This window comes from Clostridium carnis, from assembly GCF_054657435.1.
Map to the genome: position 1 here is coordinate 1,235,343 of NZ_BAAHYS010000001.1, position 57,671 is coordinate 1,293,013.

The window sequence follows — 57,671 nt, forward strand, 5'->3', positions numbered from 1 at the left end:
CAAAATGTACAGCCACCTTTTCCTGCCTTTCCATCTCTATTAGGGCATGTGAATCCTCCATCTAAAGAAATTTTAAATACTTTTTCATTAAATTTATTTCTAAGATAATAGTTTAAACTATGATATCTTTTTCCATTCCATTCTTTCATAATGTCCTCCATTTAAAAAAAGCTATTAAAAGCTAAAATAAAGTACAGCTAATATTAGCTGTACTTTATATTTTACTACAATATTTTAATATGTTAAGTATTTAAATAATTTTATATTTTGGTAACTTGTAACTTTTCCATATCTGCTTTATATTCCCCAAGCTTACTTTTATCTACTGATGTTAAATTTTCCTTAGCAGACACATTTATAATAATTGAATTTTTATCTAGCTGATTTACTTTAATATTATATTGATCTTTAGGAAACATATTATCTATCCCCATATCTACAACTTCACCGTCATCTGCCTTATATACCTTTATTCTATTAACTCCGGATTTTTCATTATATTCAACTATAATCTCTTTTTCTTCTTGAGAAAAAATTATATTTTTAACATTTATATCTTCTAAAATATCAATTGGAATTACCTTTTTAGCAATTGCTTTTTCCATACCTTCCTGTAAATTTTGAGCATTATCTCCATTTGATGAAGTACCTTCTTTATTTGCTTCTCCTATTACAGCTCTACTTTCTTCCAGAAAAGCAACTGCTATAAAAGTCTTATTGTTCTCTAATGTTGATATAGCAACTCTTTCTCCTTTATATCCTATTGCTATTGGTCCAAAGGAGTTATTTGGTGTCTCTTCTTTATAAAGCATTACTTTATTTTCTCTTGGATATATATCCTTTGGCATATTACTAAGCCTTATTATAAGTTCACTTGACCCTCCATTTTCTCCTATCATTCGTAAAGAACCGTCTTTTACAAAAACTTGCTTTTTATTTACTGCCTTAACTTCTGAAATCTTATAATCTCCTGATTCCTTAGAGACTTTTATAGCAAAATTGTCTAAATCGCATTTAGGATTATCTTCTGAGCTTCTTATGACATTATAAAGTACATATGCTGAGTTTGATGATTCTATTATATTATCTATATTGTAAGAGACTACATTAGATGTTCCTGTACCTATAATTGTATTCTTACTTAATAACTCTTCTGTACATAATTTATTTGCATCATTAATATTTCCACCTTTTATATATTTAAGATAGTTTTGTGATACTTCTATAGCTTTTCTCGGATTAAATATATCACCCTCAACTTTCTCTTTACTACTATTAGCACAACTTACACAAATATATAATGAAAGTATTATTAATGATACAAATCCAACCTTTTTACTTACCTTCAACTTAAACTCCCTCCTATTTGTAATTAAAATATTAAAATTTAGCTTATACCTTAAAGTTATTTTTCCTTAGAATAGTTACCTTATTCATATTTAAAGAATAAAAGTATTTATAAAGCTATATATTTGTTATTAGAGATAAAATAGGAGGATATAATATGCAGAAAGAATTTAAAAAGATTTTTCAAATTGCAGTTGTTTTCATCGGAACAGTTGTTGGTGCTGGACTGGCATCTGGACAAGAAATCAAAGAATTTTTCACATCTTATGGAGTTTTAAGCTTTTTAGGAATTATATTTTGTGGAATTTTCTATATAATTATGGGCTGTATAGTTTCCAAAATAAGTATTAAGTATAGACTTAACTCTTACAGTGATGTTATAAAGGTAGTTAGTCCTAATTTTTTAGGAAAAATTACTGGAGGAATAACTACTTTATATTTAATATCTAGCGCTTCAATAATATTAGCCGGAAGCGGTGCATTAATCAATCAATTTTTTGGAATACCTAAAATAGTAGGGTCTTTAATTATGATAGTCATTGCTATATTTTTTCTTCTTAGAGATACCGATGGTCTTATAGAAGTAAATTCCTTTATTGTTCCTACTTTGGTTATTACAATAACAACAATAACACTACTCTATTTTTTATTCTGTAAGGATATGGTTTCCTGGAGTTTTTTAACTCAATTTGAACCTAAAAAAACTGGAATAACCTCTTCTACAATTTTATATTCTGGCTACAATATATTGTGTTGTCTAGGTGTATTAGTTCCTTTAAGTAATCAAATTAGAAAGCCAAAGACAATGGTTTTTGGTGTTGCTATAGGAGCTATTGGATTAGCTGCTTTAAGTTTTGCAATAAACTTCTTACTTATGATAAATCAACCTTATATTTTTGAATATGAAATACCATTGCTATTTGTTGCTCAAAGATTTGGTAGTGTAATGCAAGCACTTTTATTAGTAGTAATTTGGCTTGAAATGTTTTCTACCGAAGTATCTGACGTCTATTCAATTAGTAAAACTTTAGAACAAACTTTTAAAATTGGCTTTAAAAAAGGAATATTTATAGTATTGGCAATTGCCTTACCTGTTTCTAGAATAGGCTTTTCTAAATTAATAGGATCTCTATATCCTTTGTTTGGTTTACTAAGTCTTCTTTTTATAGGACAAACTATTTACTTTTATTATAAACATAAATCTGAATTAAAATAATTATAAATTGTAAAGTATATCATTCCTTTTATTTGTCTAACAAAAAATCCCTTTGCTTAATTTTGCAAAGGGATTTTTTATATTATTTATTATTAATTATCTTCACTCATAAAGTTTTCTCCAATACTCTTAACCTTTATAAGTGTTTCGATCATCTCTTGAATACTTTCTGTAAATTCCTCTATATTTTGATTAACTTGTTGTGATGATGCTGCATTTTCCACAGCTATCTCAGCTAATGCATCAATAGTTCTAAACATCTCTTTAACCGAATCAACCTCACTATTTAAATGCTTAATAGACTTATTAGTTTCATCTGAGACTACACTAATAGAAGTGTTTGCTTCATAGCTTATTTCTCTTACTTTTTCTAAATTTTTAGTTTCACTTTCTAATATTGTATATTGATTATCTATACTGTTAACTAATATATTTATTTCTTCTGCAAAGAATAAAAGATTACTATTAATATCTTGTACAGCCTGTTGGGATTGTTCAGCTAATTTTCTTACTTCCTCTGCAACAACTGCAAATCCCTTTCCTTGATCCCCAGCTCTAGCTGCTTCTATAGAAGCATTCAATGCTAATAAATTAGTTTGATCTGCTATTCCTGAAACTAATGAGACTATTTGGGTAATATCATTTGCTTTACTTTGAAGACTACTTCCTCTATCTTTAACTTGCATAAATGACTTTAATGATTCTTTTATAGCATTACTAGAATTATCAAGATTATTATAACTCTCATTTATCTTTTCTACTGATTTTTGAAGTTCCTTTTTATTATTATCCTCTGAGTTAACAAGTTTTTGTAATGCTATAATATTATCATTTGTTTTTGATACTAAGTTTTCAGTACTTTCTTCTTGCTTATTAGCTAACTTCGATACTTGTTCAGAATACCTTGCTATCTCTTCAGTTGTTCTCTTCATTCTTTCCGTTATATTATACATAGCCTGTGTAAAGACAGCTATTTCATTTATGGCAAGTTTAGATGACGTTACATCTTTTCTTATGTTTTCTTTAAGAGTAGAAATACCCGAATATATTTCTTGGAAGCTATCATTTGTAGAAATAATTTTATCTATATTCTCTATATCTTGTTCATTTTTAAGGGTTTCACTTATATCTTTTAATGGTTTTATTAACAATGATGATATTATATAAGTTATTACAGCTGTTACTCCACCTATTATTAACCCTTTAGTTAATCCTGATAATATTATTCCTACAATAGTCATAACAAATGTAGTTGGTATAGCAGTTTTTATAGCTATACTCCTTACTCCAATAACAGATAACATTTTGCTAAATCTATAATGTTTCTTCTTATGAATCTTATTGCTAAATTCTATCTTTACTTTTAACTCTCCCTTACCCTTAAGAACTTCTAAAATTTTTATTTCTTCTTTAAAATGCTTTGCACTACCATTTACTAAGCCTAAAAAATAATCAAACAACTCCCTATCTGATCTATAAGTAAAATATATCGTATTTTCTGATATAGGTTCTATCATAAGCTTTGGCGGTTTAGCACCCTTTATTTTTTTCACTATTATAGCATGTACAAAATTTAATGAATTTAAAAATCTAAATAAATTAACATTTCTAAAAAATACAGGATAATCCTCTGAAAAAGCTTTTATATTATTCTCACCTATTATCCTCCATAGTTCTGAATTACTTATACCAATTTTATTTGAAATATTTTTTATAAACTTAAAAATTTTATCATCATTTACATCCTCAAGAGGTGTAAAAACTATATTTTCAGACCATTCCACTGATCTAAGACATTCATTTACTACTTTATCTCCGTATAAATTTCTACATGTTCTTATCCATGTAGATACTACAGTACCTTTCATTGCTTTCCTCCCATAATTTTCTTATATCAAGTCTAATTATATACCAACTTTCGTTTATATCAAGCAAAAAAATTAACTGTTTGTTTACAATTTGCATTTTTGTTATGAAAGGATATTTTATTATATTACTAAAGCAAAAAAATCCATGATTACTAAGAAATTCTCACTATAATCATGGATTTTTTTATTTCTTTATCTAATAGTTATACCTGTGTCTAATTTTCTATGTTCTGAAAGTATTAAAGTTTTATTGTAAATATTTGTTATTTCAATATTAGGATTAGAGTTTAATACAATATCGTAATTTCCACTTGCTAAATCAGTAGGAATTTTACCTTTAAATATAAAATTTTTAGAATTATCATTTTGAATTAAAGTTAAATTCACCATAGTATTCCCTATACTTAAATTTACGCTTCTATCTCCCATAATACTTACCACTTGATCAAAACTTATTTCAAGGTTTATATCATCACCTGGAAGATACATATTATCCTTATTAGTTAATTTTACTGATTCAACCTTAGCCGCTGAAGCATTTTCCTCTGGATTATACTTTATATATTCTTGATTCATTTCAATATAAGACATTTCCTTTGTATCTGTACCTTCATAAAATAATCCTATGTTACCGTTAGATAGTTCTGTTAAGCATGAATATGCAAAATATCCTGGCTTAACCAATTTTTTATATTTCCAATCAATACTATATTTAGGTTGTCCATTTTTATATGCACCACTTTCTGTAATAAGCCCTATTTTTACAGTTCCATTTGATCTACTATTAGCATCTGGATTGGAGAAAATTATAGCATCTTTTCCATCTACCTTTTGATTATAATTTATAACACTTAATTGACAATATGGCTCTCTTAAATCCTTATATTCTTCTACCACTTCATCCCAAGTCGCTCCTCCATCAAAACTTGTTGCAACCTTAACAAAGTTAACACCTGGACTCCTCATAAATAACTTTAATTGTCCATTAGGCATTTCTACAACTTGTGATTCTGTTAATTCATAACTTGAATTAGTAATAGTTTGTGAATTTAATATATTTCCATTACCTACGTTTCTTCCATCATTAGGTGATTCACTTAGATTCCAACTCTTTCCGTGGTTATCACTATATATAACTGCACTAGATTGCTTTGAGTTTACGTTGGTATAATAAATAGGGAATACTAATCTTCCTTTGTGATTTCCATTTTTTATTTGTATCCCCCTACCTGGTCCTGTTCCCATAAACTTCATCCAATCTTGTTTTGTTTCCTTATTTAAATCAATAGGCTTACTCCACGTCTTTCCATCATCTTTACTTGAAATCATACTTATATAACTTGTTCCAAAAGCTTTTAAGGGAGCATCCTTCCCTTTTATATTTCCTAAATTTATTCCATTTTCTATAAGATTCTCATTTTTATCTACTAAATAATTTGTAGCTTCTCCTTTTGAATTATATACTACTCCGCCATCTCTTACTGTATATTCATTTCCGTAAGAATCATTCAATATATGATATCTTTTATCCTCTATTGTTTTATATCCTGACCCTTGCTTTGCTTGCCATGTTCCATATCCATTTGGAAAATGAGTTACTATTAAAAATATCTCCCCAGTTTCACTATCTTGTAATAGACTAGTATCAATAGCAGAAGCTGCATCTGGATAATCTAATAGTATTCTGCCTTCTCCCCATGTCTTTCCACCATCCTCACTTCTTCTTATAGCCGTATCTATATTATTAGGTGAATCATGTCCACCACCTTTTCTGGCATCTATAGTTGCTAAAACTGTTCCATTCTTTGTTGTATATAGCGCTGGTATCCTATAATTACCTGACCCTAAAAATCCTGGATAGAATATATTTTGTGGCTCCGTTTTGATTACTCCTTCTGGTAATACATCTCCATCTTTTGGCTTGTTTGTTTCTCCTGTTATTTTTAAAATATAATCATCAGATAATGGTTCAGAATATACATTTAAAAAATCTATATCACCTTTAAATAAATATTCATTTCCCGTAAATCTATCAGCCTTTCCAATAAAAGCACTATTTACTCCATTAATATCTGATATAAATTTTGCATTACTATCCTTCTTGTCTTTAACTAGTGTTCCATTATAATATAACTTATAGCCTACTCCCCTTATAACCTTTAGTGCAACAGTATTAATACCCTCATTAAGTAAAACATCTGCATATTCATGTGCTATATTTTCAGTACCAGTGCTAGTATTTCCTTCTTTAACTTGGTTTCTAAGTTCAAAACCAATCCTTGAATCGTTTACATAAAACGAAAAATAACCATTGTTAGTTTTATTGTTACTTATTCCCAATAATGTTTGTAAACCTTTTCCATTGTTCTTAAATCTTATTATTATAGTTCCTTCATTTAAACCTTTTAAGCTATTGACATCTTTGCTAATATCAAATTTTTCTTCTTCAGTTATTCTTATATTCCCGTAACCAGCTATATTTTTTGTTTCTTCTAAGTTATTATTTCCCTGAGTCAATGATATCTGTGTACTTAAGTTTTCATCAAGATTAATTGCTCTTATTACAGTTTCACCTCCTAAGCTCGAAATGATTGTTCCTGCAATAGCAATAGCTATTATTTTTTTTGCATTCATAAAATCTCTCCTTTATTTAAATATTTAAAACTAGTTTTGTTAATTTAAGTAAAATTAAGATATTTCTTCCTGTAAATTTATTATAACATACTTTTAAATTTTTTGTTAATAGTTTTAATATTTATTATTATTATATTAAATTATTTTTAAAATATAAAAAGATAGAATTTTAGTAATATACTAATAAACTCTATCTTTTATATTTGCTATTTTTATAAATCATCTAAATAATTAAATTTTGGAACACTAACATCATAGTAATTGTCAAATGACCTAGGTGGTATAAATATTCTATCTACACTTCTTAAGTTACCTCTTAATTCTGCTATTCTTGTAACCCCTACATAAACATCTGATATTTTATACCAAGTAGCATAATCAACTATTCCTGTTTGAGGAAGATTAAACACTCCTTGGAATACTTTAACAGCTTCTTGAGTTCTTGGCCCATAAATTCCATCTAATGCACTCTTTGGAATTAAAGGATAATTTTTAGCTATTCTATTTAAATACTCCTGTACAACTTTAACTTCATTTCCTGTAGATCCTAATACCAAATCATAACCTGGATATGATTTAGGTGAACCTTTAACTTCCTCCGCTGTAACTAATTCTATATCACTTCCATAAAAATGAGTTAATATTTCATATGGGGTTTTTCCTTGATCTCCTAAATATTTACTTCCCCATTGGGTCATCCACTCTGGACATGATACATTTTTACCATCACAATATTGAGTTAATAATGGTTGCTTTCTACCTATACGCCTTACATAAGTTGAGAAAATATCATCTACGACAGCACTAATACTTTCAAATATATTTCTTCCATAGTTAAAAGCATGATCATATGCAGTAGAATTAGTTATATTAAAGTTTTTTCCTTTTCCCCTATACCATTCTGTATAAATTCTATTTAATGTAAATGAAATAATTGCATATACATTTGCTCTAATTGTATTTTCTGACCAAGTAGAATATATTTCACATGAAGCTACATTTTTTACATAGTCTTTATATAGCACCTTATAATTCGGTGCTGATGTATTATTAGGTCCACCTGCATGAACTACTATAAACTCTGGCACTACTGGTTTTGGTAAAACAACACCACTTGTTGGTGGTGGTAATGGTTTATCAACCTCTTCTGGTATTTTTTCTGGATAGTTTCCATTTAGAACATTTGGATTGATATCTATAACTTCTGCTCTAAAGCTTCTATTTATTATTTCTGCTAAGTTGCATGTTTGAATTGCTGTTTCATCGGGGAAAACTTGACACTTATTTATAATTAAACTTTCAAATCCATCTCTCTCAATACTTAAATCATATAAACTATATGGAACTTTTCCTATTGGCTCTTGAGAATACTCAAGTGGAGGTGCATCTAATTCGATTGTTTGAGATTCCCCCATCGAATTAGTATTTAGTGTTATTTCTTGACGACCTCCTTCTTGACCTACTGATGGTTTAATTACTACTTTAGCTCCATCTATTGGTATATAGGTATCTCCACTAAAACATTGAATTTTTAGACGACCTTTTTCAGCCATAACTTACTCCTTTTATATTTTTCCTCCAATTATTATATGCATCTATATATAATAATGTTCTTATTATAAATCAGTTGGCTTTCTTATAAATAATCCATTAAACTCAAACTCATCATATAAACTATTTTCCTTATTTCTAAATAAAGAACCTCTTATTGCATCAAATACCCCTTTAATATCTAGAATTCCATATCCCCACTCCTTATTTGGATATCTATCACCAGCTCTCATTCTTGCTCCACCAATTATATAAGTTCTAATCTTTGTAGCATATAAAGATTCATCATTTTTATCTATCATTCCCCATTGTAATATTAATGCACAGCAACCCGCTAAAATAGCAGTTGCTACAGATGAACCACTTGCAACTGCTGTTCCCCCACCAGGTTTAATAACTAATGCATTTATCCCACCAGCTGCTATATCAGGCTTTACTCTATTATCCCTTGTAAATCCTCTTCCTGATTGTCCAACTGTTGAATTATTATTTTGATTATAAAAAGCAGCAGCTATTCCTGTATTAGATGTTGATGGAATTCCTAATGTAGTATACTGGCTTGGATTTAAAAATTTAGTTTCACTATCAATCAAACTTCTTTGTGGCAACCAACTCCAATATCGTCCATCAACTATATGATCACCATATAATATAAATTTCCAAATTCCCTCTTTTAAATCACGACATTCTATATTTATTACTTCATCTCCAGTAATAATATCTGGATAAACATATGATATTCTTATATTGGTTTTCTCATATAAAAACTTTACATTCTCTACTTTTCCAAGTCTAATAGGTATTCGTTCTATAACTTCTCCTGATGGAGATACTACTCCTATTGAAACCCTATCTGGCTGAGCTATAAATATTTGAAAGTTAATATTTTTTTGGCCTTTTCCTACCTTTAACTCTAAGCTTTTAGCCTCTCCTGTTATTTCTAATTTACCTTCTGTATGGGTATCTGTATCTCCTTGATTTCCAACCCCAGTAACACATACAATACCTAATTGTTTACTAATCTCATCTATATAAACTTCTATTACAGAAGATCCATCATGGCCTCCTATATTAGTTGATAATGGTAACAATATAACCATAGGTTTTTTTATTTTTTTTATTAATCGCGATAAATATCTAAGTCCTAACAATACATCTACTGTTGTATATCTTCCCTTCCCAATTTTTGTTACTCCTGCATAATCTAAAATAACTTCTGGAGCTTCCTTTAACTTAACAATTGCAAGATCACAATCTGGTGCTACTCCAATTAAATTAGGATTTTTACCATTTGCTCCTGCTAATCCTGCAATCATAGTTCCATGACCAATTTCATCCTTTGATGGAACTATAGTATACGGATCTCCACCAGTTTTTTTTAATTTTATAGCTTTATTTATCTCCTCATTACTATACTCTTTTCCGAAATCAACTCCATCTACATTAGCTTCTCCATTTATACTTTGATCCCATATACTTATTACTCTACTTGTGTCATCCTCTCTTATAAACTCTTGATTTAAATAATCTATACCCGTATCTAAAATACCTATAACTACACCTTTTCCACTAAGATTTAAAAATGAATTATTATGGAATGAAACACCTTCAATAGCTTCTAATGGTGATATTTCTGATAATGTATATATTACTGGTATTTCTATAGTTATAATTTCCTTAACATAAGGCTCAACTTCATTAATCCTATTAAACTGTATCCTTACTATTGCAAAATTATTTTTAAAGTCAATAACGGATGCACCTTGTATTTTGCTTATGTCATTTAAACTTTCATTATCCGTATATTCAACTATAAACCCAACCTTTTCCGTTGATTCCTTATATTTATCAATAATATCTTGATTTATATATCTCATTCCATTTTTTTTATTTTTTAATATTGCCTCTTTATCTATAACTTCTCTACTTCTTATATTAGTAGCTATTCCTAATGTTCTTATAATTTCTTCTAATGTATTATATAAACATATTTCCCCATAGCCCCAACTTGGATCTGGATATTTAATATCTGTTCTACTTCTTTTTGCTCCCTTTATTAAGTGATATTTTAATCTTTCCCCATAAAGATAAGGATCATTTCCTCTTATTATTCCCCATTCCATAAGCAATGCTGCAATTCCAGCTACATGAGGAGTTGCCATTGATGTTCCAGTTTTAGAGTCAAAACTATTATTGGGAGCTGCTGATATTACCTCTACTCCTGGTGCAACTAAATCTGGCTTAGGAGTTTCAAATATTACTGGCTTTCCTCTACCACTAAAAGGGGAAATATTGTTAGTATTATAATTATAACATCCTACAGATATGATATTAAAAACCGTAGCAGGTATCCCTAATGTATTTAAAACCGTTGGTTGTAAAAATTTAGTTTTTGTATTTAACCCTTCAGATATTGGCAACCACATATTAAATAAACCTGTATATTTATTAGTAACAATCAATATAATATCCCATTGTCCTGATGAAATATATTTATTATTTGAACTTAAAGATATTACAACCTCTCCATTTATATCAAATGGTTTTGCACCAGTTGAGTATATTTGATACTTATCTACTCCTATATTTCCTTCTTTATATCCCTCTCTAATATCAATATCCCCACTACTTACTCCTGTTGGACTAATTATTCTAAGGGTTATTTCTGGTAATAAATCCTTATATAAATTTATTATTATTCCATTCTCATCTCCTGAAACATTCAATGATACCTTTTGTTCTCTCAACAATTCTCCACCAATATGATGTGAAGCTTCCCCTTCATTTCCTGCTGCTATTGATATTGTTATTTGCTCTAAAGTCGCAACTGTAGAAATATATTTTTCTAATAGACTTGTACCATTATGTGCTCCATCATTAGTACTTAAACTTATGTTTACAGACAATGGCATTTTTAACTCTTTACTTTTATCAATTAAAAATTTAAGCCCCCTCATTATATTTGTACTTAGTGCAAATTTTCCCCTTGTGCACTTTACCATTGCTATTGAACTTCTTGGTGCAACCCCATAAAAATCGGGATTTATTCTCCCACCTGCACATGCTATTCCAGCAACATGTGTTCCATGCTCTGATACATCATATGAACTTACAATTGAATATGGATCTGAAGACTTTAAAGCTTCATTAATCATATCTTTGTTATAAATCTTTCCCCCTTCACTTATGTCATATATATATTCAATTCTAGTTGTTCCATCTTCATTTCTAAAAGCATAGTGCGTATAGTCTATCCCTGAGTCAATAAATCCTATTAATACTCCTTCACCTTCAATTCCAAAAGTTCTCCTAGCTACATCAACACAAGCTGCTCTATTACTATTTATATCTGTTGTATATAAACTTTTGGGTAATTCTATATATTGTATAGATGTATTTGCCGCTAATTGTTGTATTTTATTAATAGGAATGTTAACTATACCAAAATTATATCCTAGGTTTTCATATTTCCCGCCTAAGTTATCCACAAATTCCGTAATATTATCCACATTATCCCCAGAAATAATAATAACTTCTATATTTCCTGATTGATTTAAGGCACCTTGATTTATTCCTAATTTATTTAAAATTAATTTTGGAAAATTTTGAACAAGCCCTAATTCACCATCGAATTTATTACTAGTCATATTTTCTATTTTAACCACCTCACATATTACTTTAGTTATTAGTATATGTATAAATTGTTAAAATTGAGTATTCTATCTTGTAAATTTTAAGCTTTAATAAAAATAAGTACTGACCTTTTAAATCAGTACTTATTTTTATTAAAGCTATTTTTTATAAATTTATTTCTATTCTTTCTAATTTTGCAATTATCTCTACTTCTTTAAGCTCCATAGTTTCAGTTAATAAACTTCCTCCATTACTTACAAGCAGTATTTTAGAGTTTCCTAAACTTTTCATTTGTCTTATAGCTGTTTTATCCTTATATTTAACAAGGAAAATTCCATTATTAGTACCTTCCTTAACTAAATGCCCAAACACTAAATCACCTTTTAACATTCTAAATCCTGACATTTCATCATTCTGTACTTCTATATAAAATACTTTATCTTGAGGAAATCCTTCAACTTTATTTGAATGTATAGGTAATTCCTTAAAGCCCTTTTGTTTTTTTAATTCATAATCAAATATAGGAACATTTTTAAGAACTGATGAAAAAGCACTAGTCCATACCTCATCTTGTTCGTTTTTAACCTTTGCAGATTTATTTGAAGTTACTTGCTTACTTACAAAGTTCTTTCTTTCTTCCATTAGTGCTTCATCGGTAACTACCATACTAATATCATTTAAATCTGCTTTTAATATTTTAGCCGCCTTATCAATAAATGACTCTTGTGCAACCTTTCTTCCTAGTTCAACTTCATTAATATATTTTTCTGCAACACCTAATTTCTTAGCTAAAGCCTTTTGAGTTATTCCGCTTTTAAGTCTTGCTTCCTTAATTTTCTCCCCGACTCTACTCACAATATTATCTTCCCTTCTGCTGTTTTAAATACCATTCTCTTTCTTCCACTAGATGTTCAATTAAATAATTGAAACTCCATTCGCTAGATGTAGGAGTAACAACTGCTAAAATCCCACCCTTTATGTTTTTTCTTAAATTTTTAATTAGTGCTTGTAATTCTATGTCTGTGAAGTTATTAAATAAAATAACCTTCTCCTTAATTGGACTTTCGTTAATGGTTTGAAATTTTAATCCATCTAGTATATCTTTTATTTTCATCTCTACCATTTCAGGTTTTATTTCTATTACTTTAATATTTTCTTCCTTAAGTGCTTTAAGTTCGTTCTCTGGAAGTCTATAAACTAAGATACACTTATTATTATCAAGCATTTATTTCACTCCTAAATTAATCTTCAATTATTTCTGGCTCTTCATATTTTTCGCCAAAAGTATCTACTGTCATACTCTTGATTCTTTGATCTTCATATGGCTTATCATTATAATCCCTCTTAGTATTAACTATTTCATCAGCTATTTCCATACCTTCTATAACCTTACCAAATGAAGCATATTGTCCATCTAGATGTGGTGAATCTTGAACCATTATAAAGAATTGGCTTCCTGCTGAATCTGGTATCATTGTTCTAGCCATTGATAAAACACCTCTTGTGTGCTTTAAATCATTTTTAAATCTATTTCTTGTAAACTCTCCCTTTATGCTATAACCAGGACCACCCATACCTGTTCCATCTGGACATCCCCCTTGAATCATAAAGCCTGGGATTACTCTGTGAAATATTATTCCATCATAATATCCTCTATTTATTAAATCAATGAAATTTCTAACTGTATTTGGAGCTACTTCTGGATATAATTCAGCTTTTATAACTCCTCCATTTTCCATATTTATAGTTACTATTGGATTTTTCATAGTAAATTCTCCTTTCAAAACATTTATTAATTATTATTATCATATTTAATAATATGAATTCAATAAATTATTACTTTATGGTAATTATATCTTATTTAACAAAAAAAGCATAGATTTCTCTATGCTTTATTGGAATGTAGTACCTAATACTACTCTTGAATAATCGCTATAATTTGATAAATTTTTAACATAAATTTGTTTAAAAATATACTCTCTTCCAAATTTATATATTAAATCAGTAAATAATACATTTAAAAATGTTGATGGTATTCTTTGAAATCCAGAAAAATCTAATGTTACTCCCACATCTAAATTATTTCTTATTATTTCTCTTAAAAGAATTGCATCCTCTATTTCTATATTTTCCCCTAAAATTTCTTTTACTTTTATATCCATAATAAAACCCCCAAATAAATTTTCACCTTTGAATTTTCAGAAAATTCTCTCTTTAATAATAATATAGCAACTTCTTTATTTTTTGTCAATGATTTAACAAATAAATTTATTTTTTATTATAAAAAATGAGACACACATATCTGTATATCTCATTAATACTTATATTACTCTATTTCTAATAGTCTTTTACTTAAATCTATACATTCTTTTTTCTCTGAAGAATTAAATATTTGTATAGTTCCTTTTTTAGATGAGTTGGTTAAAAGATTTTTTTCATTTAATCTTCTTTTTAACTCCTTTGCAGTTCCATACCCACCATCAATTATATACACATTTTCTCCTACAACCTTTAATAATGTATTTTTTACAAAAGGATAATGTGTGCATCCTAAAACAATTGATGCAATATCCTCATCATTATTATATGTAGTTATTTTTTGAAATAAATACCTTTCTAATTCTTCACCTTCTAGAATCCCCTGTTCTATATACTCCATTAATCCCGCACAAGGTACTGGAATTATTTTAGATCTATTCTTATATTTTTCCATTAATCTATTAAATTTGGATTCTTTTAATGTCATAGGCGTAGCCATAATTAATATATTTCCATCTTTATTTAACTCTACAGCTGGTTTTAAAGCTGGTTCTATTCCTACTAATGGAACCTCCGGATAAACTCTTCTTAACTCAGCTACTGCTGCACTTGTTGCTGTATTACAAGCAATAGCGATTCCCTTTACGCCCTTATTAAGTAAAAATTCAACTGCACTAAAAGTCAGATCCCTTACTTCTTTTACACTTTTAACTCCATATGGCGCATTTTTAGAATCTCCAAAATATATATAGTTTTCATTAGGCATAACTTTTATGGCCTCTTTCATTACACTAAGACCACCCACCCCTGAATCAAAAAAACCTATTGGCATACTTCTCTTGTCCAAGCAATCTCACTCCACTTTCTTTAATCCTATATTTATTTTATACCTTTATGACATATAAATCTACAAATTTTCAAATGATATATTTTTATAATCTAATAAAAAAGGTATTTATAATATATGAAATTCTATAAAGCTAATAGATTATTTGTGTTATCCATAATAAATAACATTAAAATCTAAAGAGAATATTTTATTTAATCATATGTAATTAATTTTATTAATTAAGTTATATTTTTAGTGTAAATAAAAAAACTAAAACCGTAAATTTGCATTTATATATTCGGAATATATCTATATATTTTATTTTTATATTTTGTAACTTAGTCATAATAATAGTTTAAAATTTTCAATGATAAAACCCGCTCTGTTCTAGATGTCTAGAGCACTTTAAATATTTTTCATATTTTTCTTTTTTTAACAATAAACTTATTGACATCATAAACTCTATATAATAGAATTTCTTTATATATTAAATAAATGCCGAATATTATTTGTTTTATTTAATTTTTTATTCGATTTTAGATGGAAAGGATGTGACTATTTTCTTACAAATATTTGTAAGAAAGATACTTATGAGCAACTTAATTTTTACAATTCCAAAAAACAATCATAATAAAGAGGACCTATTTGAAATTTTTAATAATCATCCAGAAATAAAGTTTGTTTCTATAGTTGGAATAGACCTATCAGGTAACGATACTGACGAAAAAATACCTGTAAAATTATTTTTAGATGACATTGATTCATTTCTAAATGGTGTTGCTATCCAGACAGATGGTTCTTCAGTTGTACTACCAGGAATCGCTACACTTAATGATGCAAAAGTTGATATGGTTACTGATCTTAATGTTAATTGGTTTGTTGACTATAACTTTGATCATATTGATCCTATATCTAATAAACCTATAGGAACTTTAAGAATTCCTTCCTTCTTAATACACAATAATACACCTGTATGTTCTAGAAACATTTTAACTTCAGCTATAAAAACATTTAAAGAAACTCTTTTAAATATCTTCAAAAATAAACCTGAAACTCTAACTCCATTTGGAATAACATTTGATGAAATTGATGAATTAGTTATAACTTCTGCAACTGAACTTGAATTTTGGGTTAAAACTCCAAATGAAAAAGCTCAAATAGAAGAATTATCAACTTCTCAAGTTTTACAAGAACAATACTGGACTAGAACTAAAGGTACTGTAAGAACTGCTTTAGAAGAAACTCTAATGTTAATGGAAGCATACGGATTTGAGCCAGAAATGGGACATAAAGAAGTTGGTGGTGTTAAATCACAACTTGATATTAATGGACAATTTACTCATATTATGGAGCAAATAGAAATTGACTGGAAATATTCAGATGCTATTCAAGCTGCTGATAATGAAATATTTATAAAAATACTTGCTCAAGAAACCTTTAGAAGACATGGACTTGATGTATCATTTATGGCAAAACCAATAGATGGTGTTGCAGGTTCTGGAATGCATACTCATGTAGGTGTAAGCTTAAAACTTAAAAATGGCAAAAGAATTAACTTATTTAATGCTACAAAAGAAGATTTCCTAAGCTGCATAGGTTATGGAGCAATAATGGGAGCACTTAAAAATTATGAAATAATGAATCCATTTATTTCATCAACTAATAATGCTTTAAAAAGATTAAAACCTGGATTTGAAGCTCCAATATGTATAGTAACATCACTTGGTTTAAGCCCGGATAATCCTTCAAGAAATAGAACAATATTAATGGGACTAATTAGAGATCTTAACAATCCGTTAGCTACAAGATTTGAGCTTAGATCTCCAAACCCACACTCAAATATATATTTAGTTATTGCTGTTACTTATATGGCAATGCTTGATGGAATTATTTATGCTTTAGAAAATAATAAAACTGAAGAAGATTTACTAGCTGAATTATCTAAAAAAGCTGGTGAGCCTGCAGATTATTTAGAAAAAGACAGAGCATATAGAAGTGAAAAAGATGTATTTGAAGATTTTACTGAAGAAGAAAGAAATAGCTTCTTTGGAAAAGCTCCAGCAACTATCTATGAAAATTTATTACAACTAGAAAACAACCCTGAAAAATTAAATGTATTAAAGAAAAATAATGTTATTACCGATTCTTTAATTAATAGTTTTAAACTTGCAGTTACTCAAAGATGGACAACAGATATATCTCATAGAATTATTTCAAACTTTACAAATGAAATAAGAAGTTATAAAAAATTACATGGTAATAACGCACTTGATTTAGATGTTTCAAACTGGATGAGAATAAATGATTTAAGACATTATATAATGAAAGATACTTATACTTCTAAATCACTATTTACACGTATAAAGGAAGCATTATCAAATGAAGACTTTGCCACAGCTTCAAATCTTTTCTTAGAATTAGATGATAAAATGAACCTATTAAGAGATCTTTACACTCATTATACAAAAAATTTATTAGATATATAATTAGATATATAAAATGATGAAAGCTAAACAAATCTATGTTTAGCTTTCTTTTATACTCCTGGTAAATACTATTATTATTACTAATTAAATGATATAATATAGTTAAATATGTAAATTTGGAGCGTACACTATGAGAAATATTCCACTTGAAAGCATTAGAGCTGGCTCGTATCTTGCTAAACCAATATATGATGTAGATGGTAGAATTTTATTAAACTCGGGTGCAATTATAACTACTAATATAATTAAAAGATTAAGAGATTTAAATGTTAACTCCGCTTATATTATTGATGGTTATAGTCATTTTGAAATTGAAGAAGTTATAAAGCCTTATCTTAGACTTAAAGCTATAAATTTATTAAAACAAACTTTTAGCAATTTAGATAGATTAGCTTCTATAAATCCGTCTTTCATAGATGATACAAATGTAAACGATGAAGACTTCTTAAAATCTATTCATCTATTAGCAGAAGACTTATTAAATAATATATTGTCAAATAAAAATATACTTTTTTCTCTAGTTGATATTAAAAGTATGGATTTTTATACATATGAACATTCTGTAAATGTAGCTATTTTATCTTTAGTACTTGGAATTAGCTTAAGATTAAATAAAGATGACTTATTAGCTTTATGTGTAGGATCATTATTACATGATATTGGGAAGGTTTTTATTCCAAAAGAGATAATAACAAAGGAAGGTCCACTTACACATGATGAATTTGAAATAATTAAAACCCATTCTATTAAAGGATATAATTACTTAAAAGAAAAGGATTCTATTTCATTAGACAGTAAAATGATAATTTTACAACATCACGAAAGAGTTAACGGACTAGGATATCCAGATGGATTATCAAATGATAAAATTAATAAATTTGCACGCATTGTTGCTATTTCAGATGTATATGATGCTTTAACCTCTGATAGATGCTACAGAAAAGCTATGTGTGCTAGCGATGCTTTAGAATATATAATGTGTCACGCAGGAACACTATTTGATTTTGATATGGTTAAAATATTCGCAAAAATAATAGTACCATTTCCATTAGGTACAATTGTGAAATTAAGTAATGGTGATACTGGAGTGGTTCAAGAAACAATTCCTAATTTTCCACTAAGACCTAATATAAAAATAATTAAAAGCTCATCTCAGTTTAAAGAGGGACATATCATTAGTTTAGTAAATGAATTATCATTAGTTATTTCTAGTGTTGAAAAAAATATTTGTTAGAATTTTAGGTGGAGTATATCTCTACCTTTTTTATATCCAAGCTGGTATATGTATTTGCTCTCTCTCTAATATATGTATATTATTTTCTATTAAGCTTGCTCTTTTTAGCATTCTATTTTTAAAGGAATTTCTATTTATAAGCTCTTCTGCTTCGCTTATACTATTTGCTTTAAATATAAAAGTCCAACCATCTTTGTTATATTTTCCTGTACATAATATATATTTTTCATTTTTACTTAAGTTAAGTTCTTTATCTATAATTAAACTTTTTAATTCTCCAATAGTTTTATAATTCACCTTTACAAAAATATCATTATTTCCTTTCATATTCTTCTCCTCCTGCCAAACATTTGTTCTTATATATACATATTATAAGAACAAACGTTCTATGTCAACATCTTTTTATTATTTTCAAAGGATTTTTCCAAGTTTTGTAGAATTATATTATAATAAATTATATTTTTAGAAAGGATTTATATATGATTAAACTTTTAAAAAACATTAAAATTCAAAACATATTAATAATTGTATTATTATTTTCAATTATATTGGTATTTACTATAGGACTTATACAACAAAAAGCTTCTGCAATAAATAACACTTCATCTAATGATACATATATACCTAAAAATAGTGATAATAAAAAAACACCTATAGAAAAGAAAAAAACTAATCCGTCAGATACTAAAACTGATTCTAATAAAAAAACAGATGAGAGCAATGATGATGATAAAACTCAGAAAAATGAAGACAATAATCCTTCTAATTCTCAGCCTGAAAATAATCAGTCAAATATAATTATAACTCCTAGTTATGAAGAAAATACTTCAAACAGTTCTTCAGGGTCTACTACAAATACTATTACACCGCCAAGTAACATTGAAGTAACACCACCGAGTAATAATGTACCAAGTCCTCCTCCAAGTAATAATGAAATACCAAAACCTAATCTACCTTCAACTAATGAAGGTAATAATCAAACTTCAGGGACAAATACTAATAATCCTAATATAAATGAATCTAATTCAAATGCAGGAACTCCACCGCCACCTGCACCTGATAATCAAGGAACTAATAACAATGCCCCTGCAGAAAATGAAAATAACAATCACCCACCAATTCATTAATAATTTAAAAAGGCAAGAAAAGATCTTAAAACTTTTCTTGCCTTTTAATTATTCTACTATATTAAATACTTCTAATTCTTTTTTATCTATTCCTGCTACTTTAACTTCTGCTATTGCCTTTAATGTATCTAATGCTGTAATTACACCAATATTTCTTTCTACCGCAGCTCTTCTTATTAAGAAGCCATCTCTCTTAGAATCATTTCCCTTTGTTGGTGTATTAACTACTAAGTCTACTTCTTTATTTTTAACAATATCTAATATATTTGGCGCTTCCTCATTAAGCTTTCTTACCTCTTCTGTATCTATTCCTGCGTCTCTTAGCAGTTTAGCAGTTCCAGATGTTGCTATAAATTTATATCCAACTTCTGATAACATTTTAGCTATTGGTAAAAACTCTTCTTTATCATGCTTATTAATTGTAGCTAGTATCTTACCCTTTTTATTTGATGGATACATACTACCACCTACAAAACCTTTATATAAAGCTTCCTTAACGCATCTTCCAACACCTAAAACTTCCCCTGTTGACTTCATTTCAGGTCCTAAAGATACTTCAACCTTAGGTAGCTTTTGAGTTGAGAATACAGGGACTTTAACTGAAACTAATTCAGGCTCTTTATAAATATCTATACCATATCCTAAATCTATTAACTTATGTCCAAGCATTACCTTTGTAGCTAAATCTACTATTGGAACTTTACTTACCTTACTTATATATGGAACTGTTCTTGAAGCTCTTGGATTAACTTCTATTATATAAAGTTGTCCTTCAAATTCTATAAATTGAATGTTTATCATTCCCTTAATTCCTATAGCTACTGCAAGTTTCTTAGTATAATCTAAAACTTTAGCCTTTATTTCATCACTTATATTTTGACTTGGATACATAGTTACTGAATCTCCAGAGTGAACCCCTGCCCTTTCTAAGTGTTCCATTATTCCTGGTATTAAAATATTTTCTCCGTCTGATATAGCATCTACTTCTATTTCTCTACCCATTAAATACTTATCTACTAATATAGGATTTTTTCTATCTTTTATAAAGGCATTCTTTAGATAGTAAGTTAACTCTTCTTCATCAAATGTTATTTCCATACCTTGACCACCAAGAACATATGAAGGTCTTACTAGTACTGGGAAACCTAATCTTCTTGCCTCTTCTAACCCCTCTTCTACAGTCCAAACACCTTTACCCTTTGGTCTATCTATTCCAAGTTCTTCAAGTAACTCATCAAACTTTTCTCTATCTTCAGCCATATCTATTTGATCTGCTGTTGTTCCTAAGGTTTTTATTCCTTTTTCCTTTAAGAAGTTAGCAAGTTTTATAGCTGTTTGACCACCAAATTGTAGTATAACTCCATATGGATTTTCTTTTTCAATTATGTTTAGAACATCTTCTTCTGTTAGTGGTTCGAAATATAGTTTATCTGATATATTAAAATCTGTACTTACTGTTTCTGGATTATTATTAACTATTATAGTTTCTATTCCCATTCTCTTTAATGCCATTACACAGTGAACTGATGCATAATCAAACTCTATACCTTGACCTATTCTAATAGGACCTGAGCCTATAACTATTACTTTTTTCTTATCTGATACCTCTACTTCATCATATTGTTCATAAGTTGAGTAATAATATGGTGATAAAGCTTCAAATTCGCCTCCACAAGTATCAACCATTTTATATGCTGGTTTTATGTTCCAAATACTTCTTAATCTATATATATCATCTGGTTTAACCTTTAACATATCTGCTATAGCTTTATCTGAGAATCCCTTTTTCTTTAGATGAAGAAGCCATTCCTTATCTAAATCTTCAATCTTACTTAGCTTTAATCTTGTTTCTTCTTCCACTATCCATTTAAACTTTTCTAAGAAGAATATATCTATTCCCGTTATTTTAGCAATGCTTTCTATTCTGTAGTCTCTTCTTATCATTTCTGCTAGTGCAAATAATCTTTCATCATCTGGCTTCATTACTATAGTTTTTAATTCTTGTATGCTAAGTTCTTTAAACTTTGGATGGTCTAATGAATATTTACCTATTTCTAAACTTCTAATCCCCTTAAGTAATGCTGATTCTAAATTAGCACCTATAGCCATTATTTCTCCAGTTGCCATCATTTTTGTTCCTAATGCTCTATCTGCAGTAAAGAACTTATCAAAAGGCCATTTTGGAATTTTAACAACTACATAATCTAATGTAGGCTCAAAACAAGCATATGTTTTTTGAGTAACTGCATTTTTAATTTCATCTAATCCATAGCCTAAAGATATTTTAGCTGCAAGCTTAGCTATTGGATATCCTGTAGCCTTTGACGCAAGAGCTGAACTTCTTGAAACTCTTGGATTTATTTCTATAACTGCATACTCAAATGAATTTGGATTTAATGCAAACTGTACGTTGCATCCACCTTCAATTCCTACTGCATTTATTATATTTATAGCAGATGTTCTAAGCATTTGATATTCTTTATCCGATAAAGTTTGTGATGGTGCTACTACAATACTATCTCCTGTATGTATTCCAACTGGATCTATGTTTTCCATATTACATACAGTTATGCAATTTCCATATGAGTCTCTCATTACCTCATACTCTACTTCTTTCCATCCCTTAACTGATTTTTCTAGAAGTACTTGACCTATAGTACTAAGCTGTAAACCTGAAGCTAAAATTTCTCTAAGCTCATCTTCACTTTCAGCTATTCCACCACCAGTTCCTCCTAATGTGTAAGCAGGTCTTACTATAACTGGATATCCAATTTTAGCTGCATAATCCATACCAGCTTCAAGATCCGTTATTATCTCACTTTGAATAACTGGTTCACTAATTCTGTTCATCATATTTCTAAATAGCTCTCTATCTTCACCTTCTTTAATAGATTGGATAGATGTACCTATTACTTTTACATTATACTTTTCTAATATTCCAGCTTCATCTAATTCTACTGCAAGATTAAGCCCTGTTTGACCACCCATTCCTGTAAGTAAACTATCAGGTCTTTCCTTTGCTATAACTTTTTCTAAAAATTCTATAGTTAATGGCTCTATATAAATCTTATCTGCTATTTCTGCATCAGTCATTATTGTTGCTGGATTAGAGTTCACTAAAACAACCTCTACCCCTTCTTCCTTTAATGCCTGACAAGCTTGAGTTCCTGAGTAATCAAATTCTGCTGCTTGACCTATTATAATTGGACCTGATCCTATAACTAAAACTTTTTTTATATCTTTATTTAATGGCATAACTTAAACCCTCCTATAGTGCATATTTCATGAATTTGTCAAATATATACTCACTGTCTTTTGGACCAGCTGCAGCTTCTGGATGGAACTGAACTGAGAATATTGGTAATTTATTATGCTTCATGCCTTCTATTGTTCCATCATTAATATTAATATGTGTTGCTATAACATCCGCTGGAAGTGTTTCTACTACATACCCATGGTTTTGTGATGTAATATGAACTTTATTTTCTTCTAGGTCCTTAACAGGATGATTACATCCTCTATGCCCAAATTTTAATTTAGCAGTTTTTCCACCTAAAGTTAATCCTAATAGTTGATGGCCTAAGCATATTCCTACTATTGGCTTTACTCCAACTATCTTTTTAATATTTTCTATAACTTCAGTTAAATCCTCTGGATCTCCAGGACCATTTGATAAGAACACTAAATCGGGATTAACTTCTAGTACTTCTTCTGCTGTTGTATTCATTGGAAATACAGTTATCTTACATCCTCTCTTTTTAAAGTTTCTTATTATGTTCTCTTTTATACCAAAATCCATTATTGCAACATGCTTTCCTGTTCCTTCTATTGTATATTTATTTTTAGTTGATACTATACTAACTGCTTCCTTGTTTGAAAAAGCACTTATTCTATCTTTAACATCTTCTAATAAGTGTTCTTCTAAACTAATAATACCTTTCATTGTTCCATGATTTCTTAAAACCTTTGTTAAAGCTCTAGTATCAATTCCTTCTAAACCTATTATTTTATTTTGTTTTAAATAATCTTCTAATCCTATTTCACATCTAAAATTATTTGGAAAGTTACATTTCTCTCTAACTATAAACCCTCTAACTTTGGGTGAATTTGATTCCATGTCTTCTAAGTTAATTCCATAATTTCCTATTAGAGGATATGTCATAGTAACTATTTGCCCATAGTATGATGGATCAGTTAATACTTCTTGATAACCTGTCATTCCAGTTGTAAATACAACCTCTCCAACACTATCTTTTAAGTGTCCAAAGGCTTTTCCTTCAAATATCATGCCATTTTCTAATATTAGCTTTGCTTTCATAATTTAGCCTCCTAAAAATATATAATTTACTCTTAAAAATACACTTGGATAAAAGCTTTCCTGATTTTTTATAAAACAAAAGGATACTAAGGAGACGATTATAGATATCTTCTCCCTACTATCCTTGTATATTTAATATCAGTGTTAGAAAACGCTCTTACTGACATAGCTATGCAATTGTTGTCTAAATTTAAATATAACATAGTCATATACTCCCTTTCTGGCCTCACAGGACCAATTTAAAGTGTACTTTTTAACTTTATTTTTCTATTATCTTTTTATAATATTCTATATTTTCCATGAAAATATGTCAAGAAGTTTTAAGATAATAGTTACATGTTATATTCTGTAAGCTAAATATTTATTATAAATATCTTAATAATAAGTATAATATTCAATTATTACAAACTAACACCGATTTATATTTTGGATAGTAAAATATAAAAAATTTTATTTATTATATTTTATACTATATTTATGCATAAACATAGTCATTTTGCATAAAAATTCATATTTTATTTATATTTATTCATTGCTATGTTTTTATTTAAATTATTTGGAAATTATTATAAAATTATTCTTGTAATAATTATTTGTCAGTGCTAAAATAGTGTATATATTACCACTTAATATAATATTATTTACTTTAAAATGTTTACTACAAAAAGATTTATACCTAAAGGGGGTTATGTAATGTTAAAAGTAAACAATGTAACTAAAAAATTTAAAAAGACTACAGTGGTCGACAACTTATCTTTTTCAGTAAATGAAGGTGAAATTGTTGGACTACTTGGTGAAAATGGAGCTGGTAAAACTACTACATTAAGAATGATTTCTACAATGCTACAAATAACAGATGGTGATATTACTGTAAATGATATTGATGTAAAATCAAATCCAGAAAAAGTTAGAAAAGAAATTGGCATTCTTTTTGGTGGTGATGTTGGATTATATGACAGATTATCTGGAAGAGAAAATATAAGATACTTTGCAAATCTTTATGGCATGAACAATAAAGAAGCTGATGAAAGAATTAATATATTAGCTAAAAACTTTGGTATGGAGGAATATATAAATAAACCTGTAGGTAAATACTCAAGAGGTATGAAACAAAAGATTTCTATTGCAAGGTCTATAGTTCATAATCCATCAGTTATGCTTTTTGATGAACCTACTACCGGATTAGATGTTAGTGCTGCAAGAATAATACAAGAATTTATACTACAATGTAAAAGAGAAAATAAAGTTATTCTTTTTTCTAGCCATTCTATGAAAGAAGTAGAAAAGCTATGCGATAGAGTTGTAATAATAAATAAGGGAAAATTATTAGAGAATAGTACTATATCTGCATTAAAAGAAAAATATAATAATAGTGATTTAGAAGAAATGTTCTTAGAATTAATAGGAGGTGGATCTCATGAGTAACTTTTTAACTGTATTTAAAAAGGAGTTATTGGATATTTTAAGAGATAGAAAAACTTTGGTCTTTACTTTAATTCTACCTATACTTATCTATCCATTAATGTTTAAATTTATGTCATCTGCAATGCAAAAAACTCATGATGATGTTCAAAAGGAAATTAATTTATATATAGATGGTGATGTTAATTCAGCAATGGCTAAAACCATAACTTCACTTGATAATGTTAAAACACCTAAAGTAGAATCTCCAACAGAAGCACTTAAAAGTGGAGATATACAACTTATAGTAAAAATCCCTGATAATTTTGATTCTGATATACTTGCTGGCAAAAAAACTAATATAGATTTATTAATTGATGAAGAATCTAATAAATCTATGATGGCAAGCAATTTAATTAATGAAATTTATGATACTTATAAAAAATCTCTAGTTGAACAAAAATTAGTTGCAAGTGGTCTAGATCCATCTGTACTTAATCCATTTGATGTAATTATTAAATCAGGAATAAATGTTGATAATGATAAGGTAAATGGTATAGCTTCAATGCTTCTTACTATGATACCTACATTAATAGTAATATTAATGATTTCTTCTACTGTTGGTATGGCTGCTGATCTTGGTGCAGGTGAAAAAGAAAGATTTACATTTGAACCTTTACTTTCAACATCAGCTAAAAGAGACTCTTTACTTTGGGGTAAAATTGCCTCACTTTGTACTATATCCTTTATTGCTTTAATGGCTAACCTTACAGTAATGGTTATTTCTATGCAAAAGTTTATGAGTATGGGTGAAGAAGTAAACTTTAAGCTTACACCATCTACAATACTAGGTATGTTAATTGTTGGTGCCTTAGTTTTAATTACATTATGCTCTCTACAAATAGCTGTAAGTATTTATGCTAGATCTACTAAAGAGGCAAATTCTTATTTAGCAGCTATTACAATGCCAACTATGCTTCTGTCATTCTTACCATATATGATGGATGCTAAAGGTATAAACCCTTTATTCTTTAATATCCCTATAACAAATTCTATCTGCTTAATGAAGGAATTTACAGTAGGTATATTTAATACTTCACATATATTTATAGTACTAGCTTGGCATATTGCTTATATAATTGCTGCAATAATTTTTGCAAAATTTATGTTCTCAAGAGAAGAAGTAATTTTTAGAAACTAAAATAATAAATAGCTGTTGTTTGCAAAACCAATTAATACTTAAATTTGCAAACAACAGCTAATTTTTTTATAAATCATATAATTTTATATTTCAATTAGTTTATTATCAAAAGCCCTTACATATTGCCAGCTATGATAATTTACCCCTTCCTTTGAGTGATTTTCTATAAAATCCTCTATATCTATCTCATAATTCTCAAAACTATTAATTTCTATTATAACAGTTCCATTATCATTAATATTTAAATTTGTTATTTCTCCAGTAGCTATGCTCTCACTACCATAATAAAATATAACACCATTTTCAACTAATATATTATAAAGTTCTAATATCTCATCTTTCATTCTATATTTCGCCCTTTTTAATTTTTTCTTCTAACCAGTTCACTATGTATGCTATTGCATTTTCATCATTAGTTGGAGCAACATATTCTGCTTCATCTAATAATCTTTTTGAACCGCTTCCTATACAAAATCCATATTTGGCAGTTTTTATTAGTTCACTATCATTCATATTATCTCCAACTGCTATTACTTTATTTGGATCAATATTAAAATCTTTAACTAATCTTTGTAATGCTCTTCCCTTTGAAGTATAATTAGGTACTATTTCTAGAAATTTTTCTCCACTTCTTATAACTGCTGCTTCATCACAAATTGAACTGAAATTTCTTTCTAATTCATCTAACTCATCTTCTTCACCTATCATTAAAATCTTAATCCATTTTTGTGTCCACAACTCATTTGGTATATCATATATAGTTTCACATATTGAAGTAGCTAATCTATCTGTATATTTACATCTATTAATTACATAGTCTCTTTCCTCTGAGAACACCTCTATTCCTAAGTGTGGCGCTATCTCCCTTACTTTTTTTACTATCTCTTTCCTCTTTTCCTCTAAGTAATTTTCATGTAATATTGTTTCCTTACTATAATCATATATCTTTGAACCATTATATAAAATTACTGGTAAACCAACCTTTAAATTTGGAATGAATTTTTCTGCTGATGCTAACATTCTTCCCGTTGCTAATGTAAATGTTCCTCCATTATCAACAAAATAATCTATTGCTAATCTATTTTCTTCTGATAGTTCACCTTTGCTATTTAATAAAGTTCCATCCATATCAGAAACTAATAAATATCCTTTAAATATATCTCTCATTCTATACCACCTATCCTTTATTCATCATTAGAATTATTTTTCTTGATACCGCTCTTGGCAATACCTTATTTATCATAATTATAACTTTATTTTTAAATCCAGGTACTATTATTAACCTACCCTTATTAAAATCTCTATATGCTATTTTTGCTACTTTTTTAGCAGACATTAAATTTTTACTTGCACTTTTTGACTTTTTTATTTCAGCCTTACTTTGAAACCCTGTATTTACTGCACCTGGGCATAAACAGCTTACATGAACTCCTTTATCCTTAACCTCTTCATATAGCGCTTCTGTAAGATTTAGCACATATGCTTTTGATGCATAATAAATTGCCATTTTAGGTCCTGCACAAAAAGCCGCTGTAGATGCAACATTCATTATAGCTCCATATCCATTTTGTATCATTCTATGAGAAAAATGTTTTGTAAGCTCTGTTAAAGTCCTTATATTTATATCTATTAAATTAATTTCTTTTTCCATTTCTATTTCACTTAAATAGCCAAAAGAACCTACGCCTGCATTATTTATTAAAATATCCACAGTCAGAAATTTTTTATCCACAAAATTTATGATTTTTTCACACGCATCTCTTTTTGATAAATCTACATCTATAATATCAATCTTGATATTATAAGGCTTAAACTCCTCTTTAACTCTTTTTAAGTTATCAACATTTTTTGCAACTAGAATTAAATTATAACCATCATTAGCATACAACTTTGCTAATTCATATCCTATACCGGCAGTTGCTCCTGTAATTAATACATAACTCCTACCACTGGGCTTTCCCATAATAAATCCTCCAATTAATATAAATTTCTATATATTAGCTATTATAAAAAACATATATAAAAATAGCTATAAAATTTTAAGGACTACCCTTTAAATTTCATAGCTATCTCTTGTTAATACTAATATTTACTTATATATTCTTACTTTTTTCTATATATTACTTTCCAAACGCCTTTTCATAATCTGCTATAAATTTATCTATCCCTATATCAGTTAAAGTGTGTTTTGTCATTTGAACAATTACTCCATATGGTATTGTTGCAATATGTGAGCCTGCTAAAGCTGCATCTAATACATGCATTGGATTTCTTACACTTGCAGATATTATTTCTGTTTGTATTCCATGAATATCAAATATTTCTGCTATTTGTCTAATTAAATCAATACCTGGATTTCCGATATCATCCATTCTTCCTAAAAATGGACTAACATAAGTGGCTCCAGCTCTTGCTGCTAATAAAGCTTGCAGTGGTGAAAATATTAATGTTACGTTAGTTTTTATTCCTTTTGCAGATAGTTGCTTTACAGCCTTTAATCCTTCTTCACACATTGGAATTTTAATAACTATATTTTTATGCATTGCAGATAATTTAGTTCCTTCTTCAACCATTTCATCTGACTTTAAACTCATAACTTCTGCACTAATTGGACCATCAACTATTGAACAAATTTCATTTATTACTTCCTTTAAGTCTCTTCCTTCTCTAGCTATTAATGATGGATTTGTTGTAACTCCACATATAACACCTAATTCGTTTGCTTTTCTAATTTCCTCAATGTTTGCTGTATCAATAAATATTTTCATAAACTTCCACTCCAATCTATTTATAATTATTTTTTAATAAATTATTCTATACACTAACCTAAAATTGATTTAACTTCTTTAATAATTTCTTCTGTAGTTAATCCGTACTTTTTCATTAGTTCATCTGGAGTTCCTGATTCACCAAATGTATCTTTTATCCCAATCATTTTTACCCTAGTTGGACATTCAGTACATACAACTTGTGAAACCATGGCACCAAGTCCACCTATTATTGAGTGTTCTTCCGCTGTTATTATAGCTTTCGTTTCTTTTGCTGCTTTTATTATTATTTCTCTATCTATCGGCTTTATAGTTGACATATTTATAACTCTTACGCTAATTCCCTCAGTTTCTAATTCTTTTGAAGCTTCTATAGCCTTCTGAACCATCATTCCCGTTGCAATAACAGTTATATCATTACCTTTTATTAGTTCAACACCTTTTCCAATTTCAAATTTATAATTATCATCAAATATATCTTCTGTATTACATCTTCCAAATCTTAAATATACTGGACCAACAAAATTTGCAGCTGCTTTTGTTGCTTGCATAGCCTCTCTATGATCTGCAGGAACTATTACAGTCATATTTGGAAGTGAATTCATAAGAGCTATATCTTCTACTGATTGATGTGATCCACCATCTTCCCCAACTGTTATTCCTGCATGAGTCGCTGCTATTTTTACATTCATTTTAGGATAGCAAATTGAATTTCTTATTACTTCAAATGCTCTTCCTGTTGCAAATACTGCAAAGGTACTTGCAAATGGTATATTCCCCACATTTGCTAACCCAGCAGCCATTCCCATTAAATTTTGTTCTGCTATTCCAACATTAAAAAATCTATCCTTAAACATATTTTTAAAGTCATTTGTTTTTGTTGATTTAGAAAGGTCAGCATCTAATACCACAACCTTATCATTTTCTTTTCCAAGTTCAACTAATGCCATTCCATATGATTCTCTTGTTGCCTTACCCATTCTTAAATCCTCCTATTTACAAATATCCACTAACGCTTTTTCTTTTTGCTCTTCATTTGGAGCCTGACCATGCCACCCTGCTTGGTTTTCCATAAAGCTAACGCCTTTTCCTTTTATAGTTTTTGCTATTATTACAGTTGGTTTTCCCTTGCATTCATCAGCTTTTTTAAATGCATTATCTATTTCATCAAAATCATGACCATTACAACAAATCACGTTCCACCCAAAGCTTTCAAACTTTTTATCTAATGGTTTTATTCCCATAACATCTTCATTATTTCCATCAATTTGAAGTCCATTAAAGTCAATTACTGCTACTAAATTATCTAATTTATAATGTGCTGCTGCCATTGATGCTTCCCAAACCAATCCTTCCTGAAGCTCTCCATCTCCTAAAACTGCATAAACCTTTGAAGTTTTTCTTTGTAATTTAAGTCCTATTGCCATACCTGCTGCATTTGATATTCCTTGTCCTAATGATCCTGTTGATACATCAACTCCTGGTATTTTTTTAGAATCTGGATGCCCTTGAAGTAACCCTCCTATTTTTCTTAAGCTTTTTAATTCATCCTTAGAAAAGAATCCCTTTTCTGCTAATACTGAGTAAAGAGCTGGAGCTGCATGTCCTTTACTTAATACAAATCTATCCCTACCCTCCCACTTTGGGTTATTTACATCTATGTTCATTTTTTCATAATATAAATAAGTTATTATGTCTGCACATGATAATGATCCACCTGGATGCCCTGATTTTGATTCATAAAGCATTTCTATAATATTACGTCTTACATTCTTTGATGTAGAAATTAAATTTTCTTTATTCATAAATATCCACCAACCAATCTATTTTATTGTTTTTCTTTCTACTAAGTATGGATTTAAATTTATTATACGTTCCTGTTGTTTTTTATTATTTATCACTTCTATTAATAAATTACAGGATTCTTTTCCCATATTATATATAGGTTGAGCTATTGTAGTTAATTCTGGCTCAATAAAAGGACAAATCCCAATGTTATCATATCCTAATATACTTATATCCTCTGGTATCTTGTATCCCTTTCTTAATAAACACTTCATTCCTCCTATTGCCATAACGTCACTACCATAAAATATTACATCAATAGGTATATTTTTATTTATTAATTTTTCAGTAGCTATTATCCCACCTTCTAGAGATATTTCACTTTCTTCTATAAGTTCACTATTAAATATATTATAATTCTTTGATATTTCACTAAAATATTGCAATCTTGAGTTTTTACTTATTTTCTTTTTATCCAATCCAACAAAAGCTATATTTTTATATCCCTTTTGCATTAAATATTCTATTCCTATCTTTACTCCATATTCATTATCACAGAAAACTCCATTGACTTTTTCTTCATTATCAACATGCCTATCTACGATAACAAATGGAATATCATTACCTCTTAAAAGGTCTATAGATTTATTTTCTTCTCCACTTCCTACAATTATTACTCCATCTACTAGCTTACTTATAAGTAACTTTATATACTCTTCTTCTTTTTTACCACTATTAAATGTATTACATAAAATTATACTATATCCCTGTTTTTCAGCTTCCGTCTCTATAGCCTTTGCCATTTCTGCAAAAAATGGATTTTCTATATCTGGTATTACAAATCCTATGGTATAACTCTTGTTAGTACTTAAACTTCTAGCCAGTGAGTTTGGTATATAATTAAGTTCTTTTGCTGCTTCAAATATTTTATTTCTTGTTTCCTCTGAAACATTTATTGCTTTATTATTTAGTACCATCGATACTGTTGTCCTAGATACATTTACATATTTAGCTATATCTAGTAGTGTTGTTTTACTCATATATTACACCTCTTACCCCTAGTTAACTTGCTTTATTTATTACTACTTTAATTATACCATAGAGATCTTTAAGTTACTTATTGCTTACTATTTTTAAATCTGCTGCAATTTCCTTATCAACAGTTTCACCAGCATATATTTTAGATGCTAACTGAACGCCTAATGCTCCAATTAAGTCTGGTTGTTGCGCTACTGTTGCAGTCATCTCACCCTTTTCTATTGCATCTAAAGCATCATCATTTCCATCAAAGCCTATAACTATTGCATTTATATTACTAGTTAGTATAGCCTTTGCTGCACCTAATGCCATTTCATCATTATGGGCAAATACTACTTGTATATCTGAATTCCCTTGCACTACATTTTCCATAACTTGTAACCCTTTTTGTCTATCAAAATCTGCTGCTTGGCTTGATACAAATTTTATATTTGACTTGTTATCCAGAATACTATGGAATCCTGCTCCTCTATCTCTTGTAGCTGATGCCCCTGGAATACCTTGAAGCTCAACAACATTAATATTTGATTCACTTTTTAACGTTTCTAGTGCAAATTCTGCTGCCATAGCCCCACCTTTTACGTTATCTGAAGCTACATGACTTGTTACTACTCCTCCATTTGATTGTCTATCTAGAGTTATTACTGGAATACTTTTTTCATTTGCAATTTCTACTGATTTAACAACAGCATCACTATCAGTTGGGTTAATTAGTAATGCAACAACTCCAAGTTGAATTAAATCCTCTACATTTGATCTTTCTTTTACTGGGTCATTTTGTGAGTCTAAAACTATTAGTTCATATCCTAATTTTTCTGCTTCTTTTTCTGCTCCTTCTTTCATACTTACAAAGAATGGGTTATTTAAAGTAGATAGAACCATTCCTACCTTTTTATCATCTTTACTTCTTGAGCATCCAATCAAGGTACCCATTGCAATAACAGCTACTAACCCTAAAGCTAATACTTTTTTTATAGTCTTCATGGCATATCCTCCTAGTTTGCAATTATGCTTTTTTTCTGCTCTTTTTATCTAATAATACAGCTATTAAAATAACTAATCCTTTTACTATTGATTGATAGAATGGTGATACATTCATTAAGTTTAATCCATTATTTAATACTCCTATAATAAGAGCACCTATTAATGTTCCTGATATTTTACCTTCTCCACCAGCTAATGAAGTTCCTCCAATTACAACTGCTGCTATAGCATCTAATTCAAATCCAACTCCAGCATTTGGTGAAGCTGACCCTATTCTACTTGCAATAATAACACCTGCTACTGATGATGCAAAACCTGATATAACATATACAAGAGTTTTTATTTTAGTTGTATTTATTCCTGATAATCTAGCTGAATCTTCATTTCCACCTAATGCATAAAGATATCTTCCGAATCTAGTTTGTGATAAAACGTATATAGCTATTATAGAAACGATTACAGTAATGATAACTGGTATTGGTAAAAATCCTATTTTACCATTTCCTATCTTAACAAATTCCTCTGGTAATTTAGATATTGGAGTACCGTTTGTAAATACTAATGTTGCTCCTCTAAATATTGTCATTGTTGCTAATGTTGCAATAAAAGCTTGTAACTTTCCTCTTGATATTAAAAGTCCATTTATTAAACCTATAACTATACCAACTGCTGCTGCCGCTACAATTGCTAAGAATATATTCCCTGTAGATTTAATTATTGATGCTCCAAGTGCACCACTTATAGCCAATGTTGATCCTACTGATAAGTCTATTCCTCCAGTTAAGATAACAAAAGTCATACCAACTGCAATGATTGCATTAACAGAAACTTGAGTAAATACATTAGTTATGTTAGATAGTGTTAAGAATGCTGGTGCAACAAAAGTAATTATTACACATAATAGCACTAAGCCTATAAGAGATTTATATTTAGATACAGTTTCTTTAAAATTAATGTTCATTTTACTTCCCCCTACCTCTTTAATTCATTCCTACAGCTAATTTCATAATACTTTCTTGTGAAGCTTCTTCTCTTGATAACTCTCCAGATATTCTACCTTCACTCATTACAATTATTCTATCACTTATACCTAGAACTTCTGGCATATCTGATGATATCATTATTATTGCTTTTCCCATGGCCTTAAGTTCATTTAATAGTTCATATATTTCCTTTTTAGCTCCTACGTCTATTCCTCTAGTTGGTTCGTCTATTATTAATACTTCTGGAGCTAACATTAACCATTTAGCTAGTATTACTTTCTGTTGATTTCCTCCACTAAGATTTTTTATTAATTGGTCTCTGTTTGGAGTTTTTATTTTTATCTTATCTATGTAGTAATCTACTTCTTTCATGGCTTTATTTTTATCTATTGACTTCCATGAATTTTCATATTTCTTAAGATTAGATAAAATCATATTATCTGCTACTGATAAACTAAGAACACATCCTTCTTTTTTTCTATCTTCTGATAAATAACAAATGCCCTCATCTATAGCTTCTTGAATACTTTTTATATTTACTTCTTTTCCTTTAATCTTTACTTTTCCTGAAGTTTTCTTATATTCACCAAATATAGTTTTAGCAAGCTCAGTTCTTCCTGAACCCATAAGACCTGCTATTCCTAATATTTCACCTTCCCTTACTTCAAAAGTAGCATTATTAACACCTTCTTGTGAGCATAGGTTTGAAACTTCTAAAATACTTTTTCCTTTTTTTATATCTCTATATGGGAATTGATCTTCTATTTTTCTTCCTACCATCATAGAAATTAACTTATCATTATCAATATCCTTTATTAAAGCATTTCCCGCATATTTTCCATCTCTTAAAACTTCCACTCTATCACATATAGCAAAAATTTCTTCCATTCTATGTGATATATAAATTATTGCAATTCCTTTTTTCTTTAAGTTGTCTATAACCTTAAACAAACTTTTTGTTTCTACTTCTGTTAAAGCTGTTGTAGGTTCATCCATTATTATTACTCTTGCATTTTTAGTTAAAGCTTTTGCTATTTCTACCATTTGTTTTTCACCAACGTTAATATTGGCTACTAGCCTGCTTGGATCAATATTACAACCAATTTGTTCTAAGAATAATTTACTTCTTTCAATTAATTCCTTTTTGTTTATCCTCCCAGTAAACCTTTGATATTTTTCATTTCCTAAAAATATATTTTCAGCTACTGTAAGATTGTTTAAAACACTCATCTCTTGATGTATTATTGTTACACCATATTCTTCGGCTGATTTTATTCCTTTTATCTTAGCTTCTTCACCATCAATAAATACTTTACCTTCATCTTTTTGGTAAACTCCACTAAGGATTTTCATTAGTGTTGATTTTCCAGCTCCATTTTCTCCCATTAAAGCTGTAACTTCTCCTCCATAAGCTGTGATATTAACATTATCTAATGCCTTAACTCCTGGAAATATTTTTGATACTCCCTCCATTTTTAGCATTGGTATTCTTTTTTCCATATTAAATACCTCCCTTTAACTAAAATACAACTCCTGATTTTAAAATTATATTTGCATAAGGTGTTTGTTCACCTGTTCTAACAACTGCCATACATTTTTTCAAATCTTTTTTTAGCTCTTCATGAGATATAAATGTTACTTTAATATCTCCTATTTCTTTTTTTATTTCTTCAAATAAACTTGGACTAACATCCATTGTTTCTTTTGCTATAAGAACTTCTTCTACTTGTAATTCCTTTAAAGTTACTTTTAATGTATCAATAAATGTAGGAACTCCATTTACTAATGCTAAATCTATTCTTTCTGTCTCTTTTGGTATAGGTAAACCACAATCCCCTATAGCTAGCATATCTGTATGTCCCATTTTAGAAATTACTGAACTTAAATTACTGTTTAGCAATGATGTCTTTCTCATAAAATTAATCCTCCCCGTAAGTTTCTAATACTTCTTTTAAATATGGTATTGATGGTTGTGCACCTTTTCTTTGAACTGCCAATGATGAAACCTTATTTCCAAAGTTTACAGCCTTAACTAAAGTTTCCTTATTTATATTTTTTACATCTAGCTTTGAACTTAATCCTCCAATGAAGCTATCTCCAGCTGCTGTTGTATCTATTGCATTTACTTTATATGCTGGTACTAATTCACAGAAATCTTTTCCTATAACAGCTGCACCTCTTGAGCCTAATGTTATTATTGCAAAAACTACTCCTGATTCTAAAAATACTTCTCCAGCTCTTTTTGCATCTTCTAGACTTTCAACTCTAACTCCAGTTAAAAGTTCTGCTTCTGTCTCGTTAGGAATTATAATATCTGTTACTTTTAAGATTTCATCACCTATTTTCTTTGCTGGAGCTGGGTTTAATATTGTTACTTTCCCTAATTCCTTTGCTTGTTTGAAAGCTCTTAATGTCATATCTTCAGGTGTTTCAAATTGTGATATTAATATATCACTTTCTTTTATTGTTTCCATTGATTTATCAATTTCATTTTCACTAATTGTCATGTTAGATCCTGGCACAACTATTATTGAGTTGTTTCCATTTTCATTAACCATTATAATTGCCATTCCTGTTGATTCATCTTTATCTTCAAAAACAAATTTTACATCTATATTATCTTCTTCTAATTTACTTTTAAGAATTTTTCCGTTATCGTCTATTCCTATCTTAGATATCATGCTTACCTCAGCACCACTTCTTCTTGCTGCTACAGCTTGATTGGCACCTTTTCCCCCTGATATCTTTTCAAATGATTTAGATAAAATAGTTTCTCCTACTTGTGGTAAATTATTAACCTTTAAAACTAAGTCCATATTCATACTTCCAAGTACACATACCTTATTCATAAAACCATCTCCTACTATTAAACTCTTTATATTCTTCTTAGTTAACCGCTTCAGTGAACCGCTTAACTATATAATAAACTCTTTGTAAACGTTTTTCAAGTGTTTTCTGAAAATTTATTTTATTTTTTTATGTAACAAAAAAACAGCCTTACTATTTTAAATAATAAGACTGTTTTACTTAATATTTGATTTATATATTATAGTTCTTTATTATCATCTGTAATTCTTCCATCAGAAGTACTTACTGGAATAGTCTCTCCTAAAAAAGTTGGTTCTGGCTTTAATATATTCACATACATAAAATCCTTTAGTTGAGCCAAACGTTCTCTTTTTTTGTAGCTTCCCATAAACATATATCCTCTTTTATCTGAAGGAACCCCATATGCCTCTATTCCTAATTTTCTTGCAATATATATTGCCCTAGGTAAATGATATTCATTAGTTACTATTATAGCCTTTTTTACATCAAATATTTCTTTCGCCCTATACATACTTTCATAAGTGCTAAATCCTGCATGATCCATAAATATTTTATCTTCATCAATATCATTTTCCATAACATAGTTTTTCATAGCTCTTACTTCATCATAATCTTCACGACTATGATCTCCAGTTAAAATAAAAGTTTTATTACCACTTTTCTCACATACCTCAATGGAAGTTTCTAATCTATCCTTCAATATATCTGTAGGAGTACCATCATTTTTTATTCCAGCTCCTAATACTATAATTGAATCACTATCTTTTGGTAACTCTTCTAAAGTTATTATATATTTCTCTCCATAACTTTGTACTTTAGTTATAATACTAGCAATTGTTGTAATTACTATAACTGCTACTACTATAACAAAAATTATCATATGCTTAACCAATTTTTTCAACTTCCTTTTTACCATTTTCCCTCCCTTTAGTATACTCTTACACCCTTTTTAATGTCATTTTTACATGTGGAATTTCTGCTTCCTCATATATATCTGAAATTACTTCAAATCCTAATGATTCATATAATGATTTTACATAAAGTTGTGCTGATAAAGTAATTTTATCTTCTTTTAACTCACTTGTTATAAATTCTACAGCTTTCTCCATCATTTCCTGGGCAATCCTGTTTTTTCTATATTCACTTAAGACTAAAACTCTCCCTATAGATGGGGTTTCATAAGACATTCCTGATGGTAATATCCTGCAATAAGCAATTACTTTATTTTCATAATAAGCTAGTAGATGATAACATTCTTGATCTTTATCATCAAAATCATTTTCACAGACTATTTTTTGTTCACAAACAAAAACTTCATATCTACATTTAACCATTTCATAAATATCGTCATGTGTTAGATCATAAAATCCACATATCTTAAAGCTTAATTTTTCTCTATCTATTTTCATTAGCATCTCCTACTATCTAATTTGTCCATTACCATAAATTATATATTTAATAGTTGTAAGTTCTGCTAATCCCATAGGTCCTCTTGCATGTAGTTTTTGTGTACTAATTCCTATTTCAGCTCCAAATCCAAATTCACATCCATCTGTAAATCTAGTAGATGCATTTACATAAACTGCTGCTGCATTTACTCTTTGCATAAATCTTTGAGAGTTTTCATAACTTTTAGTTACTATAGCCTCTGAATGACCTGAGCCATATTTATTTATATGATTTATAGCTTCATCTACATTTTTTACAACTTTAGCTCCTATTATATAATCTAAGTATTCCCTACTCCAATCTTCCTCTGTTGCTGAAACAGCATCACTTATCAATGTTTTTACGCTTTCATCCCCTCTAATTTCAACATTTTTATCCTTTAGTGCCTTCGCTATTATAGGTAAAAATTCCTTCGCTATTTTTTCATTGATTAACATTTTTTCAGCTGCATTACATACCGCTGGTCTTGATGTCTTAGCATTTACTATAATATTTTTAGCCATTTCAAAATCGCAATCTTCATCAACATATATATGACAGTTTCCAACGCCTGTTTCTATAACTGGAACTGTTGCATTTTTAACTACAGCTTGTATAAGTCCCGCTCCCCCTCTTGGAATTAAAACATCTATATAATCATTTAGCCTCATCATTTCTAAAGCAACTTCTCTACTTGTATCTTCTACTAATTGAACAGAATTTTTAGGTAAACCAGCTTCTTCAATTGCATTTGCTAAAACTTTTACTATTTCTTTATTAGAATTAATAGCTTCACTTCCACCTCTTAAAATTACTGCATTTCCAGTCTTTAAACATAATCCTGCTGCATCACAAGTTACATTTGGTCTTGCCTCATATATTATTCCTATAACTCCCATAGAAACTCTTTGTTTACCTATTTGAAGGCCATTTGGTCTTTTCCACATTGATATAACTTCTCCAACTGGATCTGGTAATGCAATTAGTTGAGTTAATCCATCTGCCATATCTGCTATTCTACCTTCATTTAATGAAAGTCTATCTAACATAGCTTTAGATGTTCCCTTTTCAATAGCTGCTTTTAAATCTTTTTCGTTAGCTTTTAATATCTTACTTGTATTTTCAATTAAAGATTCAGCCATTTTCTTTAAAGCATTATTCTTTTCTGTAGTTGATAAATTTCCTAATTCATATGAAGCTTCCTTTGCTTTTTGCCCCTTTAGTATTAATTCGCTCATTACTTTACCTCCATTTTTTTAAATAAAGTTCCTACTTCTTTTCCCTCTAATATTTCTAATAATATTTCTGGTTCTTTTCCGTTTGCTAAAATCATATTAACCCCTGCATAAGTTGCTGTTTTTGCTGCTGTTAGCTTTGTAACCATTCCACCTGTCCCTAAGTTACTTCCTGCACCACCACAACACTCTTCTAATTCTTGTGTTATTTCTGAAATTTCCTTTATAAGCTTTGAATCTGAATTTTTTCTTGGGTCTGAATCATAAAACCCATCTATATCAGATAAAATTATTAAAAGATCTGCATTAACAAGCTTAGATACTATTGCTGATAAGTTATCATTATCACCAAACTTCACTATATTTTCGATTTCATCTATTGATACAGTATCATTTTCATTAACTATTGGTATTATTTCATTCTCAATTAATGTTTCAAATGTATTACATACATTTTCTCTAATATGATCATCTTCTACTACATCTCTTGTTAAAAGAACTTGGCCTACTACATGGCTATATTCTCCAAAAAACTTACTATATATATGCATTAGTTCACATTGTCCAACAGCTGCTACAGCTTGCTTTTCTCTAATGCTTTTTGGTTTTTCTTTTAATTTTAATTTTGAAACACCAACCCCAATAGCCCCTGAAGTGACTAAAACAACTTCCTTACCTGAGTTTAATATGTCTGATAATACTCTAGTAAGCTTTTCTATTCTAGTTAAATTTATTTTTCCGTTATCATAAGTTAAAGTTGATGTTCCAACCTTTACTACTATTCTTTTTGCATCTTTAATTTCATTACGATAGCACATTTCCTACAACACTCCTAAGTTTTTCAATAATATTCTCACTATATTTCTTTATTAAATTATAATTTGTTTTAATGTAATTTACCACATTAAATTGTTGTAGTATAGCTTAATTCTTCCTATTTCCATAATGAAATTCCCTGAAATATTTATAGAATACTTTTCCTAAAGCATAAATTGGTACAACTACAAAGGCTCCAATTGGTCCTATTAAAGTTGCTGCACCTACAACTAAAAAAATATCTGTTATTGGATGTATCTTCATTACATGACCCATTATTAAAGGTACAACTATTCTCCCTTTTAATGTTTGAGCTATTATAAATAATAATGAAAGCTTTATTATCATATATGGCCCAATAGTTATTGCAATTATATATGGAATAATCATGGATATAAAAAAACCTATAAAGGGGATAAATGCTAATATAAATGTTGTAGATGCTAAAAATAATGGATTTGATATACCTATTAGCTTATATCCTATATAAACCATTGTAGATAATGAAGATGCCACAATTGCTTGACCTAATATATATGATGAAAGTACTCTATCACTTTCATCTAAAGCATCATCCATAGCATTTTTATATTTTTTAGGTATATATTTAATAATATTATCTTTTACTTTATCTCCATCTCTTAATAAGTAGAATAGAATTAATAATACTAATAATATATCAGAAAATAGTTGCATTCCTTTATCAAAAATATTTTTAGCTTCTGATATTATACTTATTGTATACCTTTGAATATCTCCTGCGAATTTCCCAAAATAATCGATATTTATTAACTCTCCATTAAAAATTCTATTTATCTCCTCTGCTATTTCCTTTTCTTGTATTACTTTAACTAAAACCTGCCTTAGAATTATAAATTGTCCTATAAAATATTCACTAAAATACTTAACTACTCCTGACATTATAAAAATAAATATTATTATCGTTAATGTAGCTGCTCTGCCTTTTTTTAGTTTCTTTTTTAAAAATACTCTATTTAAAGGCCTTAAAATATAAAATAAAAACACTCCAAATATTATTGGAATTACTACTACATTAAACACAATTTTTATAATTTTTATAAATATTCCAATTTTCCCAGCTAAAAGTATAAATATAACTATTAAGTTAGCAATTATTAAATATGAAATCACTTTTTTTCTATCCATAATATCACCCTAACCTTAAATATTATAGTTAGTTTGTCCTTTTATCCTTAATATTAATACATTTGTACAATTTAAAATTTTTTTGCATAAATTTCAAAGTTTTTTTGCATAATATACTATTGCTTTTTATTTCAAATCTATTAAAATTAATATTGTTGTATAAATATTAATTTTTTTGTATAAAGGAGAATCTAATGACAGAAACAAAAAGAGAACGTTATTCTTTAAAATCTAATTTATTTTTTATATTGCCATCTTTAATAGGTATTATATTATTTATGACTCCAATTAAATTTGATAATGAAATAACAATACCTGTAGCAGTATTATCAAAATTTTTAGTTAATCTCTTAGGCAATAGTTTACCTTTTATAATAACAGCCACTGTTTGCTTTTCAGCAATATGCTCAATTATTACTAAAATAGTAAAGCCTAAGTTTATTATAGAAAATGAATTTTTAAACACTTTATTTAATGTAACTCCATTATGGTTTATATCTAGAATTATTGGTGCAGTATTTTGTACTTTATCATTTACTAAATTAGGACCTAACTTTATAATAAGTAGTTCAACAGGATCATTTGTTTTATATGATCTTTTAACAATTTTATTTTCAATATTTTTATTTGCAGGATTACTTTTACCTCTTCTATTAAACTTTGGTTTATTAGAATTCTTTGGTGCTATACTTACTAAGGTTATGAGACCTATTTTTACATTACCAGGACGTTCATCAATAGATTGTATTACTTCTTGGCTTGGAGATGGTACTCTTGGAATAATCCTTACAAGTAAACAATATGAAGATGGTTTTTATTCTAAAAGAGAAGCTGCCATTGTAAGTACTACCTTTTCAGCTGTCTCTATAACATTTAGTTTAGTTGTAATAAGTCAAGTTGGTTTATCACACTTATTTATCCCTTTTTACTTAACTGTATCTTTCGCTGGAGTAGTTGCCGCAATAATAATACCTAGAATTTATCCTTTATGTAAAATTCCAGACACTTATTATAATGGTAACTGTAAAAAGGATAGCGAATCTATTCCTGATGGTTATACTCCAACATCATGGGGATATCATCAAGCTATAGAAAAAGCTTCAAAGAATACAGATATTAAAAAATTTCTTATTGATGGATTAAAAAATGTTATAGATATGTGGCTTGGTGTTTTACCTGTTGTTATGGCATTTGCTACAACAGCTTTAATAATTGCAGAGTTTACACCTATATTTGAAATACTTGGATTACCATTTGTACCTGTACTTCAAATTTTACAAGTACCAGAAGCCGTAGCAGCATCACAAACATTAGTAGTTGGATTTGCAGATATGTTATTACCTTCTGTTTTAGCAGCTAATAGTATAACTAGTGATATGACTAAATTTATCGTAGCATGTACATCAGTTTCTCAATTAATATATATGTCAGAAGTTGGTGGTGTTTTATTAGGATCAAAAATACCAGTATCATTAAGCCAACTATTAATAATTTTCTTAGAAAGAACTTTAATAACGTTACCTGTTATAGTTTTAGCAGCTAACTTAATATTTTAAATAAAAAGAGGTCATAAGCTTTTTCTAGCGCTTATGACCTCTTTTTAATGTTGTTAAATCATATTAATAACTCTGTTAAGTACTGTATAGTAATTATAAAATATCATTACTATTATCGTAATAGACATGCTGACAATTATAACTATTTTATTTATCTTTTTCATATCTATTCCATTCATTAATATTTTTCCATTTATCACCGTTAAAATTATTAAAATTACTACAAACAAAGCTTTCAAATTATATTTAATTGTTAATATAAGTAAGCTCAAAGAAAATAAATCAATACATATTGCAGATAGTACCGGTTTTTTATAAATCAAATCTTTAATATCAAACATTTTTCCTTTTCTATAAACCTTATTTCTTTAAATAGTTAACAGTTTCCTCTGTAACTACTCCAGGTTCTCCAACTATATATATTTGTGATGGATTTATATTTTTAATTTTCTATATCTATTGTAAGTAGCCATTATTTCTTGCTTTCTTGGCATAGCTAAGCTTCCACATCCCCCTTTTATTTTTTCAATTGTAATTAGTCCATTTTTATTTACCTCTGAAATTATTGTATCTACCATTGTTTCAAAAGGTAGATTTTTAGAAGCTATGTTATTTTCTGCCCATTTCATAGCTGAACCAATAGTATTTAATTGTTCTGTATCTACTATTTGCTCTACTGATCTTAAATCTATGTTTTCTTTATTTATATTTATTGCATCTATACCTATAGTCTTTATTTTAACTCCTTTAGGTCCTTCTTCTATAGTTCCTTTTTTAATAATTTTATTAAATTTAATATTTATTTTAAGATTTCTTTCTTTTATTCTTTTTAGTATTTCTCCCCGCATTAAAGATTTAGCTTCTTTTGTAACATCCTTTGTATCGTAATTATCCATTTGAATAACACAATCTGCAACATCAAAGAAGTCTCCTGAACTTCCTACCACTATAATTGAAGATATATCTAATTGCTCATATATAGGTTTAACTATCTCAATAAATGGTGTAATTGGTTCCTTATCTTTTGCTACTAATCTTTGCATTAAATCATCTCTCATCATAAAGTTAGTTGCAGAAGTATCTTCATCTATTAATAATAGTTTTGTTTTACTTTCTATAGCTTCAATAATATTAGCTGATTGTGATGTACTTCCACTTGCATTTTCTGTTGTAAAATTTATTGTATCCTTACCATTTGGAAGATTATCTATAAATAAAGATATATCTGTTTTGGTTATAGCTCTACCATCTTCTGCTCTTACTTTAAATGCTGTATTATCTGTAATAACAAACTCTCTTCCATCACCTTCTATATGATTATATACTCCAAGTTCTAATGCTTTTAAAAGAGTTGATTTTCCATGATATCCACCACCAACTATAAGAGTAATCCCTTTTCTTATTCCCATTCCACTTACAATTCCATTATTTTTAGTTACTATTTCTACTTCTAATTCTTTTGGAGATTTAAAAGCTTTTCCTAATTTTAATGGTCTAGTAGATACTCCACTTTCTCTTGGTAACATTGAACCATTTGCAATAAAAGCTACTAACCCTAAATCCTTTAGTTTTTCTCTTATTTCTTCTTGATCTTCTACTAGCTTAACTCTATTTATTAATTTACTTTTATTTATATTATTATAAATTAAGGTATTTTCTACTATACTTGGTATAACATTATATAGTATTTTTTCAAGCTCCTTTGAAAGTACTGTTCTTCCTCTAGATGGAAAACCTACATATATTCTTGCCTCTATTTTATTCTTATCAATTATTATAGATGTTCTTTCTAAAATTTCTTGTGGACATTTACTTATAGCTATAAGACCACTTTTACCAGATCCAAATACTCTTTCACTATATTTATTTATATTAGAATAAAAAAGTCTTGTTAAATAATCACTTGTAGCTATATTCTTGTGCTTTTCATTAAATAATTCTTCAGAAAAATTAGCTATATTTTGATTAATTATTATTCTTACTCTAGATGGTGATGCAAATGGATCCCCTTGAACATGATCTATACTAAGAATATATTTTTCAAATTGATATTGTCCTTCTAAATCTTTATATGCCCTATAGCTTCTTCCATCAATTCTATTTAACTCACCCTTTAAATCATTAGAATTTTTCATTATTTTTCCCCTTCATAACTACTAAAATAATCATCTATAAGCTTTTCACTCATTCTTCTATACATATTGCTCATATTTACAAATGAACTTAAAAGTAAAAAGTTTTTTTCAAATTCATCTAATCCTTTTTCATTATTAATTAATCTTTCTTCAATAGCTTCAGCTTTTTCTGAAACTGATAGTTCTACATCTATAACATCATTATTATATTGCTCTAAATATAATTTATACACTTCTCTTAACGGATACTCTTCTCCATTTTCAATCTTACTAACTATATTATCTAAAGCTGACTTTATATCACTTATTGATAATGCCCCTTTTAAGTTATATATTAAACTCATTAAAATAACATGTTCTTTGCTATACTTCTTGTTTTTTACAGACATTAAAAGCTTACCTTTTGCATAGTTATTAACCATTGTTTTTGTTAATGCTTTATCTTCTTCATTTCTCTTTGAGTTTATAAACTTATTATCAAAAAGTTGAGTAACCTGATCCATGTATAAATCAAGTTCTGGTATCTCCTCTAAAGTTAATTGCTTTTCTAAATTTAGTTCTATAAATTTTTCCTTTAACATTTCCAAATCCATATATACCTCCACATAGTTTTTAAAACTACCTAACATTATCTATATATTTAATAATAATAGTATTATATAGATATTTCAAGAAAAACCTTAAAAATTAGTATTATTTTTCTTTTAATAGCTTTACTTTAACATTGACTTAAGCCAATCTTTAGTCAATAATATTATTATAGTATTACGTAGTTTTAAAAACTACATATTGTTAGAGAGGTGTTTATTTTGGAAAAACATTTAAGAGAACCAATAAATAGTATCACTCATTGGATTGGAGCAGTTTTATCGTTATTTGCTTTAATGGCTATGATTATAAAAGGTATAAATAATAATTTTACAGGATTACAATTTGCATCCCTTGTTATCTTTGGAATAAGCCTTATAGCCTTATATAGTGTTTCTGCCACATATCATGGAGTAATTTCAACTGACGAAATTATTTTAAGGCTTAGAAAATTAGATCATTCTATGATTTTTATTCTTATTGCTGGCTCATATGCTCCATTTTGCTTAATTGCTCTTGGAGGTCAACCTGGAATTATATTCTTTACTGTAATGATTTTAGTAGCAATTGCTGGTGTAGCTTTTAAACTTTTATGGTTTAACTCACCAAGATGGCTTCAAACAGCTATTTATATCATTATGGGTTGGAGTGCTATTTTTGTAATAAAACCTCTATCGCAAGTAATGTCACCATTTAGTCTATTTTTATTAGTACTTGGTGGAATTTTTTATACAATTGGTGGAGTTATTTATGGTATTAAACCAAGCAAACTTCAATTTGGCTCCTTTGGTTTCCATGAAATATTTCATATATTTATTTTATTAGGTAGTCTAAGCCACTTTATATGTGTTTTCACATATTTATTATAAATTTTCATAAAAACTCAAAAAGCAGATTGAGAAGTACTCAATCTGCTTTTTCATTTAACCTATTCCACCATACATAACTCCTAAAACTATAACTAATATAGTAATAGCGGTAAATCCATATTTTGCAAATAATATAAATCCATTTCCTAACTTTCTTTTTGATCCAGCATTTATTTCTTCTATAGTTTTATTTTTATCCCAAATATAATAAACTACTATAAACACTATCAATGCTCCAACTGGTGATAAAATTACTGTCATCAAATCTGCAAATCCACTAAATAAATTCATGTTTAAATTTAATGGTATTGAAAGGATAAAGGCTGCCACTGATATTAATATAGTAGCTTTTTTTCTACTTATATTTATTTGTGACATAAATGACTCAACAGGACCTTCTAACATATTTATAGATGAACTTATTGCTGCAAATATTACACTTAAGAAGAATAATATACTTAATAATTGTCCACCTGGCATTGCTTTAAATATTGTTGGTATAGTTATAAATAATAACGGTGGCCCTGCTGCTGGGTCTAGTCCAAATGCAAATACAGCTGGCATTATAACAAAAGATGCTAATAATGCTGACATTGTATCTAATATTGCTGTACTTAAAGCTGACCTTGGTATATCCATATCTTTTTTCATATAGCTACCATAAACAACCATCCCACATCCATTTAACGATACTGTAAAAAATGCCTGTCCCAACGCCATAACCCAAGTATTTACCTTAAATAAGTATTCCCATTGAGGTGTTAAAAGATATTTTACCCCATTCATTGCTCCTGGTAATGTCAATGATCTTACTGCTAATAATACAAATATAGCAAATAATAATGGCATTATAATCTTATTACTTTTTTCTATTCCTTTTGTTACTCCCATACAAACTATAACTAATGCCAACGCTATAGCTATCATATTCCAAAATATAGTTTCTGGACTTCCTGCAAAGCCATCAAAGAATGTTGGAATATCAAGTTTATTTATCCCACCTGTTACACTTAAGGTAAAGTATTTCATAATCCAGCCTACAACTACATTATAAAACATAAAAACTCCTGCTAATCCTACTGCTGGTATAATTCCTAAAATTACTCCACCTTTTAATCCTTTGTTTTTAAATGTATTTTTTACTCCTGTTAAAACTCCACCTTCTGACGCCCTACCAAAAGTAAATTCTGTAATTAGCCCTGTTGATCCTAAAATAAGTACAAAAATAAAGTATGGTATTAAAAATACTGATCCTCCATTTTGACCTAACCTATATGGAAACATCCAAATGTTCCCTAGTCCTACAGCTGCTCCTATACAGGATAATATAAATCCTGCTTTACTAGAAAAATTTTCTCTTTTCTTCATATCCTACTGTCCCCCTTAAAATAAAAAATAAAACCATATAGCCTTTGCTATATGGTTAATATACTGGGTTAAATATAAAAAGCCACATAGCATTATCTATGTGGCAATATTAGCTAAAAAACTGAGCATAGCAAACATTTCTAACCATCATAGATACAAACCAAAGTTTTGTTATTATCGGCTTGCATCTATAATATTTTATAAATACAAGTCCTACCTATAATAGTTAAAATAATACGCTTTATTAACTTTTAACAATGTAAAGTTAATTTTTTTACTCATTTCCATTCTCCTAAAACTTCATTTTACCAAATCATATCACCATATTTTACAAGTGTCAAGATAATATATTCTGAAAATTTAATAATTTACTCTATTTCCATTAAATTTTCGAAATATTTCTTTTATCTTCAAATGAAAATATGTTAAGTTTATGATATAATAACAAAATGAATAATTTTAGAAATGAGGTCGGTTTTTAGTGATAACTGTATCAAACGTAAGTTTAAGATTTGGTGGACGTAAGCTTTTTGAAGACGTAAACTTAAAATTCAATCCTGGTAACTGTTATGGTGTTATTGGTGCTAATGGAGCTGGTAAGAGTACATTCTTAAAAATTTTATCTGGTGAAGTAGAACCTAATACTGGTGAAGTTATAATAGCTCCTAATACAAGAATGTCTGTTTTAAAGCAAGACCACTTTGAATATGATGAATTCGAAGTATTACAAACTGTAATAATGGGAAATAAAAGATTATATGAAATAATGGAAGAAAAGGATGCTTTATATGCAAAGCCAGATTTTTCTGATGAAGATGGTATAAGAGCCTCTGAATTAGAAGGAGAATTTGCTGACATGAATGGATGGGAAGCAGAATCAGAAGCTTCTTCATTACTTCAAGGTTTAGGAATTGGAACTGATATGCATTATAAGAAAATGTCTGAGCTTGTTGGTGGAGATAAGGTAAAAATTCTTTTAGCTCAAGCTTTATTTGGTAACCCAGGAATACTAGTTCTAGACGAACCTACTAACCATTTAGATATTAAATCAATTAACTGGTTAGAAGATTTCCTTTTAAGATTTGAAGGAACTGTAATAGTTGTATCCCATGATAGACATTTCTTAAATACTGTATGTACTATTATGGCAGACGTTGATTTTGGTAAGATTAAGCTATATGTAGGTAACTACGATTTCTGGTATGAATCAAGCCAATTAGCACTTCAAATGTCTAAGGATCAAAATAAGAAAAAAGAAGAGAAAATTAAAGAATTACAAGACTTTATCGCTAGATTTAGTGCTAATGCATCAAAATCTAAGCAAGCAACTTCTCGTAAAAAGCTTTTAGATAAGATTACATTAGATGATATTGAACCATCAAGTAGAAGATATCCTTTCGTTGGATTTAAACCTGAAAGAGAAGTTGGTAATGAAATACTAACTGTTGAAGGTTTAACTAAAACTATAGATGGAGTTAAAGTTTTAGATAACGTAAGCTTTAGAGTAAATAAAGATGATAAAATTGCTTTCATTGGTGATAATGAAATTGCTGTTTCAACATTATTTAAAATATTAAACGGTGAAATGGAAGCTGATAGTGGAGAATTCAAATGGGGAATAACTATAACAAATGCTTACTTCCCTAAAGATAATAATGAATTCTTTGAAGATTGTAACTTAAGCCTTGTAGAATGGCTTAGACAATATTCAGGTAGCAGCCTTGAAGAGCAATCTGAAAGCTATTTAAGAGGATTCTTAGGTAGAATGTTATTCTCTGGAGAAGAAGCTTTAAAGAAAGCTAGTGTATTATCTGGGGGAGAAAAGGTTAGATGTATGTTATCTAGAATGATGTTATCTAATGCTAACGTATTAGTTTTAGATCAACCTACAAACCACTTAGATCTTGAATCAATTACAGCAGTAAATAACGGTCTTAGAGATTATAAGAGTGTTATACTATTTGCATCTCATGACCATCAATTTATACAAACAATAGCTAATAGAATCATAGACATAAAAACAGATGGTTCTATTGTTGATAGAACTATGAGTTATGATGAGTACTTAGAGTTCTCTGGTAAAAACTAATATAAAGTGCCGCATTTAGCGGCACTTTATTTTTACTTTGATATTATCTTTTCTATACACTCACTTACACTATTAACATAATTATTTGCCATTTCTTTAACACCATCTTCTACATCATTAAATGTAAAGCTATTTTCTGTTATCTTAAACATTGATATATCATTATAAGAATCTCCAATAGTATATAATTTTTCAACATTTCCACCATCTAATTCTAAAACCTTTAATATTCCATTTCCCTTTGAACAGTTTTTAGGGGCTATATCTATAAAGTGTTGGTTTCTAAATACCTCTAATTCTTTTTCATAGTTTTTTAATAATATATTTTTTGTTTCTTCTGCTAATTCTCTATTTTGATATCTTGTAAATAAACTTATTAGCGTATAAGTTTTATTTTGATTAAAAACCTTGTCCCTTGGTATTATATCTTGAAAATAATTTAATAATTCTTCAATACCATCATTTTTTAATGGATCTATAAGAAAGTTCTCACCATTTGCTTCAAAATGCATACATACATTTTCACTATCTATATAATCTCTAAAAACTCTTTCCGCAACTTCACTGCTTATTTGATTATCATAAATAATATTTCTATCTTTATCTAATATAAAAGCTCCATTACAAGCCACTATATAATCATATTTAACCTCTGGATAGTTATCAAAGATTTTATCTATTCCACTTAGACTTCTACCTGTAGAAATAATGAACTTATATCCCTTTTCTTTTAATTTTAATATAGCCTCTATATCTTGCTTTTTAATTTTATTTTCATGTACTAAAGTTCCATCTAAATCACTTGCTAAATACTTCATTCTTTACCTCGCTTCTTACGTTTTTAACTTTTATTATTATAGCATATATTATCATTCTATTATTTTTATAAATTGAAATTTATCATTTAAAATAATAACCTCTAGCTTTATAACTAGAGGTTATTTTTATATTACTTATCGTATTTTATATGAAGTAATTCATGAGCTTTTCCATGTCCAGGTTCACCCATATAAGTTTCATACATTTTATTTAATGCAGAGTTTTCATGAGATTTTCTCTTTTTAAGATTCTTATCTTGATTATATAAAACAGATGCTCTAACAGATCTTATATCTATCTTTGATCTATCAGCAGAGTTAACATGTGGCTGTCCTCCACCATTTACGCATCCTCCTGGGCAAGCCATTACTTCTATAAAGTGATAATCTTTTTCTTTCAGCTTTCCACTTTTAATAAACTCGAAAAGACTTGAAGCTCCATTTATAACTGCAACATTATAATCAGATCCACCAATTTGTACAGTAGCTTCTTTTATGCCCTCTAATCCTCTTACTTGATAATATTCTATATTTTCTAAATCGGCACCTTCAACAAAATCTTTTGCTGTTCTTAAAGCAGCTTCCATTACACCACCAGTAGCACCAAAGATTGCTCCTGCACCAGTATATTCTCCCATTGCTGGATCTACTTCTGAGTCCTCTAATTTTGCAAAATCAATTTTTGCATCTTTTATCATCTTAGCTAATTCCCTTGTAGTAATAACTGCATCTATATTTCTTAAATCATTATTTTCCATTTCTGGTCTATCAGCTTCAAACTTCTTAGCTGTACATGGCATTATAGTAACAGTAAATACATTTGCTGGATCTATATCTGAAACTTGTGGGTAATATGTCTTACTTGCAGCCCCAAATATTTGTTGTGGTGACTTAGCACTTGATAAATTTTTTCTTAATTCTGGATAATAGTTTTCAACTTGTCTAACCCAAGCTGGACAACATGATGTAAACATTGGGAACGGTCCATTTTTTTCTATTCTTTGAACTAACTCTGTTGCTTCTTCCATTATTGTCATATCAGCACCAAAATTTATATCAAATATTTTATCAAAGCCTAATTTTCTAAGAGCAGTATATATCTTACCAGTTACATCTACCCCATATCCCATTTTAAATAACTCACCCATAGCAGTTCTAACTGATGGTGCCATCGCTGCTATAACATGCTTTTCAGGATTTTCTAATGCTTCTTTAACTCTATCTGTATGTGACTTTTCAGATAATGCATCTACAGGGCATGCTGCCACACATTGTCCACATAGTAAACAGTTAGTATCATCAAAACACTTTAAGTGTTCTGGTCCAACTATCATTTCACCATTTACTTCTTGGAATTTTATAGACTCTGTTCCTGTCTTTACTTTACATGCTGCTACACATCTTCCACACTTAACACACTTAGTTCTATCTAATACTATTGACTTACTTCTATCATCTATATATTCTGATTTATCTTGAACAATAAATGGCTTAGAAGCTCTTGCCTTAGTTTTAATTACTAGTTTTAAAAATTCGCAGTTTTCTCTTCTTTTACATGGACCACATTTGAATTCATGTTTATCTAAAAGAGCTGAAACGGTCTTTTTTACTTCCTCTTGAACTCTCTCAGTATTAGTATTAATAACCATTCCATCTTGTGGGTTAATACAACAAGCTCTAACTAGCTCATCCTGTCCCTCTATTTCAACAAGGCATGTTCCACATTGACCTATATTGTTACAATCCTCTAGGAAACATAATGCTGGAATTTCTATTGCATTTTCTTTAGCTATTTTTAATATACTCTTATCTTCTGTTACTTCTATCTTTTTACCATCAATAATTATATTTTTCATACTAGCTGTGTACCTCCACAATTAATTTCTGCATAAATTCTTACAATTTACAAATTTAAAATCCTTACACTACATAATACTCTTTATTTTATCATATCGTTAAATAAAAATCATTACTTTCAAATAATAATTATTTAATATGTTTTTCTTTTAACATATTTGATTTTACGATAAATACTCCTTATGAACAATGTAAAAATATATCCAAATTAGTCGATTTATATCTGTTTTATTGTAAAATAGTACAAAAAAGACATTGTAATCAATGTCTTTCTTAAAAATACTCCTAAATTAATTATAAAATTATAAAATTTTCCATAAACAAGTATAATTTTCATATTAACTGTGAATATCAGACTTCATTTCCCAATGAATTACAAACGCTAATATAGCTCTTAATAATATAATTGCTGCTAGTATATACATTTCATCTAAAGATCTAACTATTACAGTTTTTAATATCTCAGCACCTAATTTAAACTCTAAAGCTAAAGTTAATGATTGTGCAAACTCTAATTTAATTGAATAATTCTTTTTGGCAATTAAGTTTAAACCATACTTATAAAAAGCTTTTAATGCTCCTATTATTATAATTAAAATACCCATAGTTTCTAGCAAATGAATTCCTATTGGAACTATTGTCGTTACAAAATGTTCTAACATAGCTGTTCCCCCTATTTATATTATTTATATAATTATCTAACATTACATATCTTAAGTAAATAAATTTATATATTTTTTAAGAATTATTATATACTATTTATGTTAATATAATAATATAAGTTATTTTAAAGTCGAGGTAATATAATGATAAGAATTTATAATAGAACTACTGATAGTTATGAAGTTGAAAATGTTGCTGGTGGCAACTATATAAAGTGGTCGTATGAATCTCCTGTTGGAAAAGGACTTACTGAACTTTTAATTAAAAGAAAACTTTTCTCAAAAATATATGGAACTTTTTGCGATACTGGCTTAAGCAAGAAAAAAATAAATTCATTTATAAAAGATTTTGATATAGATATGAACATATCTAATCAAAAAATAAGTGATTTTAATAATTTTAATGACTTTTTTGTAAGAACATTAAAAAATGAAGCTAGACCTATAGATATGTCTTCTGAAGCTTTAGTATCTCCTGGTGATGGTAGATTGCTTGCCTTTACTGACATATCAGTTAACAAATTAGTTCAAGTTAAAGGAATTACTTATAGTTTATCTGAACTTATTGCTGATGATAAAATTGCACAAGAATATAATGGCGGTGTTTGTTTAATCTTAAGATTATGTCCTACGGATTATCATAGATTTCACTTTATAGATAATGGAATTCCTCTTGAAAATAAATTTATAAAAGGAAACTATTATTCCGTAAATCCTATGGCTCTAGAAAGGATTCCTAAATTATATTGTCAAAATAAAAGAGAGTGGTCTATATTTAAGTCTGAAAACTTTGGAGATATTATTCATGTAGAAGTTGGAGCCACATGTGTTGGATCTATAATTCAAAGCTATACTCCTAATGAAAAAGTATCTAAAGGATCTGAAAAAGGATATTTTAAGTTTGGTGGATCTACAACCATATTATTCTTTAAAAAGAATACAGTAAAAATTGATGATGTTATATTAGATCAATCATCCCTTGGCTTTGAGACAAAAGTTTTAATGGGAGAAACTATAGGTAAAAAGGCTAATTCTTAAGGAGTGAATTTTTTGGGGGATTTAATCTATAGATTATTATTATTTTTAAATAGTAGCAAAGATAATGATTTAAATTATACAATTGCTATAACTATGCTTCAAAATATAAAGGAAATTCCTAATATGTCTATAAATAAATTAGCAGATATTTGTTATACCTCCCCAGCTACAATAACTAGATTTTGTCATAAGCTTGGTTATTCTAGCCTGATTGAATTTAAACAAAATGCTAAGTTTAATATAGATAATTACTATAATGGACTTATGAAACCTAATTCTATGTCCTTTGATATTAGTCGTGAAGATATATTAAATAATATGTCTTTAGAAATAAATAATGAAATTTTACAAGCAAAAAACTTTTTTGATTTAAAAATTATTGATAGAGTTATTGATCTTATTTTTTCTAAAGATTATGTTTATATATTTGGAACTCAGTTTGCTCAGCTTATGGCTCAAGATTTGCAGCGTAAATTTGTTAATGTATCTAAACTTATATATCACTCTAATGATGTCCAAGAACAAGAGCATCTTGCAGAAAAGCTTGATGAGAATTCTCTTGCTATATTAATCTCTCCAACTGGTAGATTTAATATCTACCACGAAAGATTATGGAAAAAGATTAAATCTAGTTCAGCTACTCTTGTTATAATAAGCGAAAGTAAAAAACCTGAATATAAAAAACATAGTGATTATATAATTTATCTGCCACCCCAAAATAGTTCCAGTGATTATATACAAAATAATAGATATGCTTTGAATTATCTTATCGAATATATCTATATTCGATATGGTAATTTGTATTCTAAGCGTTAAATAAGCAGGCGTAGACTAAAAAATCTACGCCTTAAATATTTAATTAAATTCTGCCCTTTCAATTTTTTCTATTTGATCTATTACATTTTTAAATTGTGGTAAATATTTTTTATGAGCAACTAGCATTTCATTTAATATTTTTCTACCTCTAATATCATCTGCAATTAATGGATTTGTAGTCATTGCTAATAAGGCAGTATTATAATCTCCTGTATATGCAGCCTCTGCAGCTAATCTCTCAAATGACTTTATTTGTGATGTTAGACCTTGTGCAAATATAGGTAGTGCTGTTACTGTCTCAACTGCCTTAGGACCATTTTTTCCTATATAACAACTTATTTCTACTGCTGAATCATTATCAAACTGCTTTAACACACCATTATTTTTTGTATTAACTGCTATTATTGTATTTTTATCATTATAGATTCCATTTATAACATTACAAGCTACATCTGAATAATGCGCTCCACCACGTTTTGAAAGTTCTTCTGGCTTTTCTTGTAAATTAATATCTTTATATAATTCAAATAGCTTTTCCTCTAACTTCATTACTACTTCTGCTCTAGTTTCACCCTTTTTAAATTCTTCTAGCTCACTTGAAAGCATATCTCTAGTTTTATAGTAATATCTATGATATGGACAAGGAATTATTCCTGTGGCCTTTATAAATGCTGCATCCCATTCAAATCCTTTTATATTAGCCATTGTTTGAACAGCTTCTCCAGGCACTAATAATTTCTCTATTATTTCTTTAGTAGCATCTTTTCCATCTAAATAAACTCTTTCTGCATAAACCATATGATTTAACCCTGCAAAATCTACTGTTATTCTAGATGGATCAACCTTTAATAACTCTGCAAATGAATAATGTAATCCTATTGGTACATTGCAAACTCCAATTACCTTTTTATGAACACCATATCTTAATAATGCCTCTGTTACAATTCCAGCTGGATTTGTAAAGTTTATAAGCCATGCATTAGGGCATAATTCCTGAATGTCTCTTGCTATATCTAATATTACTGGTACTGTTCTTAATGCTTTAAATAAACCGCCAGCTCCATTAGTTTCTTGACCTAAAAAACCATGACTTAAAGGAATTCTTTCATCTTTAGCGCGTGCTGCTAATAATCCAACTCTTAACTGAGTTGTTACAAAATCTGCATCCTTTAACGCTTCTCTTCTATCTAATGTTAAATGTATTTTCATTGGTACTCCTGCTTTTTCTACCATTCTCTTAGCTAAAGCACCTACTATTTCTAATTTTTCTTTTCCCTCTTCAATATCCACAAGCCAATATTCACTAACAGGCATTTCATCATATCTCTTTATTAATCCTTCTACTAGTTCAGGAGTATAGCTTGATCCCCCTCCAATAGTTACAATTTTTAATCCTTTATTATTCATAAATAAATCCCCCCTATAAATCAAAACTTTTATTTGAAAGTATTTTTTATCTTATATCCTAATTATAATTTTTTTTCATAACTAATAATTTCAAATTTTGAAAATATTCAAACTTATAAGAGGGCTATATTTATCCTTTTATTATATGCTCTATTTGTTTTTTAAATTTATTTTCATCTCCATCAAAAATAACTAAGTTTATTCCCATTTCCTTAGCTCTTTCTCTAACAGGAAGTTTTATAGGTTCTTTTGTTGCAACTAATATTTTATAAACTCTTTCTCCTCCAATTTTTTCACTATAAACATTTAATTCATTTAATGCTGCTTCATT

At 28.6% G+C, this 57,671-nt stretch carries 51 protein-coding genes (2 of these 51 cut by a window edge); 11 read left to right on the forward strand and 40 right to left on the reverse strand.

What is annotated here, in order from left to right; all coding sequences use genetic code 11:
• Nucleotides 1–149: the start of a tRNA modification radical SAM protein MnmL/YtqA gene (gene mnmL / locus ACYQ1T_RS05715; RefSeq protein ID WP_459832782.1), read on the reverse strand. It extends 778 nt beyond the left edge of the window; the window shows 149 of its 927 coding nt (coding positions 1–149); its start codon is at nucleotides 147–149; its stop codon lies beyond the left edge, outside the window.
• Between the two features lie 111 nt (nucleotides 150–260).
• The gene (locus ACYQ1T_RS05720; protein WP_459832784.1) at nucleotides 261–1,349 is read right to left on the reverse strand and encodes a hypothetical protein; all 1,089 of its coding nucleotides are present in this window, start codon (nucleotides 1,347–1,349) and stop codon (nucleotides 261–263) included.
• Between the two features lie 155 nt (nucleotides 1,350–1,504).
• Here ACYQ1T_RS05720 and ACYQ1T_RS05725 point away from each other — a divergent pair, with 155 nt between their 5' ends.
• Entirely contained in the window at nucleotides 1,505–2,563 is a 1,059-nt protein-coding gene (locus tag ACYQ1T_RS05725) for a YkvI family membrane protein (protein WP_459832786.1), read from the forward strand.
• A 92-nt stretch (nucleotides 2,564–2,655) separates the two neighbouring features.
• Here ACYQ1T_RS05725 and ACYQ1T_RS05730 read toward each other — a convergent pair whose 3' ends face one another.
• The 9 genes from ACYQ1T_RS05730 to murI all read right to left on the reverse strand — a co-directional run bounded on the left by ACYQ1T_RS05730 (nucleotide 2,656) and on the right by murI (nucleotide 15,355).
• Nucleotides 2,656–4,431 carry a heme NO-binding domain-containing protein gene (locus ACYQ1T_RS05730; protein WP_459832789.1) on the reverse strand — a complete coding sequence of 592 codons (1,776 nt, stop codon included), beginning with the start codon at nucleotides 4,429–4,431 and terminating at the stop codon, nucleotides 2,656–2,658.
• A gap of 192 nt (nucleotides 4,432–4,623) precedes the next feature.
• The gene (locus tag ACYQ1T_RS05735) at nucleotides 4,624–7,065 is read right to left on the reverse strand and encodes a sialidase domain-containing protein (protein WP_459832790.1); all 2,442 of its coding nucleotides are present in this window, start codon (nucleotides 7,063–7,065) and stop codon (nucleotides 4,624–4,626) included.
• 212 nt (nucleotides 7,066–7,277) lie between these two features.
• Nucleotides 7,278–8,618, reverse strand: coding sequence for a peptidoglycan-binding domain-containing protein (locus ACYQ1T_RS05740; protein WP_459832791.1), 1,341 nt, complete (start codon nucleotides 8,616–8,618; stop codon nucleotides 7,278–7,280).
• A gap of 63 nt (nucleotides 8,619–8,681) precedes the next feature.
• Nucleotides 8,682–12,263: a S8 family serine peptidase gene (locus tag ACYQ1T_RS05745; RefSeq protein ID WP_459832792.1), complete on the reverse strand. Its 3,582-nt coding sequence runs from the start codon at nucleotides 12,261–12,263 to the stop codon at nucleotides 8,682–8,684.
• A gap of 151 nt (nucleotides 12,264–12,414) precedes the next feature.
• A complete protein-coding gene (locus ACYQ1T_RS05750; RefSeq protein WP_459832794.1) occupies nucleotides 12,415–13,104 on the reverse strand; it encodes a helix-turn-helix domain-containing protein in 690 nt (229 codons plus the stop codon).
• Nucleotides 13,105–13,108: 4 nt separating this feature from the next.
• Nucleotides 13,109–13,474 carry a DUF3783 domain-containing protein gene (locus tag ACYQ1T_RS05755; RefSeq protein ID WP_459832796.1) on the reverse strand — a complete coding sequence of 122 codons (366 nt, stop codon included), beginning with the start codon at nucleotides 13,472–13,474 and terminating at the stop codon, nucleotides 13,109–13,111.
• Between the two features lie 16 nt (nucleotides 13,475–13,490).
• Nucleotides 13,491–14,015, reverse strand: coding sequence for a peptidylprolyl isomerase (locus tag ACYQ1T_RS05760; RefSeq protein ID WP_459832799.1), 525 nt, complete (start codon nucleotides 14,013–14,015; stop codon nucleotides 13,491–13,493).
• A 126-nt stretch (nucleotides 14,016–14,141) separates the two neighbouring features.
• Complete coding sequence (locus tag ACYQ1T_RS05765) at nucleotides 14,142–14,411, reverse strand: STAS-like domain-containing protein (protein ID WP_459832802.1); 270 nt, start codon at nucleotides 14,409–14,411, stop codon at nucleotides 14,142–14,144.
• 164 nt (nucleotides 14,412–14,575) lie between these two features.
• On the reverse strand, nucleotides 14,576–15,355 hold the full coding sequence (murI, locus tag ACYQ1T_RS05770) for a glutamate racemase (protein WP_459832804.1): 780 nt from the start codon (nucleotides 15,353–15,355) through the stop codon (nucleotides 14,576–14,578).
• Nucleotides 15,356–15,927: 572 nt separating this feature from the next.
• Between murI and ACYQ1T_RS05775 the strand changes: the two genes are divergently transcribed.
• The gene (locus ACYQ1T_RS05775) at nucleotides 15,928–17,823 is read left to right on the forward strand and encodes a type I glutamate--ammonia ligase (protein ID WP_459832806.1); all 1,896 of its coding nucleotides are present in this window, start codon (nucleotides 15,928–15,930) and stop codon (nucleotides 17,821–17,823) included.
• A gap of 130 nt (nucleotides 17,824–17,953) precedes the next feature.
• Nucleotides 17,954–19,057, forward strand: coding sequence for an HD-GYP domain-containing protein (locus ACYQ1T_RS05780; RefSeq protein WP_459832809.1), 1,104 nt, complete (start codon nucleotides 17,954–17,956; stop codon nucleotides 19,055–19,057).
• 30 nt (nucleotides 19,058–19,087) lie between these two features.
• Here the strand turns inward: ACYQ1T_RS05780 and ACYQ1T_RS05785 are convergent, their stop codons facing one another.
• Nucleotides 19,088–19,384 carry a hypothetical protein gene (locus ACYQ1T_RS05785; protein ID WP_459832812.1) on the reverse strand — a complete coding sequence of 99 codons (297 nt, stop codon included), beginning with the start codon at nucleotides 19,382–19,384 and terminating at the stop codon, nucleotides 19,088–19,090.
• A gap of 152 nt (nucleotides 19,385–19,536) precedes the next feature.
• On the opposite strand from ACYQ1T_RS05785, the gene ACYQ1T_RS05790 reads away from it, so the two are divergent.
• A complete protein-coding gene (locus ACYQ1T_RS05790; protein ID WP_459832814.1) occupies nucleotides 19,537–20,184 on the forward strand; it encodes a hypothetical protein in 648 nt (215 codons plus the stop codon).
• A gap of 48 nt (nucleotides 20,185–20,232) precedes the next feature.
• Here ACYQ1T_RS05790 and carB read toward each other — a convergent pair whose 3' ends face one another.
• On the reverse strand, nucleotides 20,233–23,439 hold the full coding sequence (carB, locus tag ACYQ1T_RS05795) for a carbamoyl-phosphate synthase large subunit (protein WP_459832817.1): 3,207 nt from the start codon (nucleotides 23,437–23,439) through the stop codon (nucleotides 20,233–20,235).
• Between the two features lie 13 nt (nucleotides 23,440–23,452).
• Nucleotides 23,453–24,502 (reverse strand): carbamoyl phosphate synthase small subunit, encoded by a 1,050-nt coding sequence (locus tag ACYQ1T_RS05800; protein WP_459832819.1) that lies wholly within the window; start codon nucleotides 24,500–24,502, stop codon nucleotides 23,453–23,455.
• 693 nt (nucleotides 24,503–25,195) lie between these two features.
• Between ACYQ1T_RS05800 and ACYQ1T_RS05805 the strand changes: the two genes are divergently transcribed.
• Nucleotides 25,196–25,927: an ABC transporter ATP-binding protein gene (locus ACYQ1T_RS05805; RefSeq protein WP_459832821.1), complete on the forward strand. Its 732-nt coding sequence runs from the start codon at nucleotides 25,196–25,198 to the stop codon at nucleotides 25,925–25,927.
• Complete coding sequence (locus tag ACYQ1T_RS05810; RefSeq protein WP_459832823.1) at nucleotides 25,920–27,104, forward strand: ABC transporter permease; 1,185 nt, start codon at nucleotides 25,920–25,922, stop codon at nucleotides 27,102–27,104. Before ACYQ1T_RS05805 ends, ACYQ1T_RS05810 begins: the two co-directional genes overlap by 8 nt.
• An 83-nt stretch (nucleotides 27,105–27,187) precedes the next feature.
• On the opposite strand, the gene ACYQ1T_RS05815 is transcribed toward ACYQ1T_RS05810, so the two are convergent.
• The 17 genes from ACYQ1T_RS05815 to ACYQ1T_RS05895 form a co-directional block, all read right to left on the reverse strand.
• On the reverse strand, nucleotides 27,188–27,448 hold the full coding sequence (locus ACYQ1T_RS05815) for a hypothetical protein (protein ID WP_459832826.1): 261 nt from the start codon (nucleotides 27,446–27,448) through the stop codon (nucleotides 27,188–27,190).
• A 1-nt stretch (nucleotide 27,449) separates the two neighbouring features.
• Entirely contained in the window at nucleotides 27,450–28,271 is an 822-nt protein-coding gene (locus ACYQ1T_RS05820; protein ID WP_459832828.1) for a Cof-type HAD-IIB family hydrolase, read from the reverse strand.
• A 10-nt stretch (nucleotides 28,272–28,281) separates the two neighbouring features.
• Nucleotides 28,282–29,067 carry an SDR family NAD(P)-dependent oxidoreductase gene (locus tag ACYQ1T_RS05825; protein ID WP_459832834.1) on the reverse strand — a complete coding sequence of 262 codons (786 nt, stop codon included), beginning with the start codon at nucleotides 29,065–29,067 and terminating at the stop codon, nucleotides 28,282–28,284.
• Between the two features lie 157 nt (nucleotides 29,068–29,224).
• A complete protein-coding gene (gene fsa / locus ACYQ1T_RS05830; RefSeq protein WP_459832843.1) occupies nucleotides 29,225–29,872 on the reverse strand; it encodes a fructose-6-phosphate aldolase in 648 nt (215 codons plus the stop codon).
• A 53-nt stretch (nucleotides 29,873–29,925) separates the two neighbouring features.
• Nucleotides 29,926–30,852 (reverse strand): transketolase family protein, encoded by a 927-nt coding sequence (locus tag ACYQ1T_RS05835; protein WP_459832845.1) that lies wholly within the window; start codon nucleotides 30,850–30,852, stop codon nucleotides 29,926–29,928.
• Between the two features lie 12 nt (nucleotides 30,853–30,864).
• Nucleotides 30,865–31,677 (reverse strand): transketolase, encoded by an 813-nt coding sequence (locus ACYQ1T_RS05840; protein ID WP_459832846.1) that lies wholly within the window; start codon nucleotides 31,675–31,677, stop codon nucleotides 30,865–30,867.
• A gap of 18 nt (nucleotides 31,678–31,695) precedes the next feature.
• Nucleotides 31,696–32,697, reverse strand: a complete 1,002-nt coding sequence (locus ACYQ1T_RS05845; protein ID WP_459832848.1) for a LacI family DNA-binding transcriptional regulator — start codon at nucleotides 32,695–32,697, stop codon at nucleotides 31,696–31,698.
• Nucleotides 32,698–32,770: 73 nt separating this feature from the next.
• Entirely contained in the window at nucleotides 32,771–33,679 is a 909-nt protein-coding gene (gene rbsB / locus ACYQ1T_RS05850; protein WP_459832851.1) for a ribose ABC transporter substrate-binding protein RbsB, read from the reverse strand.
• A 22-nt stretch (nucleotides 33,680–33,701) separates the two neighbouring features.
• Entirely contained in the window at nucleotides 33,702–34,640 is a 939-nt protein-coding gene (locus ACYQ1T_RS05855; RefSeq protein ID WP_459832853.1) for an ABC transporter permease, read from the reverse strand.
• Nucleotides 34,641–34,659: 19 nt separating this feature from the next.
• On the reverse strand, nucleotides 34,660–36,162 hold the full coding sequence (locus ACYQ1T_RS05860) for a sugar ABC transporter ATP-binding protein (protein WP_459832855.1): 1,503 nt from the start codon (nucleotides 36,160–36,162) through the stop codon (nucleotides 34,660–34,662).
• 19 nt (nucleotides 36,163–36,181) lie between these two features.
• Complete coding sequence (gene rbsD / locus ACYQ1T_RS05865; RefSeq protein WP_459832858.1) at nucleotides 36,182–36,577, reverse strand: D-ribose pyranase; 396 nt, start codon at nucleotides 36,575–36,577, stop codon at nucleotides 36,182–36,184.
• 4 nt (nucleotides 36,578–36,581) lie between these two features.
• On the reverse strand, nucleotides 36,582–37,511 hold the full coding sequence (rbsK, locus tag ACYQ1T_RS05870) for a ribokinase (protein ID WP_459832860.1): 930 nt from the start codon (nucleotides 37,509–37,511) through the stop codon (nucleotides 36,582–36,584).
• Between the two features lie 197 nt (nucleotides 37,512–37,708).
• On the reverse strand, nucleotides 37,709–38,407 hold the full coding sequence (locus ACYQ1T_RS05875; RefSeq protein ID WP_459832862.1) for a SanA/YdcF family protein: 699 nt from the start codon (nucleotides 38,405–38,407) through the stop codon (nucleotides 37,709–37,711).
• Between the two features lie 22 nt (nucleotides 38,408–38,429).
• Nucleotides 38,430–38,900 (reverse strand): GNAT family N-acetyltransferase, encoded by a 471-nt coding sequence (locus ACYQ1T_RS05880; RefSeq protein WP_459832864.1) that lies wholly within the window; start codon nucleotides 38,898–38,900, stop codon nucleotides 38,430–38,432.
• Between the two features lie 12 nt (nucleotides 38,901–38,912).
• Nucleotides 38,913–40,157 carry a glutamate-5-semialdehyde dehydrogenase gene (locus tag ACYQ1T_RS05885; RefSeq protein ID WP_459832866.1) on the reverse strand — a complete coding sequence of 415 codons (1,245 nt, stop codon included), beginning with the start codon at nucleotides 40,155–40,157 and terminating at the stop codon, nucleotides 38,913–38,915.
• The gene (gene proB / locus ACYQ1T_RS05890) at nucleotides 40,157–40,972 is read right to left on the reverse strand and encodes a glutamate 5-kinase (protein WP_459832868.1); all 816 of its coding nucleotides are present in this window, start codon (nucleotides 40,970–40,972) and stop codon (nucleotides 40,157–40,159) included. The genes ACYQ1T_RS05885 and proB overlap by 1 nt, the downstream gene beginning before the upstream one ends.
• Nucleotides 40,973–41,078: 106 nt before the next feature.
• Nucleotides 41,079–42,137, reverse strand: coding sequence for an AI-2E family transporter (locus tag ACYQ1T_RS05895; protein WP_459832870.1), 1,059 nt, complete (start codon nucleotides 42,135–42,137; stop codon nucleotides 41,079–41,081).
• A 194-nt stretch (nucleotides 42,138–42,331) separates the two neighbouring features.
• Here ACYQ1T_RS05895 and ACYQ1T_RS05900 point away from each other — a divergent pair, with 194 nt between their 5' ends.
• Nucleotides 42,332–43,693: a YjiH family protein gene (locus tag ACYQ1T_RS05900; RefSeq protein ID WP_459832872.1), complete on the forward strand. Its 1,362-nt coding sequence runs from the start codon at nucleotides 42,332–42,334 to the stop codon at nucleotides 43,691–43,693.
• A 53-nt stretch (nucleotides 43,694–43,746) separates the two neighbouring features.
• Here ACYQ1T_RS05900 and ACYQ1T_RS05905 read toward each other — a convergent pair whose 3' ends face one another.
• The 3 genes from ACYQ1T_RS05905 to ACYQ1T_RS05915 form a co-directional block, all read right to left on the reverse strand.
• The gene (locus ACYQ1T_RS05905) at nucleotides 43,747–44,034 is read right to left on the reverse strand and encodes a hypothetical protein (RefSeq protein ID WP_459832874.1); all 288 of its coding nucleotides are present in this window, start codon (nucleotides 44,032–44,034) and stop codon (nucleotides 43,747–43,749) included.
• Between the two features lie 93 nt (nucleotides 44,035–44,127).
• The gene (locus ACYQ1T_RS05910) at nucleotides 44,128–45,828 is read right to left on the reverse strand and encodes an ABC-ATPase domain-containing protein (protein WP_459832877.1); all 1,701 of its coding nucleotides are present in this window, start codon (nucleotides 45,826–45,828) and stop codon (nucleotides 44,128–44,130) included.
• A complete protein-coding gene (locus tag ACYQ1T_RS05915) occupies nucleotides 45,828–46,421 on the reverse strand; it encodes a DUF1836 domain-containing protein (RefSeq protein WP_459832880.1) in 594 nt (197 codons plus the stop codon). Before ACYQ1T_RS05915 ends, ACYQ1T_RS05910 begins: the two co-directional genes overlap by 1 nt.
• Nucleotides 46,422–46,637: 216 nt before the next feature.
• Here ACYQ1T_RS05915 and trhA point away from each other — a divergent pair, with 216 nt between their 5' ends.
• Nucleotides 46,638–47,285 (forward strand): PAQR family membrane homeostasis protein TrhA, encoded by a 648-nt coding sequence (trhA, locus tag ACYQ1T_RS05920; protein ID WP_459832882.1) that lies wholly within the window; start codon nucleotides 46,638–46,640, stop codon nucleotides 47,283–47,285.
• A gap of 54 nt (nucleotides 47,286–47,339) precedes the next feature.
• On the opposite strand, the gene ACYQ1T_RS05925 is transcribed toward trhA, so the two are convergent.
• A complete protein-coding gene (locus ACYQ1T_RS05925; RefSeq protein ID WP_459832884.1) occupies nucleotides 47,340–48,653 on the reverse strand; it encodes a sodium-dependent transporter in 1,314 nt (437 codons plus the stop codon).
• A 481-nt stretch (nucleotides 48,654–49,134) separates the two neighbouring features.
• Here ACYQ1T_RS05925 and ACYQ1T_RS05930 point away from each other — a divergent pair, with 481 nt between their 5' ends.
• A complete protein-coding gene (locus tag ACYQ1T_RS05930; protein ID WP_459832887.1) occupies nucleotides 49,135–50,742 on the forward strand; it encodes an ABC-F family ATP-binding cassette domain-containing protein in 1,608 nt (535 codons plus the stop codon).
• 32 nt (nucleotides 50,743–50,774) lie between these two features.
• On the opposite strand, the gene ACYQ1T_RS05935 is transcribed toward ACYQ1T_RS05930, so the two are convergent.
• The 3 genes from ACYQ1T_RS05935 to ACYQ1T_RS05945 all read right to left on the reverse strand — a co-directional run bounded on the left by ACYQ1T_RS05935 (nucleotide 50,775) and on the right by ACYQ1T_RS05945 (nucleotide 54,079).
• Nucleotides 50,775–51,560 (reverse strand): Cof-type HAD-IIB family hydrolase, encoded by a 786-nt coding sequence (locus tag ACYQ1T_RS05935; protein WP_459832889.1) that lies wholly within the window; start codon nucleotides 51,558–51,560, stop codon nucleotides 50,775–50,777.
• A gap of 131 nt (nucleotides 51,561–51,691) precedes the next feature.
• The gene (locus tag ACYQ1T_RS05940; RefSeq protein ID WP_459832892.1) at nucleotides 51,692–53,416 is read right to left on the reverse strand and encodes a ferredoxin hydrogenase; all 1,725 of its coding nucleotides are present in this window, start codon (nucleotides 53,414–53,416) and stop codon (nucleotides 51,692–51,694) included.
• 339 nt (nucleotides 53,417–53,755) lie between these two features.
• Nucleotides 53,756–54,079 carry a DUF1622 domain-containing protein gene (locus ACYQ1T_RS05945; protein ID WP_459832895.1) on the reverse strand — a complete coding sequence of 108 codons (324 nt, stop codon included), beginning with the start codon at nucleotides 54,077–54,079 and terminating at the stop codon, nucleotides 53,756–53,758.
• A gap of 144 nt (nucleotides 54,080–54,223) precedes the next feature.
• On the opposite strand from ACYQ1T_RS05945, the gene ACYQ1T_RS05950 reads away from it, so the two are divergent.
• Complete coding sequence (locus ACYQ1T_RS05950) at nucleotides 54,224–55,117, forward strand: phosphatidylserine decarboxylase (protein ID WP_459832897.1); 894 nt, start codon at nucleotides 54,224–54,226, stop codon at nucleotides 55,115–55,117.
• 12 nt (nucleotides 55,118–55,129) lie between these two features.
• Nucleotides 55,130–55,933: a MurR/RpiR family transcriptional regulator gene (locus ACYQ1T_RS05955; RefSeq protein ID WP_459832900.1), complete on the forward strand. Its 804-nt coding sequence runs from the start codon at nucleotides 55,130–55,132 to the stop codon at nucleotides 55,931–55,933.
• Between the two features lie 39 nt (nucleotides 55,934–55,972).
• On the opposite strand, the gene ACYQ1T_RS05960 is transcribed toward ACYQ1T_RS05955, so the two are convergent.
• Nucleotides 55,973–57,340 carry a 6-phospho-beta-glucosidase gene (locus ACYQ1T_RS05960; RefSeq protein ID WP_459832902.1) on the reverse strand — a complete coding sequence of 456 codons (1,368 nt, stop codon included), beginning with the start codon at nucleotides 57,338–57,340 and terminating at the stop codon, nucleotides 55,973–55,975.
• 130 nt (nucleotides 57,341–57,470) lie between these two features.
• Nucleotides 57,471–57,671: the 3' end of a Card1-like endonuclease domain-containing protein gene (locus ACYQ1T_RS05965; RefSeq protein ID WP_459832905.1), read on the reverse strand. It continues 939 nt past the right edge of the window; the window shows 201 of its 1,140 coding nt (coding positions 940–1,140); its start codon lies beyond the right edge, outside the window — the gene reads right to left on this strand; the stop codon is at nucleotides 57,471–57,473.

Excerpts from the sequence above, each read along its gene's own strand:
- ACYQ1T_RS05725 (WP_459832786.1), top strand. The coding sequence starts at position 1,505 with ATGCAGAAAGAATTTAAAAAGATTTTTCAAATTGCAGTTGTTTTCATC.
- ACYQ1T_RS05730 (WP_459832789.1), bottom strand. The coding sequence starts at position 4,431 with ATGAAAGGTACTGTAGTATCTACATGGATAAGAACATGTAGAAATTTA.
- ACYQ1T_RS05735 (WP_459832790.1), bottom strand. The coding sequence starts at position 7,065 with ATGAATGCAAAAAAAATAATAGCTATTGCTATTGCAGGAACAATCATT.
- ACYQ1T_RS05740 (WP_459832791.1), bottom strand. The coding sequence starts at position 8,618 with ATGGCTGAAAAAGGTCGTCTAAAAATTCAATGTTTTAGTGGAGATACC.
- ACYQ1T_RS05745 (WP_459832792.1), bottom strand. The coding sequence starts at position 12,263 with ATGACTAGTAATAAATTCGATGGTGAATTAGGGCTTGTTCAAAATTTT.
- ACYQ1T_RS05755 (WP_459832796.1), bottom strand. The coding sequence starts at position 13,474 with ATGCTTGATAATAATAAGTGTATCTTAGTTTATAGACTTCCAGAGAAC.
- ACYQ1T_RS05760 (WP_459832799.1), bottom strand. The coding sequence starts at position 14,015 with ATGAAAAATCCAATAGTAACTATAAATATGGAAAATGGAGGAGTTATA.
- ACYQ1T_RS05765 (WP_459832802.1), bottom strand. The coding sequence starts at position 14,411 with ATGGATATAAAAGTAAAAGAAATTTTAGGGGAAAATATAGAAATAGAG.
- ACYQ1T_RS05775 (WP_459832806.1), top strand. The coding sequence starts at position 15,928 with ATGAGCAACTTAATTTTTACAATTCCAAAAAACAATCATAATAAAGAG.
- ACYQ1T_RS05780 (WP_459832809.1), top strand. The coding sequence starts at position 17,954 with ATGAGAAATATTCCACTTGAAAGCATTAGAGCTGGCTCGTATCTTGCT.
- ACYQ1T_RS05785 (WP_459832812.1), bottom strand. The coding sequence starts at position 19,384 with ATGAAAGGAAATAATGATATTTTTGTAAAGGTGAATTATAAAACTATT.
- ACYQ1T_RS05790 (WP_459832814.1), top strand. The coding sequence starts at position 19,537 with ATGATTAAACTTTTAAAAAACATTAAAATTCAAAACATATTAATAATT.
- carB (WP_459832817.1), bottom strand. The coding sequence starts at position 23,439 with ATGCCATTAAATAAAGATATAAAAAAAGTTTTAGTTATAGGATCAGGT.
- ACYQ1T_RS05800 (WP_459832819.1), bottom strand. The coding sequence starts at position 24,502 with ATGAAAGCAAAGCTAATATTAGAAAATGGCATGATATTTGAAGGAAAA.
- ACYQ1T_RS05805 (WP_459832821.1), top strand. The coding sequence starts at position 25,196 with ATGTTAAAAGTAAACAATGTAACTAAAAAATTTAAAAAGACTACAGTG.
- ACYQ1T_RS05810 (WP_459832823.1), top strand. The coding sequence starts at position 25,920 with ATGAGTAACTTTTTAACTGTATTTAAAAAGGAGTTATTGGATATTTTA.
- ACYQ1T_RS05815 (WP_459832826.1), bottom strand. The coding sequence starts at position 27,448 with ATGAAAGATGAGATATTAGAACTTTATAATATATTAGTTGAAAATGGT.
- ACYQ1T_RS05820 (WP_459832828.1), bottom strand. The coding sequence starts at position 28,271 with ATGAGAGATATATTTAAAGGATATTTATTAGTTTCTGATATGGATGGA.
- ACYQ1T_RS05825 (WP_459832834.1), bottom strand. The coding sequence starts at position 29,067 with ATGGGAAAGCCCAGTGGTAGGAGTTATGTATTAATTACAGGAGCAACT.
- fsa (WP_459832843.1), bottom strand. The coding sequence starts at position 29,872 with ATGAAAATATTTATTGATACAGCAAACATTGAGGAAATTAGAAAAGCA.
- ACYQ1T_RS05835 (WP_459832845.1), bottom strand. The coding sequence starts at position 30,852 with ATGGGTAAGGCAACAAGAGAATCATATGGAATGGCATTAGTTGAACTT.
- ACYQ1T_RS05840 (WP_459832846.1), bottom strand. The coding sequence starts at position 31,677 with ATGAATAAAGAAAATTTAATTTCTACATCAAAGAATGTAAGACGTAAT.
- ACYQ1T_RS05845 (WP_459832848.1), bottom strand. The coding sequence starts at position 32,697 with ATGAGTAAAACAACACTACTAGATATAGCTAAATATGTAAATGTATCT.
- rbsB (WP_459832851.1), bottom strand. The coding sequence starts at position 33,679 with ATGAAGACTATAAAAAAAGTATTAGCTTTAGGGTTAGTAGCTGTTATT.
- ACYQ1T_RS05855 (WP_459832853.1), bottom strand. The coding sequence starts at position 34,640 with ATGAACATTAATTTTAAAGAAACTGTATCTAAATATAAATCTCTTATA.
- ACYQ1T_RS05860 (WP_459832855.1), bottom strand. The coding sequence starts at position 36,162 with ATGGAAAAAAGAATACCAATGCTAAAAATGGAGGGAGTATCAAAAATA.
- rbsD (WP_459832858.1), bottom strand. The coding sequence starts at position 36,577 with ATGAGAAAGACATCATTGCTAAACAGTAATTTAAGTTCAGTAATTTCT.
- rbsK (WP_459832860.1), bottom strand. The coding sequence starts at position 37,511 with ATGAATAAGGTATGTGTACTTGGAAGTATGAATATGGACTTAGTTTTA.
- ACYQ1T_RS05875 (WP_459832862.1), bottom strand. The coding sequence starts at position 38,407 with ATGGTAAAAAGGAAGTTGAAAAAATTGGTTAAGCATATGATAATTTTT.
- ACYQ1T_RS05880 (WP_459832864.1), bottom strand. The coding sequence starts at position 38,900 with ATGAAAATAGATAGAGAAAAATTAAGCTTTAAGATATGTGGATTTTAT.
- ACYQ1T_RS05885 (WP_459832866.1), bottom strand. The coding sequence starts at position 40,157 with ATGAGCGAATTAATACTAAAGGGGCAAAAAGCAAAGGAAGCTTCATAT.
- proB (WP_459832868.1), bottom strand. The coding sequence starts at position 40,972 with ATGTGCTATCGTAATGAAATTAAAGATGCAAAAAGAATAGTAGTAAAG.
- ACYQ1T_RS05895 (WP_459832870.1), bottom strand. The coding sequence starts at position 42,137 with ATGGATAGAAAAAAAGTGATTTCATATTTAATAATTGCTAACTTAATA.
- ACYQ1T_RS05900 (WP_459832872.1), top strand. The coding sequence starts at position 42,332 with ATGACAGAAACAAAAAGAGAACGTTATTCTTTAAAATCTAATTTATTT.
- ACYQ1T_RS05905 (WP_459832874.1), bottom strand. The coding sequence starts at position 44,034 with ATGTTTGATATTAAAGATTTGATTTATAAAAAACCGGTACTATCTGCA.
- ACYQ1T_RS05910 (WP_459832877.1), bottom strand. The coding sequence starts at position 45,828 with ATGAAAAATTCTAATGATTTAAAGGGTGAGTTAAATAGAATTGATGGA.
- ACYQ1T_RS05915 (WP_459832880.1), bottom strand. The coding sequence starts at position 46,421 with ATGGATTTGGAAATGTTAAAGGAAAAATTTATAGAACTAAATTTAGAA.
- ACYQ1T_RS05925 (WP_459832884.1), bottom strand. The coding sequence starts at position 48,653 with ATGAAGAAAAGAGAAAATTTTTCTAGTAAAGCAGGATTTATATTATCC.
- ACYQ1T_RS05935 (WP_459832889.1), bottom strand. The coding sequence starts at position 51,560 with ATGAAGTATTTAGCAAGTGATTTAGATGGAACTTTAGTACATGAAAAT.
- ACYQ1T_RS05940 (WP_459832892.1), bottom strand. The coding sequence starts at position 53,416 with ATGAAAAATATAATTATTGATGGTAAAAAGATAGAAGTAACAGAAGAT.
- ACYQ1T_RS05945 (WP_459832895.1), bottom strand. The coding sequence starts at position 54,079 with ATGTTAGAACATTTTGTAACGACAATAGTTCCAATAGGAATTCATTTG.
- ACYQ1T_RS05950 (WP_459832897.1), top strand. The coding sequence starts at position 54,224 with ATGATAAGAATTTATAATAGAACTACTGATAGTTATGAAGTTGAAAAT.
- ACYQ1T_RS05960 (WP_459832902.1), bottom strand. The coding sequence starts at position 57,340 with ATGAATAATAAAGGATTAAAAATTGTAACTATTGGAGGGGGATCAAGC.